At 76.6% G+C, this 57,314-nt stretch carries 47 protein-coding genes (2 of these 47 only partly in view); 22 read left to right on the top strand and 25 right to left on the bottom strand.

Annotation, left to right across the window (positions count from 1 at the left end; all coding sequences use genetic code 11):
• The 4 genes in view from CLV92_RS17820 to chrA are tightly spaced (at most 9 nt apart) and all read left to right on the top strand, a layout consistent with a single transcriptional unit that may run on beyond the window.
• A protein-coding gene (locus CLV92_RS17820) for a GAF domain-containing SpoIIE family protein phosphatase (RefSeq protein ID WP_158257318.1) crosses the window boundary here: on the top strand, positions 1-2,070 show its 3' portion. It extends 180 nt beyond the left edge of the window; the window shows 2,070 of its 2,250 coding nt (coding positions 181-2,250); its start codon lies beyond the left edge, outside the window; its stop codon occupies positions 2,068-2,070.
• A gap of 9 nt (positions 2,071-2,079) precedes the next feature.
• On the top strand, positions 2,080-2,856 hold the full coding sequence (locus CLV92_RS17815) for a glycosyltransferase (RefSeq protein ID WP_104434973.1): 777 nt from the start codon (positions 2,080-2,082) through the stop codon (positions 2,854-2,856).
• Positions 2,853-4,466 (top strand): MptA/MptB family glycosyltransferase, encoded by a 1,614-nt coding sequence (locus CLV92_RS17810; RefSeq protein ID WP_146099630.1) that lies wholly within the window; start codon positions 2,853-2,855, stop codon positions 4,464-4,466. The genes CLV92_RS17815 and CLV92_RS17810 overlap by 4 nt, the downstream gene beginning before the upstream one ends.
• Complete coding sequence (chrA, locus tag CLV92_RS17805; RefSeq protein ID WP_104435033.1) at positions 4,459-5,853, top strand: chromate efflux transporter; 1,395 nt, start codon at positions 4,459-4,461, stop codon at positions 5,851-5,853. Before CLV92_RS17810 ends, chrA begins: the two co-directional genes overlap by 8 nt.
• Before the next feature lie 32 nt (positions 5,854-5,885).
• On the opposite strand, the gene CLV92_RS17800 is transcribed toward chrA, so the two are convergent.
• Entirely contained in the window at positions 5,886-7,304 is a 1,419-nt protein-coding gene (locus CLV92_RS17800) for an acyltransferase family protein (RefSeq protein ID WP_104434969.1), read from the bottom strand.
• 293 nt (positions 7,305-7,597) lie between these two features.
• Between CLV92_RS17800 and CLV92_RS17795 the strand changes: the two genes are divergently transcribed.
• The 5 genes from CLV92_RS17795 to CLV92_RS21640 all read left to right on the top strand — a co-directional run bounded on the left by CLV92_RS17795 (position 7,598) and on the right by CLV92_RS21640 (position 13,412).
• Entirely contained in the window at positions 7,598-8,890 is a 1,293-nt protein-coding gene (locus tag CLV92_RS17795) for an arginine deiminase (RefSeq protein ID WP_104434967.1), read from the top strand.
• Positions 8,891-8,972: 82 nt separating this feature from the next.
• On the top strand, positions 8,973-11,414 hold the full coding sequence (locus CLV92_RS17790; RefSeq protein ID WP_211291247.1) for a DUF4132 domain-containing protein: 2,442 nt from the start codon (positions 8,973-8,975) through the stop codon (positions 11,412-11,414).
• A gap of 91 nt (positions 11,415-11,505) precedes the next feature.
• On the top strand, positions 11,506-12,267 hold the full coding sequence (locus CLV92_RS17785; protein WP_104434965.1) for an alpha/beta hydrolase family protein: 762 nt from the start codon (positions 11,506-11,508) through the stop codon (positions 12,265-12,267).
• A 77-nt stretch (positions 12,268-12,344) separates the two neighbouring features.
• On the top strand, positions 12,345-13,151 hold the full coding sequence (locus CLV92_RS17780; RefSeq protein WP_104434963.1) for a GNAT family N-acetyltransferase: 807 nt from the start codon (positions 12,345-12,347) through the stop codon (positions 13,149-13,151).
• A gap of 123 nt (positions 13,152-13,274) precedes the next feature.
• Complete coding sequence (locus CLV92_RS21640) at positions 13,275-13,412, top strand: phosphatase domain-containing protein (RefSeq protein ID WP_158257317.1); 138 nt, start codon at positions 13,275-13,277, stop codon at positions 13,410-13,412.
• Here CLV92_RS21640 and CLV92_RS17775 read toward each other — a convergent pair.
• From CLV92_RS17775 to CLV92_RS17750, 6 genes are all read right to left on the bottom strand, one after another.
• Positions 13,378-14,556 (bottom strand): endonuclease/exonuclease/phosphatase family protein, encoded by a 1,179-nt coding sequence (locus tag CLV92_RS17775; protein ID WP_104434961.1) that lies wholly within the window; start codon positions 14,554-14,556, stop codon positions 13,378-13,380. The genes CLV92_RS21640 and CLV92_RS17775 overlap by 35 nt on opposite strands.
• A gap of 72 nt (positions 14,557-14,628) precedes the next feature.
• Positions 14,629-15,906, bottom strand: coding sequence for a glycoside hydrolase family 15 protein (locus CLV92_RS17770; RefSeq protein ID WP_146099629.1), 1,278 nt, complete (start codon positions 15,904-15,906; stop codon positions 14,629-14,631).
• Positions 15,907-16,058: 152 nt separating this feature from the next.
• Positions 16,059-17,123 carry a hypothetical protein gene (locus CLV92_RS17765; protein WP_104434957.1) on the bottom strand — a complete coding sequence of 355 codons (1,065 nt, stop codon included), beginning with the start codon at positions 17,121-17,123 and terminating at the stop codon, positions 16,059-16,061.
• Positions 17,120-17,710: a SigE family RNA polymerase sigma factor gene (locus tag CLV92_RS17760; protein WP_104435029.1), complete on the bottom strand. Its 591-nt coding sequence runs from the start codon at positions 17,708-17,710 to the stop codon at positions 17,120-17,122. The genes CLV92_RS17765 and CLV92_RS17760 overlap by 4 nt, the downstream gene beginning before the upstream one ends.
• Positions 17,711-17,827: 117 nt before the next feature.
• Positions 17,828-18,700 (bottom strand): LLM class flavin-dependent oxidoreductase, encoded by an 873-nt coding sequence (locus CLV92_RS17755; protein ID WP_104434955.1) that lies wholly within the window; start codon positions 18,698-18,700, stop codon positions 17,828-17,830.
• Positions 18,701-18,789: 89 nt separating this feature from the next.
• A complete protein-coding gene (locus CLV92_RS17750) occupies positions 18,790-19,695 on the bottom strand; it encodes an LGFP repeat-containing protein (protein ID WP_146099628.1) in 906 nt (301 codons plus the stop codon).
• 266 nt (positions 19,696-19,961) lie between these two features.
• On the opposite strand from CLV92_RS17750, the gene CLV92_RS21635 reads away from it, so the two are divergent.
• Positions 19,962-20,651: an SIMPL domain-containing protein gene (locus tag CLV92_RS21635; RefSeq protein WP_158257316.1), complete on the top strand. Its 690-nt coding sequence runs from the start codon at positions 19,962-19,964 to the stop codon at positions 20,649-20,651.
• A gap of 16 nt (positions 20,652-20,667) precedes the next feature.
• Here CLV92_RS21635 and CLV92_RS17740 read toward each other — a convergent pair whose 3' ends face one another.
• Positions 20,668-21,006: a hypothetical protein gene (locus CLV92_RS17740; RefSeq protein ID WP_104434949.1), complete on the bottom strand. Its 339-nt coding sequence runs from the start codon at positions 21,004-21,006 to the stop codon at positions 20,668-20,670.
• A 142-nt stretch (positions 21,007-21,148) separates the two neighbouring features.
• On the opposite strand from CLV92_RS17740, the gene ppk2 reads away from it, so the two are divergent.
• Entirely contained in the window at positions 21,149-22,027 is an 879-nt protein-coding gene (ppk2, locus tag CLV92_RS17735) for a polyphosphate kinase 2 (RefSeq protein ID WP_245886937.1), read from the top strand.
• A gap of 10 nt (positions 22,028-22,037) precedes the next feature.
• Here ppk2 and CLV92_RS17730 read toward each other — a convergent pair whose 3' ends face one another.
• The gene (locus CLV92_RS17730; RefSeq protein WP_245886935.1) at positions 22,038-23,228 is read right to left on the bottom strand and encodes a magnesium and cobalt transport protein CorA; all 1,191 of its coding nucleotides are present in this window, start codon (positions 23,226-23,228) and stop codon (positions 22,038-22,040) included.
• 128 nt (positions 23,229-23,356) lie between these two features.
• Between CLV92_RS17730 and CLV92_RS17725 the strand changes: the two genes are divergently transcribed.
• Entirely contained in the window at positions 23,357-24,307 is a 951-nt protein-coding gene (locus tag CLV92_RS17725) for an ATP-binding protein (protein WP_158257315.1), read from the top strand.
• Positions 24,308-24,343: 36 nt separating this feature from the next.
• Here CLV92_RS17725 and CLV92_RS17720 read toward each other — a convergent pair whose 3' ends face one another.
• Genes CLV92_RS17720 through CLV92_RS17690 form a run of 8 tightly spaced genes read right to left on the bottom strand, consistent with a single transcriptional unit; the run spans position 24,344 to position 35,936 of the window.
• On the bottom strand, positions 24,344-25,702 hold the full coding sequence (locus CLV92_RS17720; protein ID WP_104434945.1) for a glutamine synthetase family protein: 1,359 nt from the start codon (positions 25,700-25,702) through the stop codon (positions 24,344-24,346).
• On the bottom strand, positions 25,696-27,531 hold the full coding sequence (locus CLV92_RS17715; protein ID WP_104434943.1) for an IucA/IucC family protein: 1,836 nt from the start codon (positions 27,529-27,531) through the stop codon (positions 25,696-25,698). Before CLV92_RS17715 ends, CLV92_RS17720 begins: the two co-directional genes overlap by 7 nt.
• Positions 27,509-28,843, bottom strand: a complete 1,335-nt coding sequence (locus CLV92_RS22085) for an MFS transporter (RefSeq protein WP_211291246.1) — start codon at positions 28,841-28,843, stop codon at positions 27,509-27,511. Before CLV92_RS22085 ends, CLV92_RS17715 begins: the two co-directional genes overlap by 23 nt.
• A complete protein-coding gene (locus tag CLV92_RS17710; protein WP_104434941.1) occupies positions 28,840-30,126 on the bottom strand; it encodes a lysine N(6)-hydroxylase/L-ornithine N(5)-oxygenase family protein in 1,287 nt (428 codons plus the stop codon). Before CLV92_RS17710 ends, CLV92_RS22085 begins: the two co-directional genes overlap by 4 nt.
• Entirely contained in the window at positions 30,123-31,844 is a 1,722-nt protein-coding gene (locus CLV92_RS17705; protein WP_104434939.1) for an IucA/IucC family protein, read from the bottom strand. Before CLV92_RS17705 ends, CLV92_RS17710 begins: the two co-directional genes overlap by 4 nt.
• Positions 31,841-33,262 carry a pyridoxal phosphate-dependent decarboxylase family protein gene (locus CLV92_RS17700; RefSeq protein ID WP_211291245.1) on the bottom strand — a complete coding sequence of 474 codons (1,422 nt, stop codon included), beginning with the start codon at positions 33,260-33,262 and terminating at the stop codon, positions 31,841-31,843. Before CLV92_RS17700 ends, CLV92_RS17705 begins: the two co-directional genes overlap by 4 nt.
• Positions 33,259-34,629, bottom strand: a complete 1,371-nt coding sequence (locus tag CLV92_RS17695; RefSeq protein ID WP_104434937.1) for a diaminobutyrate--2-oxoglutarate transaminase — start codon at positions 34,627-34,629, stop codon at positions 33,259-33,261. The genes CLV92_RS17700 and CLV92_RS17695 overlap by 4 nt, the downstream gene beginning before the upstream one ends.
• The gene (locus tag CLV92_RS17690) at positions 34,626-35,936 is read right to left on the bottom strand and encodes an alanine racemase (protein ID WP_211291244.1); all 1,311 of its coding nucleotides are present in this window, start codon (positions 35,934-35,936) and stop codon (positions 34,626-34,628) included. The genes CLV92_RS17695 and CLV92_RS17690 overlap by 4 nt, the downstream gene beginning before the upstream one ends.
• Positions 35,937-36,189: 253 nt before the next feature.
• Here CLV92_RS17690 and CLV92_RS22965 point away from each other — a divergent pair, with 253 nt between their 5' ends.
• Positions 36,190-38,382 carry a diguanylate cyclase domain-containing protein gene (locus tag CLV92_RS22965; protein WP_158257314.1) on the top strand — a complete coding sequence of 731 codons (2,193 nt, stop codon included), beginning with the start codon at positions 36,190-36,192 and terminating at the stop codon, positions 38,380-38,382.
• Between the two features lie 59 nt (positions 38,383-38,441).
• Here CLV92_RS22965 and CLV92_RS17680 read toward each other — a convergent pair whose 3' ends face one another.
• Positions 38,442-38,831, bottom strand: a complete 390-nt coding sequence (locus tag CLV92_RS17680; RefSeq protein ID WP_104434933.1) for a VOC family protein — start codon at positions 38,829-38,831, stop codon at positions 38,442-38,444.
• An 83-nt stretch (positions 38,832-38,914) separates the two neighbouring features.
• On the opposite strand from CLV92_RS17680, the gene CLV92_RS17675 reads away from it, so the two are divergent.
• Complete coding sequence (locus tag CLV92_RS17675) at positions 38,915-39,673, top strand: TetR/AcrR family transcriptional regulator (RefSeq protein WP_104434931.1); 759 nt, start codon at positions 38,915-38,917, stop codon at positions 39,671-39,673.
• A 191-nt stretch (positions 39,674-39,864) separates the two neighbouring features.
• On the opposite strand, the gene CLV92_RS17670 is transcribed toward CLV92_RS17675, so the two are convergent.
• Positions 39,865-40,758 (bottom strand): alpha/beta hydrolase fold domain-containing protein, encoded by an 894-nt coding sequence (locus CLV92_RS17670; RefSeq protein WP_104435019.1) that lies wholly within the window; start codon positions 40,756-40,758, stop codon positions 39,865-39,867.
• 198 nt (positions 40,759-40,956) lie between these two features.
• On the opposite strand from CLV92_RS17670, the gene CLV92_RS17665 reads away from it, so the two are divergent.
• On the top strand, positions 40,957-42,657 hold the full coding sequence (locus CLV92_RS17665; protein ID WP_104434929.1) for an aldehyde dehydrogenase family protein: 1,701 nt from the start codon (positions 40,957-40,959) through the stop codon (positions 42,655-42,657).
• Positions 42,658-42,698: 41 nt separating this feature from the next.
• On the opposite strand, the gene CLV92_RS17660 is transcribed toward CLV92_RS17665, so the two are convergent.
• Positions 42,699-44,447 (bottom strand): DEAD/DEAH box helicase, encoded by a 1,749-nt coding sequence (locus CLV92_RS17660; protein ID WP_104434927.1) that lies wholly within the window; start codon positions 44,445-44,447, stop codon positions 42,699-42,701.
• Between the two features lie 75 nt (positions 44,448-44,522).
• On the opposite strand from CLV92_RS17660, the gene CLV92_RS17655 reads away from it, so the two are divergent.
• Both CLV92_RS17655 and CLV92_RS17650 read left to right on the top strand, forming a co-directional pair.
• Positions 44,523-44,714: a hypothetical protein gene (locus CLV92_RS17655; protein ID WP_104434925.1), complete on the top strand. Its 192-nt coding sequence runs from the start codon at positions 44,523-44,525 to the stop codon at positions 44,712-44,714.
• A 9-nt stretch (positions 44,715-44,723) separates the two neighbouring features.
• A complete protein-coding gene (locus CLV92_RS17650; RefSeq protein WP_104434923.1) occupies positions 44,724-45,395 on the top strand; it encodes a hypothetical protein in 672 nt (223 codons plus the stop codon).
• Positions 45,396-45,479: 84 nt separating this feature from the next.
• Here the strand turns inward: CLV92_RS17650 and CLV92_RS22080 are convergent, their stop codons facing one another.
• From CLV92_RS22080 to CLV92_RS17635, 3 genes are all read right to left on the bottom strand, one after another.
• Positions 45,480-47,822 carry a pectinesterase family protein gene (locus CLV92_RS22080; protein ID WP_104434921.1) on the bottom strand — a complete coding sequence of 781 codons (2,343 nt, stop codon included), beginning with the start codon at positions 47,820-47,822 and terminating at the stop codon, positions 45,480-45,482.
• Between the two features lie 137 nt (positions 47,823-47,959).
• A complete protein-coding gene (locus tag CLV92_RS17640; protein ID WP_211291243.1) occupies positions 47,960-48,847 on the bottom strand; it encodes a methylenetetrahydrofolate reductase in 888 nt (295 codons plus the stop codon).
• Between the two features lie 130 nt (positions 48,848-48,977).
• Complete coding sequence (locus CLV92_RS17635) at positions 48,978-49,793, bottom strand: Lsr2 family DNA-binding protein (protein WP_146099626.1); 816 nt, start codon at positions 49,791-49,793, stop codon at positions 48,978-48,980.
• A gap of 322 nt (positions 49,794-50,115) precedes the next feature.
• On the opposite strand from CLV92_RS17635, the gene CLV92_RS22075 reads away from it, so the two are divergent.
• Positions 50,116-50,418, top strand: coding sequence for a YdeI/OmpD-associated family protein (locus CLV92_RS22075; RefSeq protein ID WP_211291242.1), 303 nt, complete (start codon positions 50,116-50,118; stop codon positions 50,416-50,418).
• Positions 50,419-50,520: 102 nt separating this feature from the next.
• Here the strand turns inward: CLV92_RS22075 and CLV92_RS17625 are convergent, their stop codons facing one another.
• Positions 50,521-51,279 carry a MerR family transcriptional regulator gene (locus CLV92_RS17625; RefSeq protein ID WP_104434917.1) on the bottom strand — a complete coding sequence of 253 codons (759 nt, stop codon included), beginning with the start codon at positions 51,277-51,279 and terminating at the stop codon, positions 50,521-50,523.
• Between the two features lie 285 nt (positions 51,280-51,564).
• Here CLV92_RS17625 and CLV92_RS17620 point away from each other — a divergent pair, with 285 nt between their 5' ends.
• The gene (locus tag CLV92_RS17620) at positions 51,565-52,776 is read left to right on the top strand and encodes a hypothetical protein (protein WP_211291241.1); all 1,212 of its coding nucleotides are present in this window, start codon (positions 51,565-51,567) and stop codon (positions 52,774-52,776) included.
• On the opposite strand, the gene CLV92_RS17615 is transcribed toward CLV92_RS17620, so the two are convergent.
• Positions 52,763-53,668: a ribokinase gene (locus tag CLV92_RS17615; protein WP_104434915.1), complete on the bottom strand. Its 906-nt coding sequence runs from the start codon at positions 53,666-53,668 to the stop codon at positions 52,763-52,765. The genes CLV92_RS17620 and CLV92_RS17615 overlap by 14 nt on opposite strands.
• 353 nt (positions 53,669-54,021) lie before the next feature.
• Here CLV92_RS17615 and CLV92_RS17610 point away from each other — a divergent pair, with 353 nt between their 5' ends.
• From CLV92_RS17610 to CLV92_RS17600, 3 genes are all read left to right on the top strand, one after another.
• The gene (locus CLV92_RS17610; protein WP_104434913.1) at positions 54,022-55,209 is read left to right on the top strand and encodes an acetyl-CoA C-acetyltransferase; all 1,188 of its coding nucleotides are present in this window, start codon (positions 54,022-54,024) and stop codon (positions 55,207-55,209) included.
• 180 nt (positions 55,210-55,389) lie between these two features.
• The gene (gene phbB, locus CLV92_RS17605; RefSeq protein ID WP_104434911.1) at positions 55,390-56,124 is read left to right on the top strand and encodes an acetoacetyl-CoA reductase; all 735 of its coding nucleotides are present in this window, start codon (positions 55,390-55,392) and stop codon (positions 56,122-56,124) included.
• Positions 56,121-57,314: the 5' portion of a PHA/PHB synthase family protein gene (locus CLV92_RS17600; RefSeq protein WP_211291240.1), read on the top strand. 588 nt of this gene lie beyond the right edge of the window; the window shows 1,194 of its 1,782 coding nt (coding positions 1-1,194); the start codon lies at positions 56,121-56,123; its stop codon lies beyond the right edge, outside the window. Before phbB ends, CLV92_RS17600 begins: the two co-directional genes overlap by 4 nt.

The following is a 57,314-nucleotide window of genomic DNA, read 5'->3' as shown; positions in this document are numbered from 1 at the left end:
CTCCCCGTGGGCCGGCGCGTCCTGCGCTGCACCTCCTGCGGGATCAGCCTCCACGACGCCGCCGGGCACCTGCTGCGCCCCTACGTCCCGGCCGGGCTGGACGGGCCCGCCTACTCCTACGGCCGGGAGATCCCGCTGGACGACCCGGCGCCCAGCGCGGCCGCCGCCCGGCAGCGCCGCCCCCTGCTGGTGCGCAGCCCCGCCGAACTCGCCGCCTCCCACGACTCGCTCCTCAACGAAGAGGTCCTGGCCCGCGGGGAGCGCTCCTGGGCGATGCTGCCGATGGTCGCCCACGGCCGCCTCGTCGGCGTGCTGCGCTTCGGCTTCGCCTGGGAGGGCTCGCTCAGCCCGGCGGGCACCACGTTCGCCCGGACCCTGGCGGGGCAGTGCGCCCTCGCGCTGGAGCGGGTGCGCTCCTTGGAGGCCGCCCGCGAGGCCGCCCGGGACGTCGCGCTGTCCGAGCTGCGCTACCGGGCCCTCGCCGACGCGACCAGCCTCGACGTCTTCCCCGCCTCCCCGGAGGGCGGTGTGCTGGGCGACCTGCCCGGCTGGCGGCGCCTGACGGGGCGGGAGGGCCCGGTGGAGGGCTTCGCCTGGCTGGCGGACGTGCGCCCCGAGGACGCCGCCGCGGTCCGCGCCGCCTGGGAGCGGGTCCTGCGCGACGGCGGGGTGCTGCGCCGCCGGTTCCGCGTGCCCGTACCGGCCGGGGAGCGCACCCTGTCGATGGTGGTCACACCCGTGCGCACCACCGCGGAGCTGGGCGACCTCGCCGTGACGGGCGTGGGCGAGGTGGTGGAGTGGGCCGGGGTCGTCTCCGACGTCACCGGTGAGGTGGAGGCCGCCACCCGCGCGGTGGCGCTGCAGCACCTCGGCGAGCGCCTGGTGGGTGCGCAGACCCCCGAGGAGGTCGTCGCCGCCGTCCTGCGCACCAGCCGCCACGACCTCGGCGCCTCCTCCGCCGCGGTGTCCCTGGCCGAACCCGGCGGCGGGCTGCGCACCACCCTGCTGTCCCCGGGCGAGGGCCCGCGCCGGGCACCCGCCGCCGAGCCCGACACGGGCGGGCTCCTGCGCTACCTGCGCGACCACGGCGGCGCCTTCCTGCACGGGCGGGCCGACTTCGACGACGCCCCGGCGGTGGTGCGGGCAGCGCTGCCGGCGGGGCGCGCGGGCGGGGGCGCGGCGGGTGAGCGGTCCTGGGCGCTGCTGCCCCTGGGCACGCGCAGCGCCTGCCCGGGCGTCCTCGCGCTGGGCTTCCCCGGAGACCGCACCGCGACGGCGGCCGACCGCGGCTTCCTGCGCGCCTTCGCCCGACAGGCGGCCACGGCCCTGGAGCGGGCGCACCTGCTGACCGCGGAGCGCAGCACCACGCGCATCCTCCAGGAGGCGCTGCAGCCGGGGCCGCTGCCGGCCGTGCCGTGGCTGGCGGCTGCCCGGCGCACCGCGACGAGCGCGGGCGTGGACGTGGGCGGGGACTGGGCGGAGGTGATCCGCCTCGACGACGGCCGCGCGGTGCTCGTGCTGGGTGACGTCATGGGGCGGGGCGCGCGCGCGGCCACGGTCATGGGCCAGGTCCGCACCCAGGTCCGCACGCTGGCGCTGATGGACCCCGAGCCGGGCACCGTGCTGCGCCGCCTCGACCGGCTGGCCGAGGCGGCCGACTCCGACGACCTCGTCACGCTGTTCTACGGCCTGCTGGAGCCCTCCGGCCGGCTGCGGGCGGCCAGCGCGGGGCACCTGCCGCCGCTCCTGCTGGACGCTGCGGGCTGCCGGTACCTCGACGTCCCGCCCGGCACGCCGCTGGGTGTGGGCGGCGACGACCGCTCCGGGGTGCTGGAGGCGGACCTCGCCGCCGGCGCGGGGCTCGCGGTGTTCAGCGACGGGCTGGTCGAGACGCGCGACCGCACCCTCGACGACGGGCTGGCGGCGGCGCTGGCGGCGGCGGCGGAGGTGGCGGGTGCGGCGCCGGACATGGTGTGCGACCGGCTGGTGGAGCGGCTGACCACCGCCCACGTGGTGGACGACGACGTCACGGTGCTGTGCGTTCGCCGGGGCGTCGAGGACGGCGGCTAGCCTCGGCCCGTGCTCCCACCGGACGCCCAGCCCGACGCCCAGCCCGTTCCCGCGGCGGCCGCCCTCCCGGGCCGCTGCGCGGTGGTCATCCCCGCCAAGGACGAGGCGGAGCGGATCGCCGCGACCGTCGCCGCGGCCGCCACCCTCGAGGGCGTCGACCTCGTCGTCGTCGTGGACGACGGCTCCCGCGACGCCACCGCCGCGGTCGCCCGCGACGCCGGGGCGCTCGTGGTGCGCCACCCCCGCAACCGCGGCAAGGCGGCGGCGATGGAGACCGGCGCGCGGGCCGTCGCCGAGCGCGAGGGCGCCGAACCGGTGGCCGCCCCCCGGGCGCTGCTCTTCGTCGACGCCGACCTCGGGGCGACCGCCGCGCAGACCGCGCCGCTGCTGGGGCCGGTGCTGGCGGGCGAGGCGGACATGACGATCGCCGTCCTGCCGCGGCAGGCCACGGCGGGCGGCGGTCGCGGTCTCGTCGTGAACCTCGCGCGCAAGGGCACCCTCGCCGCGGTGGGCTGGTCACCGCAGCAGCCGCTGTCCGGGATGCGCTGCCTGACGCGGCGGGCGTTCGAGGCGGCCCGGCCGCTGGCGCGCGGCTGGGGGGTGGAGACGGCCCTGACGATCGACCTGCTGCGCGCCGGCCACCGGGTGGTGGAGGTGCCGTGCGAGCTGCACCACCGGGTGACGGGGCGGGACTGGCGCGCCCAGCTGCACCGGGGGCGGCAGTACCGGGACGTGGCGCTGGCCCTGGCGGCACGCCGGTGGGGCCGGCGCGCGGCGAGGCCGTGACGGCAGCGCCCGCTCGGCCCTGGGCGCGCTGGGCGGCCGGCGGCGGGGCGTGCACCGCGCTGGCGCTGCTGGCGTGGGTGGTGGTGGCGGTGCTGGGCCCGTCCGCGGCGGTGCCGGGGCTGGGGCCGGGGTGGCCGCCGCTGAGCCTGGGCGGGCCGGAGCCGGTGCCGTCGGAGCTGGTGTCCTCGGTGCTGGCCGTGGCGGTGGTCGCGGCGACGGCCGGGGCGTGGCTGCTGCTGTCGGCGGTGGCGCGGGGGTGGCGGCCGGACCCGCGCCGGGTCCTCCTGCTGGGGGCGGGGGCCGCGGCGGTGCTGGTCCTGGTGCCGCCGGTGGGGTCGGCGGACCACTTGAGCTACGCGGCCTACGGGCGCATCGCCGCGTTGGGCGCGGACCCGTACGTGGTGGCTCCGGAGGACTTCCGCACGGCTGCGGGGGGCCTGGACCCGGTGGTCTCGGCGGTGCGCGCGCCGTGGGAGGACACGGTCTCGGTGTACGGGCCGGTGGCGACGGCGCTGCTCGCGGGGATCTCGCTGCTGGGCCAGGAGTCGGTGGTGCGCTCCGTGTGGTGCTGGCAGCTGGTGGTCGCGGGGGCGTGGTTCGCGGCGGCCGCGGGGCTGCACGTGGCGTTGCGGGGCCGGCCGGCGGCGCGGGCCCGGGCGGGGGTGCTGTGGACGCTGAACCCGCTGCTGCTGGGGGTGGGGGTGGCGGGTGCGCACCTGGACGTGGTGGCGGGGGCGGCGGCGCTGGGCTGCCTGCTGCTGGCGCGGGCGCGGCCGCTGCTGGCGGGGCTGCTGCTGGGTGCGGCGGTGGGGATGAAGCTGCCGTACGGGGCGGTGGGCGCGGGCCTGCTGTGGGCGTGGTGGCGCTCGTCGGCGCTGTCGCGGGGACGTTCGGCGGGTGGCGCGCCGGTGTCGCCCGGCCGTTCGTCCCCGTCCGCGGCCGGGCCGTCGCCCCGGACCCCGCCTGCGGGGCTCGGCTTCGGGGCCCGGCACGTCCTGCGCGGTCTGGCCGGGGCGCTGCTGGTGCTGGTGCCCGCGCACGTGTGGGCCGGCTCCCACGTCTACGACCAGACTCGGCAGGCGGGGCGCTACGTGTCGCTGGCGACGCTGTGGCGGCCGCTGGTGGAGGCCGGGTACCCGCGTGAGCTGCTCCTGCACGGGGTGCTGCTGCTGGGTGCGGTGCTGCTGGCGGTGTGGTGGCCGGCGCTGCTGGGCGGGGGTGCCGCCCGGGGGGCGCGGCCGGGCCTCGGCGCGGGTTCCGGGGTGCCGGCGGTGGCGGCCCCGGCGGCGGTGGCCCTGGGGCTGGTCTACCTGCTGGCGGGGCCGTACGTGCTGCCCTGGTACGACGTGCTGCTGTGGGGGCCGCTGGTGCTGCTGGCCCCGTCGTGGCTGGACCGGCTGCTGGTGCTGCGGGCGGGGGTGCTGGCGCTGGCGTACGTGCCGGGGCTGGTGGAGGGGATGAGCCCGGCCGTGGAGGCGCTGACGCTGGGCTTCCGCCGGGAGGTGGGGCCGTGGGCGGCGGCGGCGGTGCTGGCGGCGGCGGTGGTGGGGGCGCTGCTGATGCGCCGGTCCCCGCGTGCCGCGGCTCCGCGGGAGGCCCTCGGTGGCTGAGGACCCGGTGGTGGAGGACCCGGTGGTGGCCGCGCAGCGGCAGCGGCGCGACCTGGTGCCCTTCGGGGAGGCCGTGCGGACGTGGTTCGCCATCTCCCTGCAGACGTTCGGCGGCCCGGCGGGGCAGATCGCCGTCATGCAGCGCACCCTCGTGGAGGAGAAGCGCTGGATCGGCCAGCAGCGGTTCCTGCACGCCCTGAACTACTGCATGCTCCTGCCGGGCCCGGAGGCGCAGCAGCTCGCGGTCTACACGGGGTGGCTGCTCAACGGCACCCGCGGTGGGCTGGTCGCCGGGACCCTGTTCGTCCTGCCGGGGGTGGTGGCGCTGCTGGCGCTGTCGGCGCTGTACGTGGCGGCGGGGGACACCGCGGTCGTGGCCGCGGTGTTCGCGGGGCTGGCGCCGGCGGTGGTGGCGGTCGTCGTGCAGGCCGTGGTCCGCGTCGCGCGGCGCGCCCTGGCGCACCGCGCCCTGCTGCTGGTCGCGGTCGCCGCCTTCGCCGCCCTGACCGTCCTCGGCGCGCCGTTCCCGCTGGTGGTGGCGCTGGCAGCGGCGGTGGGCTGGGCCCTGGGCCGGTGGCTGCCCCGCGCGGTGGCGGGCGGCGGCGGGCACGGCGGCGCGGCGGACGGCCCGCCCCCGGTGATCGCCGACGACGCCCTGCACGCCGAGCGCCCCTCCGCACGGCGGGCGGCGACGGTGCTGGCGGTGGGGCTGGCGGTGTGGGGGCTGCCGCTGGCGGCGGTGACGGCGTGGACGGGCACCGGCAGCGTCTTCACCCAGCAGGGGCTGTTCTTCTCCGGCACCGCGCTGGTCACGTTCGGCGGTGCGTACGCGGTCCTGGCGCACGTCGCGCAGCGGGCGGTGGAGACCTACGGGTGGCTCGCGCCGGGGGAGATGGTGCGCGGCCTGGCGCTGGCGGAGAGCACCCCCGGGCCGCTGATCATGGTGGTGCAGTTCGTGGCGTTCCTCGGCGCCTACCGCGACCCCGGCGGGCTGGACCCGTGGGCGGCGGGGGTGCTGGGCGCGCTGCTGACGACATGGGTGACGTTCGTGCCGTGCTTCGTGTTCATCTTCCTCGGGGCGCCCCACGTCGAGCGCCTGCGCGGCAACCGGACCCTGTCGGCCGCGCTGACGGGCATCACGGCGGCGGTGGTGGGGGTGATCGCGAACCTGGCGGTGTACTTCGCGCTGCACACGCTGTTCGCGGCGACGACCACCGCGTCGTGGGGTCCGCTGCGGGTGGAGCTGCCGGTGCCGGGTTCGCTGCGCTGGCCGTCGCTGGCGATCGCGGTGGCCGCGGCGGGGATGGTCTTCGCCCTGCGCTGGTCGGTGCTGCGCACGCTGGGGGTGTGCGCCCTGCTGGGGCTCGCGACGCTGCTGCTGCCCTGAGGGTGCCCGCCCGGGGTGCCGGGCGGGCTGCGTCAGGCGTCCGGGGGCTGCGGTGCGGCGTGGCGGCCGACGTACTCGCCGCTGCGCGCGCGGGCCAGGCGGGTGCGGGCGCTCTCCCCGGTGCGGCGCGGCGGCCGGGCGCGGCGCGCAGGTGCCGCCGCCGGCTCCTGGCGGCGGATGTGCGGCTGCGGCTGCGGGCGGGCGGTGCCGGGGAGGTGGAACTCCACCCACGCCGCGCCCCTTCCGGCCAGGGCGGGGCGCTCGACGAGGGCCCACGAGGCACCGGCCAGGAGCAGGGCGACGCCGAGGCTGAAGGCGAGGAACCCGGGCAGGGTCAGGCTGGTGGCGCCGAGGAGGACGAGCACCTGCTGCACGGGCCAGTGGTAGAGGTACAGCCCGTAGGAGGCGTCCCAGGACGGCGAGGACCGCAGCGGCAGCCGCACGGCCAGCCACAGCAGCAGGTAGGCGAGGGCCGGTGCGGCCAGGGCGCGGTAGTCCGGCAGCAGGTGCGTCCCGGCGCTGAGCGCGGCGACGCACGCGGCGGCGAGGACTCCGCTGACGGGGATGTGGCGGGCCAGGAGCCAGGCGAGCGCGCCGAGCAGGAAGACGAGGGGGAGGCGCAGGGCGGCGCCGGAGGCGAGGAGGGGGAAGCCTGCCGCCGCCAGCGCGGTGAGCACCCAGAGGCCGCCCGTCAGCCCAGCCACCAGCCGGATGCGCCGGCGCAGCAGGCCGAGGGCGCCCAGGGCGGCGAGGAGCGCGCAGCAGAGCGCGCCGGCGGCGAGGGTCGTGAGGGGGCCGGTGAGGACGCCGGGCTCGTGCCCTGCGGCGGGCAGGCCGGCGATCCCGGGCTGCTGGATCGAGAGCAGGGCGTTGGCGCCCAGGTAGGACGCGGCGGAGTCGGGGCCGGTGAGCAGCGGCAGCAGCGGCCGCCCGCTCAGCAGCGCCACCAGGGGCGCGACGACGAGGGCCGTCAGCAGCAGGCAGGCCCAGAACCCCGGCACGATCCGGAGGAAGCGGTGCCAGGCGAAGCGGCGCAGCGACCCCAGCCGCAGGTAGCTGCGGGCGGCGAGGAAGCCGCTGAGGACGAACAGGGCGTCCACCGCGAGCTCGCCGACGCCGGCCGAGCCGATGACGGGCGCGCGGCCGGCGGCGATCTGGACCCCGTGGGCGACGGCGACGACGGCGACGAGGGCGAGGCGCAGGACGCCGATCGCGTTGTCGCGGGGGTCGAACGCCTCCGCGAGGTGGGGCGGGCGCCGGTGCGGCTGCGCGCCCTGCCGTGCGGCCCGGTGGGCGGGGGCGCTGTGCCCCGGGCGCGGCATGCCCCCGCGCGGAGCGGGCAGGACGGTGGCGGCGCGCGGGGCCGGAACCCGGCGGGACGGCGTGGGGGAGCCGGCGCCCCGGTGGGTGCCCGCTCCCGTGCTCGTCAGGTCGTGACGTTCGATCCTCAACGGTTCCTCCCTCGGTCCGCACCGCACGGCGACGGTAGGTTCTCGCCGCGCGGGGGATCACCGAGAGCACGGGCCGCGTTGCTCCACGTGGTGGAAACTGTCCCCCTTTCGCGTGCGGTCCGTGGTCGCCGCGCGGGTCGCGCTGCGCCGTCCGGGGTCGGCGGCGGGGGCGCCCTCACCGTGCGTGCACCCCCCGCGGGCCGCGGCCCCACCGGGCGACGCGCTCCCCGCCCCGGCAGGATGCGGGGACGGGCGCCGGCCCCGGTGGCCCGCGGTAGGTGGGAGGACGCCAGATGGAGCGGGGAGCGGAACGCCTCGGGGGTGCGCGGCCGGGGGTCCACTCGGAGGTGGGCAGGTTGCGCACGGTGCTCGTGCACCGCCCGGACCTGAGCCTGGAGCGGCTGACCCCGAACAACCGCGAGGAGCTGCTGTTCGACGACGTGCTCTGGGTGGACCGGGCGCGCGACGAGCACGACCAGTTCGTCGCGGAGCTGCGGGCGCGGGACGTGGAGGTCCTGCACCTGCACGAACTCCTGGCCGAGGCGCTGGAGGCGCCCGAGGCCCGCGACTGGGTGCTGCAGCGGACGGTCACGGGGGACGCGGTGGGACCGGGGGCGGCCGAGCCGGTGCGCGCGGCGCTCGACGCGCTGGGCGCCAAGGACCTCGCGACGCACCTGATCGGCGGGCTGACGTGGGCGGAGCTCGCGGAGCGCAGCGTCGGCCTCGACCTGGCGCGCGGGTCCCTCACGGCCGCGACCGCCGGCCCGGAGGGTTTCGTCCTGCCGCCACTGCCCAACTCCCTCTTCACCCGGGACTCCTCCGCGTGGGTCTACGGCGGGGTGTGCCTGGGGACGATGTCGTCGCGGGCGCGCGTGCCGGAGGTCGTCAACGTGTCGGCGGTCTACCGGTTCCACCCCCGCTTCCGGGACGTGGGGTTCCCCTTCTGGTACCCCCACCTCGACGCCGACGGGGAGTTCGACCCCGCCGAGTTCGGCGGGGCGTCGGTGGAGGGCGGCGACGTCATGCCCGTCGGCGGCGGCGTGGTGCTGCTGGGCATGAGCGAGCGCTCGACCCCGCAGATGGTGGAGCGGCTGGCGGGCCGGCTGCTCGCCGACGGCGCCGCGGAGCGGGTGGTGGCCGTGGCGCTGCGCAGCGAGCGGGCGTTCATGCACCTCGACACGGTCCTGACGTTCGTGGACCGCGACGCGGTGACCGTCTACCCGCCGGTGGTGGACGAGGCGCGGGCGTTCGTGCTGCGGCCGGGTGCCCGGCCGGGGCAGGTGTCCGTGGAGGAGGAGACGGACGTCCTCACGGCGGTCGCGGAGGGGCTGGGGCTGGCGCGCCGGGACCTGCGGGTGGTGCCCACCGGCGGTGACCGCCCCCAGCAGGACCGGGAGCAGTGGCACGACGCGAACAACGTGGTGTGCGTGGAGCCCGGCGTGGTGGTGGCCTACCACCGCAACACGGCCACGAACGCGGCGCTGCGCAGGGCGGGGGTCGAGGTCGTGGAGATCGAGGGCTTCGAGGTGGGCAAGGGCCGCGGCGGCGGGCACTGCATGACGTGCCCCATCGCGCGCGACGCCTGAGGCGGCTGCCGGACGGGTGAGGGAGCGCCGGAGCGGGCGGGAGGAGCCCGCGGCGGCTCCTAGCCTCGGAGGTGTGGTGATGGTGAGCGGTGTCGACGTGGTGGCCCGCTACGGGTCGGGGACGCTGACGGGGCCGCTGGGGGACGGGGAGCCCCGCCTGCTCGCGGTGCACCTGGCGGGGTTGCGGGGTGCGCCCGCGCGGGACGCGGTGGGGATCGCGGCCCTCCCGGTGGAGGTGCGCCGCAGCCTGGTGGAGCAGCTCCTCTCCCTGGAGGGCCCCGACGCGCTACGGCTGGGCTGGCTGCTGGAGGCGCTGACCCGCGACCTGCCCGGCGCGGTCGGGACGGGCGCCGCGCTGGGCCTGCGCGGGCAGGTGCTGGACGTCTGGTCGCGCTGGCGGGGGTTCGAGCTCGCCTCGCTGCTGCGGCTCGTGCGGCGCTGCGGCGGGGACGTGCCGGCGCACTTCACCACCCTCGCCCGCATGACCACGCCGCTGCCGGACCCGTTCGACGCCCCGTCGTCCGGTGGGCGCGCCGACCGGGGCTCCGTGTCCCTCAGCCCCGGTGAGGCGTGGACCGACGAGGTGATCGCCGATCTTCCCCGGCTGGGGCGCGACTGGTGGGACCTGCTCGTCCACGCGTCGACCGCGACGGCGGCGAAGCCGTCGCAGAAGTGGGACCGGGGGGCCGCCGCGCTGGTCGCCGTCGTGGGAGCCGAGCGGTTCCGCGCCACGCTCCTGCGCTGGCTCGCGCCGGCCGGCGGGGGGTGGGCGCCCGGGGACGACGGGGGCAGGCCCGTCGAGCCCCACAACGTCACGGTCCTGCGGGGGCTGCTGTGGATGCTGTCCGGCCTGCCCGCGGACCCGTCCACCGCCACCGCCCGGGCGGTCGGCGCCGTGGTGGGCGCGTCGCTGCGCAAGGTGCCGGGGGTCGGGCCGCGCAGCGCGAAGGTCGCCGGCGCCGGGGTCTTCGCGCTGGACCGGATGGAGGGGGACGCGCCGCTGGCGGAACTCGCGCGCCTGGCGCTCCGCACCACCCACGGGCCCGTCGCCCGGCAGCTGGAGGCCGCCGTGCAGCGACGGGCGGACGCCCTCGGCCTCACGCGGGAGGAGGTGGAGGAACTCGCCGTCCCCGCCTGCGGGCTGACGGCGGTGGGCCGCCGCGAGCAGGTCCTCGGGAGCGCCACCGCGGAGTTCACGGTCAGCGGTACGAAGGTCGCGCTGACCTGGCGCGACGCGGCGGGCAGGGCGGTGAGGTCGGTTCCCGCCGCCGTCCGGCGCGAGCACGCCGAGGAGCTCGCGGAACTCAGGGCCGACGCCAAGCACGCCGCGGCGGTGCTCACCGCCCAGGCGGAGCGCCTCGACCGGCAGTTCCTCGCCCGGCGCACCTGGGCGTTCGCCGCGTGGCGGGAGCGCTACCTGGACCACCCGCTGGTCGGCACGCTGGGGCGGCGCCTGATCTGGGTGGTGGCCGGAACGCCCTGCGCCTGGGCCGACGGCGCGCTGCGCACGGTCGGGGACGAGGTCGTGGAACCGGCCGCCGACGCCCGGGTGGAGCTGTGGCACCCGATCGGGCGGGAGGTGGCCGAGGTCGCGGCCTGGCGGGAGCGGCTGCTGCGCCACGAGGTGGTGCAGCCGTTCAAGCAGGCCCACAGGGAGGTGTATCTGCTCACCGACGCCGAGCGCGCCACGGGCACGTACTCCAACCGCTTCGCGGCACACGTGCTGCGCCAGCACCAGTTCCACGCCCTCGCCGGCGCGCGGGGGTGGCGGGACCAGCTGCGGATCGTGGCGGGCCTGGAGGTGCCCCCGCCGGTGCGGGAGCTGCCCGGCTGGGGGCTGCGCGCGGAGTTCTGGGTCGACGGGGTCGGGGAGCACCGGGGCACGGACACCGCCGACTCGGGCGCCTTCCTGCGGCTGGCGACCGACCGGGTCCGGTTCCTCCCGTGCGGGGCGCCGCGCGGTGGCGAGGCCCCCGGGGGCGACGGCCGGGCGGACGAGGGTGCGCGCCCGTTCGGTCCCGTCCCGCTGGAGGACGTGCCGCCGCTGGTGCTCAGCGAGGTGATGCGGGACGTGGACCTGTTCGTGGGCGTGGCCAGCATCGGCAACGACCCCGCGTGGTCCGACGGCGGGCCGGAGGGGCGCTACCGCGACTACTGGCGGTCGTACTCCTTCGGGGAGCTGTCGGCGACGGCGGCCACGCGGCGGGAACTGCTGGCGCGCCTGGTGCCGCGACTGGCCGTGGCGCAGCGCTGCACGCTGGAGGAGAGGTTCCTCGTCGTGCGCGGTGACCTGCGCACGTACCGGATCCACCTCGGGTCGGGCAACGTCCTCATGAGCCCTGGCGACGAGTACCTGTGCATCGTCCCGGCCGCGTCGGCCGCGGCCCCGGGGGAGGTGTTCCTGCCGTTCGAGGGGGACGGCATCCTCGGGATCGTCCTGTCCAAGGCCCTGCTGCTGGCGGACGACACCCGCATCACCGACCCGGGCATCACCTCCCAGATCCGCGGGGGCGCGAGGGCCTGAGGCGGGACGGGCACCCCGCCGCCCACCCGGCGACCGGCGCCCCGCCGTGAGAGGGTTGACCGGCTGTTTCCGGCGGTGACAGGGGGACTCCATGGCAGAGCGCGTCTCGTTCGGCAGCACGGCGGGCCCGCGGCTCGCGGGGCTGCTCGACCTGCCCGAGGGGGAGGTGCGCGGCTGGGGCGTGTTCGCCCACGGGTTCACCCTCGGGAAGGACTCCCCGGCCGCGGCGCGGATCTGCAAGGGCCTGGCCGCCGAGGGCATCGGGATGCTCCGCTTCGACAACCTCGGCCTCGGCGACTCCGAGGGCGACTGGGGCGACGGCTCGTTCACGCACAAGGTCGCCGACACCGTCCGGGCCACGGAGTTCATGGCGGAGCGCGGCAGCCCGGTCGAACTCCTGGTGGGGCACTCCTTCGGCGGTGCGGCCGTCATCGCGGCAGCGGGCGACGTTCCCGGCCTGCGGGCGGTGGCCAGCATCGGGGCGCCCTCGGAACCCCGGCACGTGGAGCAGCACTACGACGCGCTGCTGGACCGGGTGATGGCCGACGGGCACGCCGAGTGGATGGTGGGCGGGCGGGCGCTCACGCTGAAGCGGTCGTTCGTCGAGGACGTCCGCCGCGCCGACCTGCGGCACCGGATCGGGGAACTCGGGATGCCGCTGCTGGTGATGCACTCCCCGACGGACACCACCGTGAGCATCGACAACGCCAGCGAGATCTTCAGGGCCGCGCGCCATCCGCGCAGCTTCGTGGCGCTGGAGGGTTCCGACCACCTCCTCCTCGCGCCGGGGCAGGCGCGGCGGGCCGCCCGGATCATCAGCGCGTGGGCGGACCAGTACCTCCGGGAGGGTTAGCGGCGCCACCCCGCGGCCCGGGCGGGAGGGGGTGCGTTCCTCCTGCCGCGCCGGCCCTGCGCGGCTACCCTGCCCGCGTGCCCGACACCGCCGAGCTCCTCGCCGCCTACGACGCCCTCTACCGCCCCGCCGAGGTGGAGACCTTCCCGCCGGGGACCCGGTTCGAGGTGGACGACCCGGTGCTGCGCGTCTTCTCCGGGCACCGCGGCTACCTCTGCACGCCGCCGGACCTGCGCAGGGACGGGGCGGAGGCCGACGAGTTCATCGCCCGCCAGCGCGACGCGTTCGCTGCGCGCGGGGAGGCCGTGGAGTGGAAGCTGCGCGGCCACGACCGCCCCGCCGACCTGCCGGAGCGCCTGCAGCGCGCGGGTTTCCGTCCCGAGGCGCAGGAGACCGTCATGGTCGGGCTCGTCGAGGAACTGGCGGCGCTCCCGGTGGAGCTGCCCGAGGGGGTGGGGGTGCGGCAGGTCCGCGACCCGGCGGACATGGAGCGGATCGCCGCGATGGAGACGGCGGTGTGGGGGGAGGACTGGGGCTGGCTCGCCCGGGAACTCACCGCCCACTGCGCCGTCGAGCCCTCCCGGGTGTCGGTGTTCGTCGCCGAGACCCTCGGCGGGGACGAGCCCGAGGTGGTCTCCGCGGCGTGGCTGGTGGAGATGCCGGCCACGGGGTTCGCCGGGCTGTGCGGCGGGTCCACCCTGCCCGCGTGGCGGCGCCGGGGGCTCTACCGCTCGCTCGTCGCGGTGCGGGCCCGGCTCGCGGCCACCCGCGGCGTCCGCTGGCTGCAGGTGGACGCCTCCGACGAGAGCCGCCCGCTGCTGGAGGGGTTCGGGATGGTCGCCCTCACCACGACGACGCCCTACGTGTGGTCGCCGCAGGGCTGAGGGCCGCCGCCGGCTCGCGGTGATGTCCCGCGAGGCCGGGCGAACCCTGCCGGCCGGTGCGGTTCGCGGCCGGGGGTGCGACCCTGCGGGAGGGAGCCGGCTGCCCGCCGTCCCGACCACGTCGTGAAGGTGCAGCTCTACCGCAAGCACATCGAGCCCGGGTGCGACGTCCTCGCCGTGTTCGACGACCGCCAGAGCGTCGTGGACGCCTGGCGCGCCATCGGGCTCACGGTGTTCCAGGTGGCGCCGGGGAAGTTCTGACCGCAGCCCCGGCGTCCTGCCGCCCAGCGGGTTCCGGTCCGGCGGATCCGGGTACGACGATCTCCGTGACGGGCATCCCGTGGTCGGAGCGCGCCGACGGCAGCCAGCGCGGCTCCCCGTCGACGAGCACCGCCCCGCGCGCCCGCGCCGCGGTCCACCGCTCGTCCTGCAGGTGGTCGTTGAACACCCGGGTGCTGACCACCTCCCCGACCCGGTCCGGAAACTGGGCGAGGAACTCCTGGCTGACGAAGATGTGGTCGAGCAGTTCGTAGCGGCCCTCGTGGATGTGGGTGAACCCCACGTCGCGGAAGCTGCGCGTGGACTGGATGTCGTGGACGCTGTAGAGCTGGGTGTCCCGGGTGGCCAGCTTCCGCTCCGCCGACAGGTACCGGCGGGGTTCCTCACCGGCCACCACCTGCGTGGAGACCGCGGGCAGGTCGTCGTTGAGGTCGCCGAGCAGGATCACCGGTTCCCCGCGCTCGCCGTCGGGACCGTCGAGCACCGACACCACCATCGCCCGCAGCGCGAGCGCCTCCACCGCCCGCACCACCAGCGAGCGGACGCGGCCGGTGGCCTGTGCGAGCGGGTCGGCGGGGTCCTCGTCGGAGACGAACTTCGGGCGCTTGGACTTCAGGTGCGCCACGAACACCGTGGCCGGCACGTCGCCGGGCAGCAGGACCCGGGCGCGCAGCACCGGCCGCCGGAACCGGGTGGCGGCCTCGCTGTCGTCGTCCCCGGCCCGCACCAGGTGCACGGGGACGTGCATCCCGGTGGGGAAGTCGCCGACCGCCTCGCAGGACAGCACCGGGAACCGGGTGGCGAGCGCGACGTTCGGGCCCTCCGCCTCCACCGCCCCGTCCTCCCGCACGGTGAGGTTCTCGCCCTGCTCGATGCCGGGGGCGTGGACCGACGCCCCGCGCAGGTGGGTGCCGGCGGCCACGGCCCGTTGCAGGGCGGTGAAGCTGAACACCTCCTGGAAGCCGACGAGGTCGACCCGGCCCTCGTCGAGCAGCGAGCCGATCCAGCGGACCTTGTCGGCGAACAGTTCCTCCGGGTACGGCGCGGAGTCCCCGCGGCCGTGGAAGAACGCGCCCGGGTGCAGCAGGTTCTCCACGTTGAACGTCGCGATCCGGTAGCTGTCCACGCTCCATCCTCCCGCCGTCGGGACGGCAGTGCTCGGGGGACTGGACGGGGCGGCCGCGCGGTCGGGAGGACCTCAGGCCCTTCCGCGCCCGCGCTCCAGCAGGTTCACCGTGAGCACCACCGTCGCAGCCGTCCACCCCAGCGGCGCCGGGCCCGCCGGGGACCCGTCGGGCAGCACCTTCTCCGGCAGGCTGCCCCACTCGACGCGGTGGGCGTCCAGCCACTCCAGCCAGCGCCGTGCTGTCTCCCCGTCGCCCGAGGCCGCCGCGGCGTAGGCGACCAGCGCGACCTCCGGCGTCCAGGAGATCCCGTCCTGCCTCCACCCGGCCCCGGGGGCGAGACCACCGGCGGGACGGATCGCCTCGCGCTGGTAGCCGCGCCAGGCCCGCACGACCTCCTCGCGGGCGCTCACGGTGAACGGCGGCATCAGGAAGCACACCGCGGCGTCGCGCCCGCCCGAACTCGCGTAGCGCTGGTACCCGCCGTCCGCGAAGGCGGCGTGCACGGCGTGCTCCAGGCGGTCCGCGGCGGCCGCGACCTCCGCCGCGGTGCGCCGCGCGCCCAGCAGGCGGTGCGTGCGGGCCGCGGCGCGCAGCCCGGCCAGCAGCGGGGCCACCGTCCCGAGGGTGAGGCGCCACTCCTGCCGCTCCCAGTAGTCCGACGACACCGGTGGCAGCCGCCGCCCGTGACCGGTGAGGGCGAGGGCGGAGCCGGTGGCGCGATCCAGCAGCGGCCGCATCGGCGTGCCCAGCGGCCCGGCCCGCAGCTCCCGCAGCGCCTGCGTCCCGCCGCCCGCGTCGGCCAGCACCTCCGCCAGCGCCCACAGCGCCCAGCCGGCCCCGTCGGACTGCGGCTCGCGGGCGTCGGGGGTGCTGCCGTCGGGGAGGTAGCGCGCCTCGAACCCGCCGTCGGGGCGCTGCACCGTGGCGAGGAACTCCAGGATCGTCAGCGCCTCCTGCCGGTGGCCGGTGCGGGACAGCGCCACCGCGGCGAAGGCGCAGTCCCGCGGCCACGAGTAGCGCCACTTCGTGTCGGGGCCGGCGAGGAACGTGCGGGGGAGCAGCCCGCCGGCACCGCTGGGCTGCAGCAGCTGCCGCAGGTCGACGAGGGCCCAGCGGACCATGTCCTCCCAGCGGGTGCCCTCCCCGGGGATCCGCCCCGCGGCCAGCCAGCGGGCCTCCGCGCGGGGACCGGCGTCCGCGGCGTCCTCGGTGACCCGCCAGCTCGCGTCGGTGAGCAGGCCGGGCAGCGGACCGGTCCCGAGCCGCCGCGGCAGCACCGCACCCGTGAGTCCCGCGGCGCCCAGCAGCACCCCGCCGGACATCGCCCCGAGCAACGTGCGTCGTCGCACGGCCGTCCCCTTCCTGCTGCCGGCGCTGCGCCGGTCCTCGCCTGCACGGAGGGGCGCAACCCCTCCGCCCCCGTGCCTACCACCGCCGCGGACCCGGTGGCGACCGAACGCCGTACTCCGGGGCAGCCCGGGTCAGTTCGGGCCGGCCCGGGTCAGATCCAGTCCTCGCTCTCCCGCAGCCGCTCCAGCAGCGGGCCGAGCAGCGTCCGGTCCGGCTGCAGCACGGCGCCGGTGCTGGAGAAGACGACGTCGCAGGCGCCGGTGAGGTCGAGGGCGAGGTAGGTGTACTCGTCCACGGGGCCCGTGCGGGGGTCGGCGTCCGGGGTGGTCTGCAGGTCGACCTGCGCGAAGTCGCCCGGCGCGGGCAGGCAGGCGGCGTCCCCGTCCGCGGCGGGTGCGGCGTCGACGACCGCGGCGAGCTGCCGCAGCAGCTCCGGGTCCTGCGACTGCCCGCCCCCGTCCCCGGAGACGGGGGTGAGTGTGGCGAGGGCGAGGTCAGCGCGGCTGGCGCGGGCCGGTGCGCTCCGCTCGCCGGGGTCCGCGGCGATGCGCAGGCTGTCCAGCAGGTGCGCCTGCTCCTCCTCGTCGCCGGTGACGAGCACCTGCACCCCGCGGGTGGGCAGGACGATCCACTGCCCTCCCACCTCGCCGGTGAAGGTGCTCACGAAGGCGGGGACGCCGTCGACGAGCTGCAGGCCCGGGCTCGCCGGGTAGCCGGTCTGCCAGTCGCGGCGGCTGATCGGCTGGACCACGGCGCCCGGGCCGCTCTCGCACCACGTCCGGGAGGCGGGGGCCGTCGAGACGGTCACCGTCCCGGGCACGGGGCACTGCTCGGCGACGTCGCTGCTGGCGGCGCCGTACCCGGGCGCGGTGACCTCCACGCCGTTGAGGCCCCGCTCGCTGACCCGCAGCGGCGGCGGCGTCCACTCCGGTGCGGGGGGCTGCTGCGACGCCGGCGGTGCCTGCGTCGCCCCGGGGGTGAGCGGCGGCGCCGCCCCGGGCCCGGGCAGGGCCACGACGGCGATGCCCACCGCGCACGCCGCGGCCAGGGCCCCGGCGGCGGCGACGGCCGCGGTGCGGTGGCGGTCGCGGCGGTGGCGGCGCAGCACCACCGCGACGGGGTCGTGCTCGCGCGGGGCGGCGCGCGCGGCGGTCTCGAGGAGTTCCCGGACGGAGTCCTTCGCGGGGTCCGTGGTGGGATCCGTGGTGGGGTTCATCGTGCGGCTCCGCTCCCGGGGAGGATCCCGGCGTCGCGACGGGTGGGGGCGGTCGCGACGGGGTTCCCGTCGCCCGCGGTGGCGTCTGTGCGCAGCCGCCCCAGCGCCCGGGAGGTGCGGGACTTCACCGTGCCCACGGAGCAGCCCAGGGCCTCGGCGGTGTCCGCCTCGCTCAGGTCCAGCCAGAAGCGCAGCACCAGCACGAGGCGCTGGGGCGCGGGGAGGGCAGCGAGCAGCCGCTGGGCGTCCAGGGCCGCGTCGGCGTCCGGGCGCGCCGCGGGGGAGGTGTCCGGCAGGGTCGCGGTGGGGACCTCCCCCCGCCAGCGCCGCCGGCCCGCCCGCGCGGCCAGCCGCGTCATCGCCACCCGCGCGTACGCCTCCGGGTCGCCGGCGGGGTGCAGTCGCGGCCAGGCGCGCAGCACCGCGACGAGCCCCATCTGGGCCAGGTCCTCGCCGTGGTGGGCGTCCCCGCTGAGCAGGGTGCCGAGGCGGACCAGCGCCGGGTAGCGGGCGGTGGCGAAGTCGGCGAAGCCCGGTGGCCCCTGGTCGGGTTCCTCGGGCCGGGAGCGGGGGCGGAAGTGCAGCATCACACCCCCTGAAGGCACCTGGGCACACCAGGAGGTTCCCACCTGCGTGGACTCCCCGAGCCCGTTCCCGTGGCCCGTTCCTGTGGCCTGCTCCCGTGGCCCGCTCCAGGAGCGGGGTCAGCCCAGCAGCGGGCGGACCTCCTCGGCGGCGAAGCGCACGAAGCCCGCCGGGTCCGGGTCGTCGGCGGTGGGCTGCAGCACGACCGCGTCGGCACCGGCCCCGGTGCACGCCCGCACCGCGTCGGCGACGGCCTCCGCGTCCCCGGCGATCCCCGCGCCGGAGGCGGGGTCGATGCCCCAGGAGCGCATCGACCCCGCCAGCCGCTCGGCGGCGCCGGGGCCGGTGGCGGTCAGCAGCTGCACGGTGATCCGGTGCGCGCCGGTGGCTCCCGCGGCGCGGCGGCCCTCCTCGACCAGCGCGCAGGCCCGCCGGATCCCCTCGGGGCCCAGCTCGGAGGTGAGGAGGGTGCCGTCGCCGACCTCCCCGCACAGCCGCAGCGTGCGCGGCCCCTGCCCGCCGACGTGGAGGGCGGGCGCGGAGGCCGGCGGCCAGCCGAGCCGCACCCGGTCCAGGTGGACGTAGCGGCCGGAGGTGCTGGTCTCCTCCCCGGACAGCAGGGAGCGCAGGGCGGTGACGTGCTCGCGCAGCAGCGTCAGCGGGGACTCCACTCGGGCGCCCACCTGCCCCATCCAGTCCTGCACCCCGTGGCCGAGGCCTGCGTGGAGGCGGCCGGGGAACATCCGGTGCAGCGTCGCCAGCTCCATCGCGGTCAGCGCGACGTTGCGCAGCGGGACGGGCAGCAGGCCGATGCCCACGGACAGCCGCTCCGTCCACGCCAGGGCGGCGGCGGCCGGGGCGATGCCGCTCTCCAGGAAGCAGTCCTCCCACAGCCACAGCTCCTCCAGCCCGGCCGCGTCGGCGGCCCCGGCCACGGCGCGCAGCCGCTCCGGCGGGAGCTGGGGCAGGAACACGGCGCCCAGGGTCGTCATCGTCGGTCTCCTCCGGTCGCGGGCTGGGCGCCCACTCCTAGCAGACCCGGGTGAACCGCGGGCGGCGGACGGCCCCGCCGCCGGGCCGGTCAGCGGTGGTGCAGCCGGACGACGTCCCCGTCGTGCAGGTGGGTGATCTGCCCACCCTCGAAGTCCTGCACGACGCCGCCCGCGACGGGGCGCTCGCCGGACGTCGGGTAGCCGAACCCGCTGCTCTCCCAGCCCAGCCCGGCCCAGGCGCCGAGGATGCGGCCCTGCACGACGTGGGCCCCGGAGCGCGGGGACCAGTAGACGGCGCCGTTCTGGAAGGAGGTGAACGCCCCGGCGCGCAGGCCGACCTCGCTGGTGACGGGGAACCCGAGGGGCCCGGTCTCGGCGCCGGCGGCGAGGTAGCGCTGGAGGATCGCGCCGCGCAGGAACTGCGGGCCCGTCGCGGGGCTCCAGTACACGTCGCCGCCCCGGAACCGCTGCACCGCACCGCCGCCGGCGGGACCCTCCTCGGAGACCGGGTAGTCGAGGAAGGACGTCTCCCACCCGTGGGCCTCCCACAGGTCGCGGACGGAGCCCCTGACGACCCGCGCACCGCCGGTGGGTGACCAGTAGACGGACCCGTTCTGGAAGTGCGTGAACGCGCCTCCCGGCAGGACGACCTCGCTGGTGACCGGCCGGCCGAGCGCCCCGTGCTCGGCGCCCTCGGCGAGGTAGCGCTCGAGGATGGCGCCCCGCACCGTGAAGGTCTGCCCGTCGTAGCTGTACTCCGCGGACCCGGAGGCGGGCCGTGCCTCCACCCGCTCCCCGGTGGGCGCGGCCCGGCGGGCACCGCGCTGCACGGCGGCGCCCTCCTGCGGCGCCGCAGCGGGGGCGGGCGCGGCCACCCGGGTGCCGCCGGGGACGACCGGTGCCGAGGTGGCGGACGCGCCGACGGGGCTGGCCGCGGCGGCGAGCACGGCGCAGCCGGCGGAGACCCAGACGGCGAGACGGCCCTTGCGGCCCATGCGGAACTCCCTCGGTGGCGGACGTGCGCTCCGAGGATGATGCCGCCGGGCTCCGGGCCGCCGGAGCCGGATGCCCCGGTTGCTCCCATCCGGTGACCGGAGCACCCGCCCGGCGCACGCCCCGTGACCGCGGTCCCGGGTTCCCGTGGCCGTCGCTGGGCCGTTCGGGGGAGGGGCGGTCGCGCTCCGGCGGGACGGAACCCCCGCCGCGGTGCCAGGATCGGAGGGCAGGTGCAGCGCGTCGGCCCGAACGAGTGGAGGTGCCCGTGCCAGGCCACGGCCCGACGGTCACGGTGCAGGGTGAGGCGACGGTGGAGGCCGAGCCCGAGCTCGCCGTCTTCGCCGTGACCCTCACCGCCACGGGCCGGGACCGCGCCGACGTCCTGCGCGACGTCGCCGACCTGCACAAGCGCACCTGGAGCGCCCTCGTCGGGCTGGGCGACGGCGTCGACGTGGAGACGGGTGGCGTCGGGGTGCACCCCCGCTACGAGGACCGCCCGGGCCGCCGGCCGCCGTGGTTCGACGCGACCGCGCAGCTGTCCGTGGAGGTCGGCGAGTTCGCGCTCCTCCCCGACGTGCTGACCGTCCTCGGCGACGTCCGCGAGCTCAGCTTCTCCGGGCCGTCCTGGCGCCTGCGGCCCGCCGGCCCCGTCCAGCGCCGCGCCCGGGCCGCGGCCGTCCACGACGCCCTGCGCCGCGCCGAGGAGTACGCCGCGGCGCTGGGCTGCACCCTCACCGAGCTCGTCGACCTCTCCGACGCCACCGACGGCCGCACGTGGGCCGCCGAGGAGTCGTTCCCCGCCGCCCTGAGCGCCCAGGCCGCGGCGCACGGCCCGCTGGCCGAACTCGACCTCCGCCCGATCCGGCAGCGCGTGAGCGGTTCGGTGCGCGCGCGGTTCCGGATGACCGTGCCCGACCTCGACGCGCTGCTGCTCGAGCTCACCGAGGCGCCCTGAGCGTCCCGCCCGGCCCTCACCCCGCCGGCTCCCCGCCCGCGAGCCACTGCTCGTACCAGTGCGCGTAGGGCGAGTTCCGCACCAGGTGGCGGTTCAGGTCGGCGGCGCCGTCGGTCCACCACACGGGTCCCCGCTCGCCGAGCGCGTGCTTGGCGGCGTCCACCCGCGCCCTCGCGGTCTCCCGCCCCGCAGCGTCCCCGGCGCGCATCGCGGCGCCCTTCGCCCGTCGCGCGGCCATCAGCTCGTGCACGAGGGCGTCCCGCTCCGCCGGGGGGAGGGCGGGGTTCGCGCACCGCCACAGGCGCCCGCGCACCACGAGGTAGCGGCCGTCCGGGGTCACGGGGTTCCCGGTCACGGACGCAGTGTCCCGCCGCAGCGCCCCGCCCGCCGTCCGGATGCCACGCCGTCCGGATGCCCCGCCGCAGGTGCGCGGGCATGATGGCGGGCAGCCCCGACGTGGATCCGGCCGCGCCGGGTGGAACGGGGGAGGACACCAGGTGCTGCACGAGGAGACCCACGCGGTTCGGCTCGAGCCGGACGGGGCACCGGAGGAGACCTGGCGCGAGGAGTACCCCTACGACCGCAAGATGTCGCGCAAGGAGTACGACCGCACGAAGTACCTCCTGCAGATCGAACTGCTGAAGCTGCAGAACTGGATCAAGCGCAGCGGTGAGCGGATGGTGATCCTGTTCGAGGGCCGTGACGCCGCAGGCAAGGGCGGGACCATCAAGAGGTTCACCGAGCACCTCAACCCCCGTGGAGCACGGGTCGTCGCCCTGGAGAAGCCCAGCGAGCTCGAGGCCGGGCAGTGGTACTTCCAGCGCTACGTCCAGCACTTCCCCAGCCGCGGCGAGATCGTGATGTTCGACCGCTCCTGGTACAACCGCGCCGGCGTCGAGCGGGTCATGGGTTTCTGCACCCAGGAGGAGTACGAGCGGTTCATGCGGCAGGCGCCCGCGCTGGAGCGGATGCTCGTCGAGGACGGCATCCACCTGGTGAAGTTCTGGTTCTCCGTCTCCCGCGCCGAGCAGCGCACCCGCTTCGTCAACCGGCAGACGGACCCCGTGCGGCAGTGGAAGCTCAGCCCCATGGACATCGCCAGCCTCGACCTCTGGGACGACTACACCGCCGCGAAGGAGGCGATGTTCTACTACACCGACACGGACGAGACGCCGTGGACGGTGGTGAAGAGCAACGACAAGAAGCGCGCCCGCATCGAGGCGATGCGCCACGTCCTGAGCCGGTTCGACTACGACAACAAGGACACCGACGTCGTCGGGTCGCCGGACGACCTCGTCGTCATCCACAACCCCGCCATCTTCGACGCCGGCCGCCGCCCCGACTCCGCGCCGTCCCTGCTGCTGCCGCGCCGCTGAGCGTCGGGCCTCAGAGCCAGCCGCGGCGGCGGAACAGCGCGTACAGCGCGACGCAGACGACGACGATGACCGCGAGGACCACGAAGTAGCCGTAGCGGGTCCCCAGCTCCGGCATGTTCTCGAAGTTCATCCCGTAGATCCCCGCGATCGCCGTGGGCACCAGGGCGATCGCCGCCCACGCGGAGATCTTCCGCATGTCCTCGTTCTGCCGCACCGCCACCCGGTTCTGCTGGACGCCCACCTGGGCCAGGTGCGCCTGCAGGACGTCGGTCAGGAGGGTGTCGTAGCCCTCGATGGCCTCGGCCGCCCGCAGCAGGTCCTCCTGGGCGTCCTGGAGCCCGGGCTCGCCCCGCTCGTCCGGTGCCGACGCCTCCGCCAGCCGCTGCACCGGCCCGGCGAACGGGGCGACGGCGCGCTTGAACTCCAGCACCTCGCGCTTGAGCTTGTAGATGCGCTGGGCGTGGTCGGCGGTGTCGCCGCTGAAGACCTGCTCCTCGATCTCGTCGACGTCGACGGCGATGGCGTCGACGACTCCGCCGTACTCCGCGACGGCGAGCTCCACGATCCGCTCCAGCACCACCGCGGGGCCGCGCAGGCCGAGCGCGGGATCGGCGTCGAGCTCGGCGCGCACCCGCGAGGGGATGCGGGACTCCCCGTGCCGGACCGTGATGACGAAGGTGGGGCCGAGGAAGACGGCGACCTCGCTGACGTCGACGACCTCCTCGGAGTCGACGTAGCGCACCGGCTTGACGACGGCGAAGGTCGTGCCGGGGTACTCCTGGAGCTTGGGGCGCTGGTGGGCCTCGGTGGCGTCGGCGACGGCGGCCGGCGGCAGGCCGAAGGGGCCGGCGAGGCGCTCCACGTCGGCGGCGGTCGGTCCGTGCAGGCCGATCCACACGAACCCGCCGCGCCGCTCCGCCTCCCGCAGCGCCTTCCCGAGGTGCTCGACGGGCACGGCGCGCCCGCCCTCGTAGAGGCGGCAGTCCACGACGGGCAGGAGGGTGTCGAAGCCCTCCAGGGCGCGCAGGTCCACCCGGTGGGACGGGGTGGAGCGCGGCGCCGGGACCGACGGCGGGCGCACCGGCCCGGTGCCGGCGCCGTCGGGGGCCAGGCCCGTCCCGGCGTCCGGCGCGGCGCCGCCCCAGCTCCCGATCGTGCGGAGCGCGCGCCCCACCCAGGCGGGCACGGGTCGGTCGGGCACGGGTCCTCCTCGGGAGCGGGGTCGGGGGGCCGGCGACGGCCCGCCCGCGAGGGTACGTCGGTGTCGCGGTCCCCGCCGGGGGAGCCGCCAGGGCGGTGCCGCGGCGCCGGGCGTGCCAATCTGGAGGGGTGCCCGTCCGCTGCCCTGCCCTGCCCGAGGAGCTGCAGCTGCCCGGGGAGGCGGCCTCCGTCGCCCCCGCGCGCAGCTTCGTCGTCGAGGCCCTGAGGAGGATGGGCCTCGAGGACGTCGTCGACGACGCCGAGCTGGCCGTCACGGAGCTCGTGACCAACGTGGTGATCCACGCCCGCACCCCCCTGGTGGTGCGGGTGCGCCCCGCCGGGCCGGAGGGGACCGGCGCGCGGGTCGAGGTCCACGACGGCTGCCCCGTGCTGCCCAGCCCCGGGCTGCTGTCCGGCACCGCCGTCAGCGGGCGCGGGCTGATCCTCGTCGACGCCCTCGCGGTGCGCTGGGGCGCGGAGCCCGACCCCGACGGCAAGACGGTGTGGTTCGAGGTCCGCGCCGGGTCCACCACCGCGATGGAGGAGCCGTCGCCGGAGGACCTGCTGGAGATGTGGGCCGCGCTGGAGGAGGCCAACGCCGACGCGGCCGCGACGGCGCCCGGCGGCGGTGCGGCGCGCGTGCACGTGCTCCTGCCGGGGGTGGCCACCGCCCCGCTGCTGGCCTCCCGGGCCAACGGCGAGGACCTGCTGCGGGAGCTGCAGCTCCTCCTGCTCGGGGACGCCTCCCAGCTGAGCGCCTCCCCCCGGCTTGCGGAGCAGGTGCGCTTCGCGAGGCGCCTGGACGCCGCCGCCCGCGCGGCCGAGGACCTGCGCTCCCAGCTGCGGCACCAGGCCCTGCACGCCGTCGCCGACCACCTCGACGTGGTGGACCTCGAGCTCGACCTGGACCCCGCCGACGCCGACGCCGCCGAGGAGCTGAGCGACGCCCTGGACGAGGCCGTGCGCCTGCACGGGGCGGGGGTGCTGCCGGAGGCGGAGGGGCTGGCCGAGAACGCCGACTTCCGCCGCTGGTGCCTGCGGGAGGTCGCCGCGCAGGTGCGGGCCGCCGCGGGGGACTGATTCGCGGGGTCCGCGCGGGGCGGCGCGCAGCCGCCGTCAGCGACGCTCGAAGCCCCGCGCCCGCTCCACGTCCGTGACCTCGCCGGCGTGCGCCTCCACCTCCGCGCGCGCCGCCGACACCAGCGCGTCCACCAGCGCGTCGCCCAGCCCCTTGCGCGCCACCTCGCTGCCCTCCAGCAGGTCGGCCGCCTCGCCCAGCGAGGCGGGCAGCCGCGCGGCCTGCGCCTCCGGGGCGCCGCGCACCGGCTCCGGCAGCGGCAGGTCCGACTCGATCCCGTGCCGGGCCGCCAGCAGCACCCCCGCCAGCGCCAGGTGCGGGTCGGCGTCCCCGCCGGGCACGCGGTGCTCCAGGCGCAGCGACGCCCCGGAACCCACCAGCCGCAGCGCCGCCAGCCGGTTGTCCGGCCCCCACGCCACCTGCGTCGGCGCGAACGCCCCCGGCCGCAGGCGCTTGTACGCGTTGACGGTCGGCGCGAACAGCAGCGTCAGCTCCCGCAGGCTCGCGAGCTGCCCCGCCAGCACCCGCCGCATCAGCTCCGACTCCCCGTACCGGCCGTCGCCGGCCAGCACCGCCGCACCGTCCGCGCCGCGCAGGCTGACGTGCAGGTGGCAGGAGTTCCCCTCGTGCCGGTCGAACTTCGGCATGAACGTCAGCGCCATGCCCTCCGCGGCGGCGATCTGCTTCGCGCCCGTCCTGTAGAACGCCGCCGCGTCGGCCGCGGCCAGCGCCTCGTCGTAGCGGAAGACGATCTCGTACTGCCCCGGGGCGCACTCCCCGCGCGCCGACTCCAGCCGCAGCCCCGCCGCCGACATCTCCCGCCGCAGCCGCCGGGTGAGGGCCGCCATGCCCTCCAGACCGACGAGGGCGTAGTCGACCCCGCCGCGCGTGCCCGGTGTCAGGTCGCGCCAGCCCGCCGCGGCGGCCTGCGCGTAGGACTGCGCGAACACCCGGAACTCCAGCTCCACCCCCGCGAAGGGGACGAGGCCGTGCCCGGCGAGCGCCTCCACCTGCGCGCGCAGCGCCTGCCGGGGGGCGACGGTGACGGGGGTGCCGTCGGGGTGCAGCGCGTCGGCGAGGACGAGCACGGTGCCCGGGTCCCACGGCAGCGGCCGCAGCGTGGCCAGGTCCGGCGCCAGCACCATGTCCCCGAAGCCGGTGCCCTCCGGGTCCAGCTCCGCCGAGCGCGCCGTGACCGCCATGTCCACGTCGGTCGTCAGCAGGTACGTGCACGCCCCGAACCCGCGGTGCACCACCTCGTCGAGGAAGTGCCGCGCCGCCAGCCGGGTCCCCTGCAACCTGCCCGCCAGGTCCGGCAGGGCGAGCACCACCTCGTCGACCTCGCCCGACTCGACGGCGGCGCGCAGGCCCTCCACGGTCAGCCCCGGGCTCAGCACGACGGCACCGCCAGGACGCCTGCGGCCACCGGGTTCGGCGCGGTGCCGTGCACGACGTCCGGGGCCGCGTCGCGCTCGGCGCGGTCGTGGAACCCGCCGCCGGTGAGGTGCTCCCGGTTGAGGGCGATCCGCTCGACCTCCGGCGCGAGCAGCCCCAGCTCGTCGAACTCCCCGGCGAGGTCCGGGTGGTTCGCGCGCCACTCCAGCAGCTCGTCGCGCACCAGCGCCCAGAACTCCTCCTCCGCGACGCCCAGGTGCTCCGCCGCGACCCCTGCCAGGAACCGGAAGTGCCCGGCGAAGACCGCGGAGACGATGCTGTGGGCCAGTTCCTCCCGTGGCCAGCGCACCAGCACCGCGTCGGCGCGCTCCGGCAGCCCCGGGTAGGTGCGGCCGGGCAGCAGGTTCACGTCCTCGGCGAAGTCCTTCACCAGCACCCGCACCGGCACGTCCGGGCGGCCGCCGTCCGCGCCGGTGGAGAACACCACGACCGTGTTCTCCCCGTGCGGGCAGAACGCCACCCCGTGCTCGGTGAGGCAGTGCAGCAGCCCCGGCAGCAGCGCCCGGCACAACCGCCGCAGCCAGGTGCGCGGCTCCTCCCCGGAGCGGGCGACGAGCTCGGCCAGCAGGGAGCGCCCCGCGGGGTCGACGTGCAGCAGGCACGCCAGCGACCGCGCCCGCTCCCCGGCGCGCAGGTGCGCCTCGACGGGCTCCCGCCACACCGCGCCCAGCAGTTCGCCGTAGCGGTACGGGGCGTCGGGCAGCGCCTCGAACGCCTCGTGGCGCACGACGACGCTCGCCACCTCCCGCAGGAACCCCAGGCCCGTCCCGCGCAGCGCGCCGTCCTGCCGGTGCAGGTGCCCGAGCCAGTCGCTGACGTCGGGGGCGGCGGCGGTGGCCTCGGTGCCCAGGCCGCGCCAGACGAGGGTGTTGCGCATCAGCAGGGGCGTCTTGACGTCGCGGTGCCCGCCGGCGACCAGGGTGCGCACCGACTGCACCGGCCGGTACGCCACGGGCGCCTCGCCGAGCGGCACGAGGCGCCCGTCGGCCAGGTGCGGTGCGAACAGGGTCCGCACCACCGTCTCGTCCTGGTAGGGGTGCACCGGCAGCCACGCGTAGCCGTCGGGGTCGTCGACCTGCGCGGCCAGGCGCGCGGCGAACTCCGCCACGACGTCGGCGCCGAGCTCCTCGCGCAGCAGCCGGTGCCGGTCCAGGCCCGGGACGGCCTGGTAGGAGGCGATCTGCGGGGACGCGGCGTACCAGCGCAGCCGCACCTCGGCCCGCGCCTCGGGGGAGTAGGCGTCGAGGTCGTCGGCGGCGAAACCCAGCCGGCCCTTGTTCAGCAGCAGCACCGGGTGGCCGGTGAGGTGCTGCTCCAGCTCGGCGTAGCCCAGATCCGCGAGCTCGGTGGCCGCCGGTGCGGTGGCGAGGATGCGCGCGTCGGCGGCGTGGGTGGCGGTCAGCTCGCGCACCACCTCCGCGGCCGTGGGCCCGTCGAGGCCGAGGACCTCCCGCGCGTCGAGGACGAGGCGCACCGGGTCGTCGGCCGGTTCCGCACCCCGCGCGCCCTCCTCGCGGGTGACGGACGCGGTGTCCACCCGCCACGTGCCGAAACCCCCGCGCCGGGCGGAGAACCGGTACGTCACGCCGCCGGGCAGGGGCAGTTCCCAGGAGCCGGCTCCGGTGCCCGCGACGGGGACGAGCAGTTCCTCGTAGGCCAGCTCGGCGAGCGCCTTGGCCACGAGGGCGCGACCGGCGGCGCGCCAGACGGCGGCGGGCGCGCCGGTGCTGGACCGGGCGGTGGGTGCGTCAGCGGACGGGGTCGAGGTCACGGTGGTTCTCCAGGTCGTCAGGAGCAGGAGCAGGAGCAGGAGCAGGAGCAGGAGCAGGAGCAGGAGCAGGAGCAGGAGCAGGAGCAGGGACGGGGACGGGACGGGCGCTGCGGGCGGGCAGGGCGGCGAGCAGCGCCGTCGCGGCGAGCAGCGCGGCGCCGAGGGCGAGGGGCGCGGGCAGCGCCACCGCGGCGGTGGCCGTGGCCAGGACCGGCGCGGCCAGCAGCGCGGCGGAGCGGGCCGTCTCCACCGCGGTGAACCCGGGACCGGTCGTCCCCGCCGCCGCGAACACCCGCTCGTCCAGCGCCACCGCCAGCAGCCCCAGCCCGGCGCCGAGCAGCAGCCGCCCGGCGGGCAGCGCCGCCCCCGGCCCCGCCGCGGCCTGCACGAGCAGCCCGGCGGCGGCCGTGCCCGCAGCCAGCGGCAGCAGCGCGCGCGGCAGCGCGGCGGCCAGGCGCGGCGCGAACGGCAGCACCGCCAGCGCCGCGGCCGACGGCAGCAGGAACAGCACCGCCGCCTCCCCGAGGGAACCGCCCCCGGCGAGGACCAGCTCCGTGAAGAACGGCCGCCCCACGGACGTGCCGAGGTCGGTGAGCACCGCCAGCAGCGCGACGAGCAGCAGCGGGCGCAGCAGCCGCCGCCGGGCAGGCGCGGAGGCAGTGGCGGAGGCAGGAGCGGCAGGGGCGGGGCCGGGGGAGTGCGGCTCGGCACCGGCTACGACCGGCCCGCGGCCAGCCACCGCCCGCCGCACCGCCAGCGCCAGCGCGACGTCCACCACGGCGAACGCGGCGAGGCCGAGGCGCGGCTCGGGCATCGCCACGACCGCCGCACCGACGCCCGTCGCCAGCACCGACGCCACGTGGAACACCGCCGCGTACGTCACCAGCGCCCCGATCCGCGGGTTGCGGCCCCTGCCGCCGAGGCGCCGGTCCGCCACCGCCACGAGCGCCGGGTACGCCAGGACCAGGGAACTGCCCGTGGCCACGACCCCGGCCGACAGGGCCGTGAACACCGGCAGCGTCGGCGCGAGCGCGAGGCCCAGGTCGAACACCGCCGAACCCAGCAGGCCCACCACCAGCAGCCGCGGCAGGGACCAGCGACGGGCGGCCAGCCCCCACAGCGGCAGCGCCAGCAGACCGGCCAGCCGGCACGCCGTCAGGTACGCGCCCGTCGCCCCCAGCGCGGTCTCGCCGAACAGCTCCCGGAACAGCACCGGGTAGTACGGGGTGAGGGCCGTCTCCGCGACGAGCTGGAACGCCACGACCAGCGCCAGCACCGTCGTCGCGGAACGCCCCGCCGGAGAGGAGCTCACGGCGCTCCGAACGTCGTGAAGGCGCCCTCCTGCGCGACCCCCACGAGGTCGCGGCCCGTCACCGCCGACAGCACCCGAGCGCTGCGCCACGCGCCGAGGCCGAGGTCCGGGGCCCCGACGCCGTGGGTGTGCGCCTCGGCGTTCTGCACGTACAGCGCACCCGGCACCCGCAGGGCCACCCGGTGGTCGGAGTCCACCTGGTAGCGGCCGTGCTCGTCGAGGTCCAGCAGCGGCAGCAGCGGCTCCAGCAGCGCCGGGCGCCGCGCGGCGTAGCCGGTGGCCAGCACCACCGCGTCGGTCGCCACGTCGAACACCTCGTCCTGCAGCAGGTGCCGGCAGGACAGTGCGTACCCCTCCCCGTCGGCACGGGCCGCCTCCACCGCCACCCCCGGCTGGAGCACGGCGTCGACGCCGCGACCGCCGGCGCTGCGCTCGTACAGCAGGTCGTAGACGTCGGCGATGGTGGCCGCGCTGATCCCCTTGTAGAGCTGCCACTGCTGCGGCAGGAGGCCGTCGCGGGTGGGCTGGGGCAGCCCCGAGAAGAACCGCGCGTAGTCCGGGGTGAAGTGCTCCAGGCCGAGCTTGGAGTACTCCATCGGCGCGAACGCCGGGCTGCGCGTCATCCAGCGCAGCGACTGCCCCGTCTCCGGCTGCGCCCGCAGCAGGTCGAGGAAGACCTCCGCCCCCGACTGCCCGGAGCCCACGACCGTCACGGAGCCGGCCTCCAGTAGGGCGGGGCGGGCGCCGAGGTAGTCCGCGGCGTGCACGACCCGCTTGCCGAGCACGCCCGAGAACGCCTGCGGCACCACCGGTTCGGTGCCCACCGACAGCACCACGGAGCGCGCGGCGCAGGTCTGCGAGCGCTGCGTGAGGACGTCGGTGACGGTGACGCGGAACGCGCCGAGCGCTTCGTCCCACGCCAGCGCGTCCACCCGGGTGCCGAACCGGCAGCCGGGGATCGAGGCCGCCGCCCAGCGCAGGTAGTCGTCGTACTCCACCCGCGGCACCTGGAACCGCTCCGCGAAGTAGAACCGGAACAGCCGCCCGCGCTCGCGCAGGTACGACAGGTACGACCAGCGGCTGCACGGGTCGACGAGGGTCACGAGGTCCGCGAGGAACGGCACCTGCAGGGTCGCGCCCTCCAGCAGCAGCCCCGGGTGCCAGGAGAACTCCGGGCGCTGGTCGAAGAACACGGCGTCCAGGTCGTCGACGCCGTCCGCCAGCGCCGCCAGCGACAACCCGAACGGGCCCAGGCCGACGCCGAGCAGGTCGTGGACCCTCACGGGCGCACCTCCTTCAACGGGTTGGGGACGGCGACGTACACCGACTGCGACTCCACGGGGCCCTCCAGTTCGTCCCGCCCGCCCACGCCGGTGAGGAGGTTCGCCTTCACCGGCAGGGCGTCGGCCTCCAGCAGCAGGGCGGCGGCGGGCGAGGCGCCGGAGCCGCGGGCGCACTCGCGCAGCACACCGACCAGGACGGCCAGCAGGTCCTCCTCCGCGGCCAGTCCCGCCCCGGCCAGGGCGGCGGCCACCGACAGCAGCCCGTTGACCCCGAGGTAGTAGACGACGCGGTCGGTGACGAGGGTGTCGTCGAAGACCAGCGGAACCCCCTCGCCGGCACCGGGCAGCAGGACGTCGGCGCGCGCGGCGTGCGAGGCGGCCACGTACCAGCCCTGGTTGTCGCGGTACCACGCGCGGTCGGGGACACCCTCGGCGTCCAGGCCGACGAGGGTGTTCTGCAGGTGCGCCTCCAGGCCGACGCCCCAGGCGCCGTGCAGCCACAGCAGCGGCCGCGCCACGGCGTCCAGCCAGCGGCGGTACCAGTGCGCGGCGGCCTCGGCCACGGGCACCGCGCGGCGGGCGGCGAGCGCCCGCACCAGGTCGGCGGCCACCGGAGCGCCGCGGTCGGGTCGGGCGTCGACGAGCGCACCGGCGCAGGCGATCCGGTCGGTGGGCGCGAACGGCTGCTGCCGCACCACGGTGTCCAGGCCCACCGGCCCGGCGGGGGAGTCCACCCCCACCCACGCCGGGTCGAGCACCAGGCCGAAACCCGGGTGGGCCGCGGCCAGTGCGGCGCCCAGCCCCGCCTCCACGAGCGCGGCGGTGCGCTGCCCGAGCAGCAGTTCGCCGCGGACGTTCTCCCGGCGGCTGTTCGTCACGCGCAGCCTGAGGCTGAGCTTCAGCATGACGTCGGCGCCCGGGCGGGCCACGGTGCGCAGCGACGACGTCGCCCACCACTCCGGCCCGGCCGGGCCGAGGTCGACGAGGTCGCCGCGGTGCAGCAGGTCCGCGGCGGCCGGGCGCTCCGCCAGCCGCGCCGCCTGCCACGGGTGGGCGGGCACCGGCACGAAACCCTCGGGGGCCCGCACCCCGGCGGCCAGGCCGTGCAGCAGCCCGGGCACGTCGAGCCCGGTGCTGCCGGTGGCGAGCACGGACGGCGCCACGGCGAACCAGTGCAGCGGGAACCGGCCCCGCGACTCGGGGGAGTAGCGGGCGTCCTCGGCGTCGGGCAGCCCGTCGCGGCTCTTCGTCATCGGGTGCCACGGGTGCCCGGCCAGGAGGTCCTGCTCGGCGGCGAGCCAGGCAGGCAGACCCGCGGGGGGTTCCGGGTCGGACGCCCGGGCCTCGGCGTAGCCGGCCGCACGGGTCGCGGACTCCACGATCCGGGCGCGGGCGTCCTCCGCCCGGACCGGGGGCAGGCCCGCGCGGGCGGCGGCCTCCGCGCTCAGCAGGGCGGCGACCTCCGCCAGGTCCAGCCCGCCCGCCCCCGCGACGCGGCACTCGCCGAGGGCGTGCGCCCCGCTGGGGGAGCGGCGCAGCACCTCCACGTCGAGCAGTCGCCCCGTGGCGGGCAGGTCCAGGCGCACCGTGCCCCGGTCGGGGACGTCCACGCCGGTCTCGCGCAGCCAGCAGCGCAGGAGGACGTGCAGCGCCTCCGTGCGCGCCCTCGCACCCGCGCCGTTCCCCGCCGCGCGCCCCGGTGCCGCGACCAGCGTCATGCCTGAGCCTGCCCGTCCAGCAGGGCGAGCTCCGCGTCGCCGGCCTCGACCACGAGGTCCAGCAGCGCGTCCACGTCCGCGGGCGTCGCCTCGGGGTTGAGCAGCGTGAGCTTCAGCTGCACCCGCCCCCCGGACTCGGTGCGGCCCACGACCGCGCGGCCCTCCCGCAGCAGCCGCCGCCGAAGCCGGGCGTTGAGCCCGTCGGCGTCCGGGTGCTGCGGGCGGTAGCGGAACACCACCGTCGTCAGCACCGGTTCCGCCGTCAGCTCCAGCGCCTGCGAGGACCGCACCCGCTGCGCCGCGTGCCGGGCGAGGGCTGCGCAGGCGTCGACGCGCTCGCCGAGGCCGGCGCGGCCCAGCGCCCGCAACGTCACCGCGATCTTCAGGACGTCGGCGCGCCGGGTGGTGCGCAGCGACTTCCCCAGCAGGCTGGTGTACCCGGCCGCCTCGTCGTCGGCGGGGTTCAGGTACACCGCGCGCCGCTCCAGCGGGCGGAACGCCTCCTGGGTGCGGGTCAGCAGCACGCCCGCCGCGGCCGGCTGCCAGCCGAGCTTGTGCAGGTCGAGGGAGACGCTGTCGGCCAGGTCGAGGCCGTCCAGCAGCGGCGCGAGCGCGTCGGAGAACAGCGCGCCCCCGCCGTAGGCGGCGTCCACGTGCAGCCAGCCGCCCGCCGCGTGCGCGGCCTCCGCCAGCGGCCGCAGCGGGTCGATGCTGCCGAAGTCGGTCGTGCCCGCCGTCGCCACCACCACGGGACGCTCCCCGACGGGCGCGGCCACCAGCGTCCTGCGCAGGAACTCCGCGTCCATCCGGTGCTGCGCGTCGACCGGCACGAGCACCGGCGCGGGCAGCCCCAGCAGGGTCGCGGCCCGGTCCACGGAGAAGTGCGCCAGTTCGCTGGCGTAGAACCGCACGGGGGCGGGTGCGGCGTCGCGGGCCAGCATCAGCGCCGTGTACGTGGAGGCCGTGCCGCCGGTGGTGACGACGCCCGTGCCGGAGGGGAAGCCCGCCAGGGCGGCGAGCGCGCGCACGACCCGGTCCTCCAGCTCCGTGGCGGCCGGTGCCTGGTCCCACGAGTCCAGCGACTGGTTCAGCGCGCTGGCGGCGAGGTCCGCGGCCACCGCCACCGGCAGCGGCGGGCAGTGCAGGTGCGCCGCGCAACGCGGGTCGGCGGGGTCCGCGGCCCCCGCGGCGACGGCGGTCACGAGGTCCGTGAGGGCGCTCGCCTCCCCGACGCCGTGCTGCGGCAGGGCGTCGCCGCCGAGCGCCGCGTCCACCGCCCGCGCGACCTCGGCGGGGTCGCCCGCCGGGACGGGCCCCGGTCGGGCGGCGCGGCCGGCGGCCAGCGCGTCGAGGCTGAGCGCGACGAGTTCGTCGAGGCTCGCGCCGGAGCGGTTCACGTCGGGTCCGGTGCGGTTCACGCCCGGTGCTCCCGCTCCGCCACGGCGATCGCCTCCGCGAGCCGGTCCAGGACGGAACCGGCCTCCTCGTCCGTCATCACGAGCGGCGGCAGCAGACGCAGCACGCTGTCGTGGCGGCCGCCGAGCTCCACGATCAGACCGCGGCGCAGGCACTCCGCCCGCACGGCGGCGGCGAGGCCGGGGGCCGCCGGTCGGGCACCGCAGGCGTCGGGCTGCGCGCCCGGCTCGACCAGTTCCACGCCGATCATCAGGCCGCGGCCGCGGACGTCGCCGATGCAGGGGTGCTGCCGCTGCAGGGTGCGCAGCTCGCCCAGCAGCCGCTCCCCGAGGGCCGCGGCGCGCTCGGGCAGGCGTTCGGCGAGGACGTGGCGCAGGGTGGCGGCGCCGGCGGCCATCGCGAGGGTGTTGCCGCGGAACGTCCCGGTGTGGGCGCCCGGGGCCCAGGTGTCGAGGTGGGCGGCGTAGACGACGACGGCCATGGGCAGGCTGCCGCCGATGGCCTTGGACAGCACCAGGACGTCGGGCTCGATGCCCGCGGCGTCGACCGCCCACATCGTGCCGGTGCGGCCCACGCCGGTCTGCACCTCGTCGACGACGAGCGGGATGCCCCGCTCGGCGGTGGCCCTGCGCATGTGCCGCAGCCACTCCAGCGGGGCGGGGATGACGCCACCCTCGCCCTGCACGGCCTCCAGCACCATCCCGGCGGGTTCCACGACGCCGCCGTTGGGGTCGTCGAGGAGGCGTTCCACGTAGGTCGCGGAGACCCGCGCGGTGGCGTCCCCGCCGAGGCCGAAGGGGCAGCGGTAGGCGTAGGGGTAGGGCAGGCGCACGGCCTCGGCGGCCGCCCCGCTCATCGGCGCCTTCGCGGCGACCCCGCCGGAGGCCGCGAGCGCCCCGGCGGTCATGCCGTGGTACGCGCCGGTGAAGGCGAGGACGCCGCTGCGGCCGGTGGCGGTGCGCACCAGCTTCAGCGCCGCCTCGACCGCGTCGGTGCCGGCGGGACCGCAGAAGTGGACGCGGCCGTCGCGGGCCAGGCCGGGCGGCAGCGCCGCGAAGAGGGCGTCGGTGAACTCGTCCTTCTCCGGGGTGGCGATGTCGAGGACGTGCCAGGGGGCGCCGCGGTCGACGACGCGGCGGACGGCCTCGACGACGACGGGGTGGTTGTGCCCGAGCGCGAGGGTCCCCGCGCCGGAGAGGCAGTCGAGGTAGGTGCGCCCGTCGGCGCCGGTGACCGTCATGCCGGAGGCGGCGACGGGGACGATGCGGAACGTGCGGGCGTAGGTGCGGGCAGCGGACTCGCGGGCGGCCTGGCGGGCGAGGACACCGTCGGGGTCCGTGGTGGTGGTGGGGCCGAGGGTGAGGGTCACCGGACGTCCTCCAGGACGGGGTCGGGGGTGCGGGGGTGCGGTGCCGGATGATCCGGCACGAGGACGTCGCGCGTGGCGACGGGGTGGCCGAGGAACGAGGGGAGCGCGAACTCCCAGCCGTAGGCGCCCGCTCCGGGGAACACCACGAGGTCGCCGGCGCGGACCCGGCCGACGACGACGTCGCGGGCGAGGACGTCCTCCGGGGTGCACAGCTCACCGGCGACGGTGACGGGCACCTCCCGGGCCTCGGGGCGGGGCAGCCCGGTCGGCCAGGAGTCCACCGGCAGCACCGCCAGCGGGAAGGGGAACTCCTCCGTGCCGGGCAGGGCGAACGCGGAGATGCCGCCGCGCAGGAGGACGAACGTGCTGCCGTAGGCGGACTTCACGTCGACGACCTCGGCGGCGTACCAGCCGCAGCCGGCGGCCAGCCACCGGCCGGGCTCGAACGCCACCTCCACTCCCGCCGGGGGGCGCAGGCCCGCGAGCGCGTCGCCCAGCAGGTCCAGGTCGAGGGGGTCCTGCCCGTCGTAGGAGACGCCGAGGCCGCCGCCCACGTCGAGCCAGCGCAGGTCCACGCCGGTGGCGGCGGCGGTGCGGGCGGCCCAGTCCAGGCACCAGCCGACGTAGGCGGCGTGGGCGGCGGCGTCGCGGTTGCCGCAGACGGCGTGGAGGTGGAAGCCGGCCAGGTCGAGGCCGGGCAGCGACCGCGCGAGGCCGACGGCGGCGGGCACGTCGGGTTCGGGGATGCCGAAGGGGGTGGCGCGCCCGCCCATGGCGAGGGTGCCGGTGACGGCGACGCTGCGCGGGTTGACCCGCAGTCCGACCCGGACGGTGGTGCCGCGCTCGGTGGCCAGCGCGGAGAGGCGGGCGAGTTCCAGGGGGCTCTCGGCGTGGACGACCTCGGTGCCGGTGTCGAGCAGGGCGGCGAGGAGGGCGGGGGACTTGGCGGGGCCGGCCGCGAGCAGGCGCTGCGGGCGGCCCGCGGCGGTGAGCACCTGCGCGGCGCTGCGGGCCTCGGCGGCGGAGGCCACCTCGAAGCCGTCCACCCCGCCGGCAGCGGCGAGGGCGGCGAGGACGGCGGGGGAGCCGTTGGCCTTGACCGCGAAGAACAGCGACGCCCACGAGGGGAGGGCCGCGCGCAGGGCCCGCGCCGCGGAGGCCGCGACCGCAGGGTCGTAGACGTAGCCGCTGACCGCCTCCCCGCGCCGGGCGCGGTCGAGGAGGTGGCGCCGCACGTCCGCGGGCACGGCACCGGGCGGCAGGGCCCGGGCGCACGCGGTGCCCCGGCTGGTGGCTGGTCGCAGCACCGCAGTCCTCGCTCAGGTCGGCCTTAGTTAGGTGAGGATGACCTTAGTGGTGCGCGACCGGGTTCTGGCAAGCGGCCCCTCGTGCGGCCGGTCCCACCTCGGGGTCGGGCGAGCCCGCCCGGCCGGCGCGGTCCCGCGTCCCCTGGCGGCGCCCCCCGGTCGCCACCACACTGAGCCGGGGGTCTCACGTGGAGGACGGGGGGCGACGTGGTGGGTGTGGACGGGGATGCCGCCGGCGCCTGAGGGCCGGGGGGTGGCCGCCTGGCCCGTCTCCGCCGTCTACCAGCCGATCGTCGACCTCCGCGACGGTGCCGTCGTCGCGGTCGAGGCGCTGGCCCGCGGCGGGCCGGGAGCGCCGGCGGCGTCACCCGCGGTGCTCTTCGCCGAGGCCCGGGCCGCCGGCGGGAACGCGCTGCGCACCCTCGACTCCCAGTGCCTCCGGGCGGCGCTGACCGGACTGGCCGGCCTGACCGAGCCGGCCACGGTGTTCGTGAACCTCGAACCCTCCACCATCGCCTCGATGCGCGCCGGCGAGTTCCGCGGCCTCGCCGACCTCATCCCCGCCGGGGTCCGGATCGTCCTCGAGGTGACCGAGCGGGCGCTGTTGGAGGATCCGGCGGAACTGCTGGCGGGGGTGGCGCGGGCGCGGGACGCCGGGTGGAGCGTGGCGGTCGACGACGTCGGCGCGGAGCCCGCGGCGCTGGCCCTGCTGCCGTTCCTGGCGCCGGACGTCATCAAGCTGGACCTCGCGCTCGTGCGCGCGCACGCCTCGATGGAGATCGCCGCCATCGTCAACGCGGTGCGCGGGGAGGCCGAGCGCTCCGGGGCGCTCATCCTCGCCGAGGGCATCGAGAGCGACGGGCACCTGGAGCGGGCCCTGTCCCTGGGGGCGCAGCTCGGGCAGGGCTGGCGGTTCGGGCGGCCGGACGGGCGGGTGGAGCTGGGGAGCTCCCCGCTCCGGCTGGGGCGCTCCCGCCGCCTCATGCCGGCGGTGACGCCGTTCGAGGTCCTCAGCCGCGAGATGCCCGCCCAGCGGATCGCGGCTCCGCTGCTGGCGGCGATGTCCCAGCAGATCGAGCAGCAGGCGCTGCTGCTGGACGAGCTGGCCGTGGTGGTGGCGGGGTTCCAGGACGCCCGTCTGTTCTCGGGGCCGCTGCAGATGCGGTTCCAGGCGCTGGCCGCCTCGACCGCCCTCACCGCGGTGTTCGCCCCCGGCATGCCGGCCGAGCCCGCGGTGGGGGTCCGCGGTTCCACCACCGCGCCGGGGGACCCCCTCGCCGACGAGTGGGTCCTCGCCGTGGTCTCCCCGCCCTACGCGGCGGCCATCGCGGCGCGGGAGTCGCGGGAGCCGTCCGCCGACGGGCACCGCCGACTCGACTACGTCCTCACCTACGAGCGGGACCGCGTGCTGGCCGCGGCGGCCTGCCTGCTCGCGCGGATGCGTCCCGCTCCGGCGGGTCCGGTCGGGAACCCCGCCGGGGAGGTCGTCGCGCCGAGGAGCACCGGCGCACCGGCAGGGCGGACCGCCCGGCTCCGCCCTGCGGGGGCCCTGCCCCCCGAGGAACTGCCGGAGCTGCTGCTGCGGGCGGTGTCCACCGCCAGCAACGGCATCACCATCGCCGATGCGCGAGCCCCTGACACGCCGCTGGTCTACGCCAACCGGGCCTTCCTGGAACTCACCGGATACCCGGAGGAGGAGGTCCTGGGGCGCAACTGCCGGTTCCTGCAGGGATCGGGGACCGACCGGATCCAGGCGCACTACATCGCCCGGCAGCTCGCGGCGGGACGGGAGGTGCAGACCGTGCTGCTCAACTACCGCAGGGACGGCATTCCGTTCTGGAACGAGATCACGATCTCTCCCGTCCACGACGGGAGCGGGCGCCTCACCCACTTCATCGGCAACCAGGTCGACGTCACCGAACGCGTGCACCAGCAGGAGCGCGCCGCCTACCTCGCGTTCCACGACCCCCTCACGGGGTTGCTCAACCGGCCGGAGTTCTTCCACCGCACGGAGCGGGAACTGCGGCTGGCGCGGGAGGGGGAGTCCGGGGTCGCGGTGCTGTTCCTGGATCTCGACGGCTTCGACACCGTCAACGAGGGGTTCGGGCACCGGGTGGGCGACGAGGTGCTCGCCTCGGTCGCGGCCCGGCTGGAGGCGGCCGCGGGAGAGGGGGTGGTGCTGGTGCGCATGGGCGGGGACGAGTTCGCCGCCGTCCTGGCCGGGGTTCCGCCGGAGGGCGGGGAGGAGGTGGAGCGCCTCGCGCGGCGGCTGTCGGCGGTGGTCCGCGAGCCGCTGCGGCGCGGGGGGCGGGAACTGCGGATGTCCGCGAGCGTCGGTGCCGCGGTCTTCCCGCGCGACGGCCGCACCGCCGAGGAACTGCTGGACGCGGCCGTCGCCGCGATGGGCAGGGTGAGGCGGTCGGAGGTGCGCCGCCGTTCGTGCTGAGTCGCGGCCGGTGGCGGGCGCGGCGCCCCGGTGGGTTCCGCGGCGCCGCGCCGGAGCCGTCAGTCGGCGGTCGGGCCGTTCCAGTCCACGAGCTGGACGATCACCCCGTTGGGGTCGCACACCTGGAAGGCGCGCTCGCCCCACTCCTCCGCCGTCAGCGGCATGGTGATGGTCACGCCCTCGTCCTGGAGCCGGGCCAGTTCGCCCTCCAGGTCCTCGACCTCGAAGGCGAGGATCAGTCCGGCGGCGCGGTCGTCGCGCTGGTCCGCGGGCAGGGTCGGCAGGCCGCGCCGCAGGTAGATGACGTGCATCCCCGAGTCCTCGCGGGCGAGGGAGGCGAAGCCGTCGGCGGACAACCGCTCGGTGAAGCCGAAGTGCTCGACGAGGAAGGTGCTGGAGGCGCCCACGTCGTCGACGTTGAGCGACACGGCGGTTCCGGTGATCTTCACGCTGTTCTCCCGTCTGGCGGTGCGCCGACCTCGTACGAAGTACGGCGTACTTCGTACAACGTACGAACGGGCAGGATGTTCCCGTGAGCAGCGACCGGTCCAGCGCAGGCGACCCCGCGCGCACGCTCGCCCTCCTCTGGCGCGACCCCTCGGCCGTGCCGCGCCGCGGCCCCCGCCGCACCCTCGACCTCGACGCCGTCGTGGAGGCCGCCACCGCGCTCGCCGACGCCGAGGGGCTGCCCGCCCTCACGATGCGCCGCGTCGCGGAGCGCCTGGGCGTGGCGCCCATGTCGCTCTACACCTACGTCCCCGGCAAGGCCGAGCTGCTCGACCTCATGCTCGACGCCGCCTACGCCGCCATGCCCCGGCAGGACACCACCGGCCGGCCCTGGCGGGAGCGGGTGGCCGCCGTCGCCGAGGAGAACCGCCGCCTCCACCTCGCTCACCCGTGGGCCGCCACCGTCTCCACCCTGCGCCCGCCGCTGGGACCGGGACAGGCGGCGAAGTACGAGCACGAGCTGGCCGCCTTCGACGGCTGCGGGCTGGACGACGTGGAGGTCGACGACTGCCTGACGTGGGTGCTCGGCTTCGTGCGCGCCTGCGCCCGCGACGCCGCCGACGCCGAGGCCGCCCGCGCCGACGGGGGGACGGACGAGCAGTGGTGGGCGAGCGCCGGGCCGCTGCTGGCCAGGGTGCTGGACCCCGCCGCCCACCCGCGCGCCACCCGCATCGGCGCGGCCGCCGGCGCGGCCCACGGCAGCGCCCACGACCCCGCCCACGCCTACCGCTTCGGCCTCGACCGGGTCCTCGACGGCCTCGCCGCCCTCATCGAACGCCCCTGACGCCCCAGCCCCCCTCATCCCCTCCCTCCCGCCCCTCTCTCCCGCCCCCTCCCGGAAAGGACCCTTTCCGGGGTCCGGAGCCGGGTCCTGGCCCCGGAAAGGACCCTTTCCGGGGTGCTGGAGGTGCCGCGCACCCCGGAAAAGGTCCTTTCCGGGAGAGGGCGGGAGAGGAGGCGGGTGCCGGCGGTGGGTCAGCGGCGGCAGGTCGCCACGAGCTGCCGCCGTGCGGCCCGGCCCTCCGGTGTCGGCAGCAGCGGGTAGACGTGGATGAGCCCCTCCCCGACGTGCAGGTCCACGTCGACGCCCTCCGCGCGGGCCCGCTCGACGAACAGCTCGGTGTCGGGGTGCACGAGGTCGCGGGTCCCGACGACCACCGTCAGCGGTGCCAGGCCCGCGCACCGGCCGAACAGCGGGCTGACCCACGGGTGCGCCGGCCCCAGCTCCCCGGCGTACATCCGCCCCGCCTCGGCGGAACCGGCACGGGCCAGCATCGGGTCCCGCGGCTCCAGCGCCGCCAGCTCCGGGTTGGACATCGACACGTCCACCCAGGGGGCGATCAGCACGATCCGCCCCGGCTGCGCCCGGCCCGTGTCGCGCAGGTGCCCGGCCACCGCCAGGGCCATCCCACCTCCGGCGGAGTCGCCGGCGAGGACGACCTGCTCCGCGCCGTGCTCGGCCACCATCCGCTCCAGCAGGGCCGCGACGGCCGGCACCACCTCCGCGGCGGTGCCGCGGGGGGCGAGGGGGTAGACCGGCACCACACAGCGGGCGGGGACCGAGGTGCTCAGCTCCCGCAGCAGGTACCAGTGCCAGCGGACGAGCTGGTTCACGTAGGCGCCGCCGTGCAGGTACAGCACGTGCCGGGCCACCGCCCCGCGGCGGGGGAGCACCTCGTACACCGGCCAGCCGGCCTCTGCGTGCCGCGAGACCCGCACCGAGCGCCGCAGCGACCGAGGCGGCGAGTGCGGGGCCGGCCGCCGCGACCGCCGCCGGACGTGCGCGCGCATCGCCTCCGCGCTGCGCAGCGACCCCTTGCCCCCGAGGCGCAGGTAGGCGTTGACGACGGTGCTCTGCCAGGAGGGCATCGCCGCAGTCTGCACGGCCACGTGCCACCGGGCGCGGCGGGGCGGCCGACCGGCGCGACCGCACCCGCGGGCACCCGGGACGGGGTTAGCGTGGACGGGTCGCACCACCCTCGTCTCCTGCGGCCGCAGAGACCCCGCCGCGGAGGCTCCGCGCCGTCGCGCGCGCCGGACGTCGGCTACGCCCTCGCAGGGGGAGACATGACCGGTTCGACCACCGCACCGACCGCCGAGGCCGACCTCGCCGTGCTGCGCGAGCACGCCGACGAGTGGGTCCGGACGCCGATCGAGGACAAGCGGGAGCTGCTGCGGCGGTTGCGCGCCGCGACGGCCGACGCGGCCGCCGACTGGGTCCGGCAGTCCTGCCTGGACAAGGGCGTCGACCCCGCCACACCGGCCGCGGGGGAGGAGTGGATGGGCGGGCCGTGGGCGGTGCTGGAGACGGCCTCGGCCCTCATCGCCACCCTGACGACGGTGGTGGAGGGCCGCAACCCCCTCGACGGGTTGCGGGTGCGGTCGCTGCCGGGCGGGCGGCTCGGGCTGCGGGTGTTCCCGGTCACCGCCTCCGACCTCGCCCTGGCGGGTTTCACCGCGCACACCTGGCTGCGTCCGGGGGTGACGCTGGAGCAGGCCCGCGACGGCGCCGCGCGCGGGGTGCGCGAGCGGTCCGGGCCGGGGCGGGTGGCCCTGGTGCTGGGGGCGGGCAACGTGGGTTCCATCCCGGTGCTGGACGTCCTGGCGAAGCTGTTCCAGGACGGTGCGGTCGTGCTCCTGAAGATGAGCCCCGTCAACGAGAACCTCCGCCCGGTGCTCGGGCGGGTCCTCGCGCCGTTCGTCGAGCGCGGGTTCGTCCGCATCACCACGGGCGGGGCGGAGGAGGGCACGCGCCTGATGCGGCACCCCGATGTCGCCGCCGTGCACGTCACGGGCAGCCGCGACACCCACGACGCGGTCGTGTTCGGCGCCGGCGCGGAGGGGGCGCGCCGGCGCGCGGCCCGGGAACCGCTGCTGGCGAAGCCGGTCACCAGCGAACTGGGCGGTGTCTCCCCGGTCGTCGTCGTGCCGGGTCGCTGGAGCGAGGCCACCCTGGTCCGGCAGGCGCGCCACGTGGCGACCCAGCGGCTGAACCACTCCGGCTTCAACTGCGTCGCCACGCAGGTCGTCGTCCTGCCGCAGCGGTGGCCGCAGGCGGAGGAGTTCGTGCGCCTGCTGCGCGCGGCCCTGCGGGAGGCCCCGTGGCGCAGGGCGTACTACCCGGGGGCCGCGCAGCGGCAGCGCGCCGCCCTCGACGCCCATCCTGGCGCGGAGGTCCTGGGCGGCGACTCCGACGCCCCCCGGGTGCTGCTGCGCGACCTCGACCCCGCGGCCCCGGACGAGCCCGCGTTCACCACCGAGTACTTCGCGCCCACCCTGGGGGTGACCCGCCTGCCCGGGGCCGACCCCGGGGAGTTCCTGCGCGCCGCGGTGCGGTTCTGCAACGAGCGCCTCGCCGGGGACCTGGGGGCGACGCTCCTCGTGGACCCCGCCACGGGGCGCAGGCTCGGCGGCGACCTGGAGGAGGCGGTGGCCGCGCTGCGCTACGGCAACGTCGGCGTCAACTGCTGGGTGGCGCTGGCCTACGGGATCCCCCGGGCGCCCTGGGGTGCGTTCCCCGGCCACGACGTCCACGACGTCGGCAGCGGCCTCGGCACGGTGCACAACGCGCTGCTGCTCGATCCCGCCCACGTGGAGCGCAGCGTCGTGCGGGGGCCGTTCCACCCCGTGCCCACCCCGGCGTGGTTCGTGGACAACCGCACTGCCCACGTCACGACGGAGCACCTGACCCGGTTCGCGGGCGCGCCGTCGCGGCGGGTGGCGCTGCGGGAGGTCGCCGCCACCCTGGCCTCCGCCGTGCGCGGCTGAGGGCCGGGCGGCGCGGACGAGCCGCCGGCGCCCGCGCGTCGTCAGTCGTCGTGGTTCCCGCCCGAGTTCCCGCGCGGATCCCCGCCCGAGTTCCTGCCGGGGTTCCTGCCGCCGGGCCCGCTCTGGTACCGCTCCCGGCGCACCGTGGGGCGCCTGCCGCGCAGCGTGGCCCCGCGCAGGCCCTGGATGACCTCCTCGGCCCTGTCGGTGGGCACGTCCACCAGGGAGAACCGCTCGGTGATCTCGATGGCGCCGACGTCGCGCCCGGTGAGGGAGGACTCCCCGGCGATCGCCCCCACGAGGTCCTGCGGCCGCACCCCGGCGGCCCGGCCCGCGCCCACGAACAGCCGCGTCATCGCCCCGCCGGCGCTCCGCCCGCCCTGCTCCCGCCCGCGCTCGGGAGGTGTGCCGCGGCGCGCCGGCCCGCCCGTCGCAGGGCGCTCCTGGGGGATGTCCGGCTCGTCGCCGTCGCCGCCCGCGGCCGCCTCGTGGGCGAGCTTCACCGCGGCGAGGGCGACCTGGACGACGTCGAACTCGTCGCTGAGCACCTCCACGACCGTGCGGAAGCGGTCCAGGTCGTCGGTGAGCAGGCTCTCCCGCAGCGCAGCGCGGGTCAGTTCCAGCCGCCGGGCGTGCAGGTCGGCGACCGTGGGCAGCGTCTCCACGGTGATGCGCCGCCCCGTGACCCGCTCGATGGTCTTCAGCATCCGGTGTTCGCGGGAGTCGGAGAGGGTGATCGCCACGCCCTCCCGTCCCGCGCGGCCCACCCTGCCGATGCGGTGCACGTAGGACTCCGGGGCGCTGGGCACGTCGTAGTTCACGACGTGGGTCAGGTGCTCCACGTCGAGGCCGCGGGCGGCGACGTCGGTCGCCACCAGCAGGTCCGCCGTGCCCGAGCGGAGCCGGCCCATCACCCGGTCGCGCTGGTCCTGGCTCATCCCGCCGTGCAGGGCCTCCGCCCGGTACCCGCGCCCGTTGAGGCTCTCGGTGACGGTGTCCACCTCCTCGCGGGTGCGGCAGAACACCAGCGCCGACGTGGGAGACTCCATGTCGAGCACGCGGCCCAGCGCGGCCGTCTTGTGCGCCCGGGGGACCAGGTAGGCGACCTGCCGGACCCTGGGCACCTCGCCGGCGGCGACGGGGGCGTTCTGGATGCGCACCTGCACCGGCTCGCGGAGGTGCCGCCGCGCCAGCGCCGCGGTGCGGGAGGGCATCGTCGCGGAGAACAGCACGGTCTGGCGGCCCTCGGGTGTGGCCCCCAGCAGCGCCTCGATGTCCTCGCTGAACCCCATGTCCAGCATCTCGTCGGCCTCGTCGAGCACGACGGTGCGCAGCGCCCCGAAGTCCAGCGCGCCGCGCCCCAGCAGGTCGACCGCCCGGCCGGGCGTGGCGACGACGACGTCCACGCCGCGGGACAGCGACCGCAGCTGCTGGCCGATGGGGGTGCCGCCGTAGACGGGCAGCACGCGCGCGCCCAGCCCGCGGCCGTACTTGTACAGGGCCTCCGAGACCTGCACCGCCAGTTCGCGGGTCGGCGTGAGGACCAGCGCGGTGGGGGTTCCCGGGCGCTCCGGCAGGGGCGCGAGGCCGTTCAGCAGCGGGAGCGCGAAGGCCGCGGTCTTGCCCGTGCCGGTCGCCGCGACGCCCAGGACGTCCCGGCCCGCCAGCAGCGGGGGCACCGCCTCCCGCTGGACGGGAGTGGGCTCCTCGTACCCCAGCACCTCCAGCGCGTGCTGCAGCTCCTCCCTCAGGGCGAGGTCGGCGAACGTGACAGCGTCGGGCGTGCTCATGCCCCCAGTCTGCCCACTGCTCCGGGCACCGCCGGTCGGGCCGGTCGCGGAGGGCGGGTCGCATAGGGTTGCCTCGTGCGCTCCCGTCGGACCCTCCTGGCCCTCGGCCCGGTGCTGTCGCTCGTGGGACTCGTGGTCCTGCAGGTCGATGCCGTGCAGTGGCGCGGCCTCATCGGCTGGGGGTTGATCGTCCTGGGGCTGCTGGTGAGCGCCGGTTCCGCGGCCGACCACCGCCGGGGCCCGAGGACGGCGCCGGGGCGCCGGTAGCGTCGGCGCATGACGACTCCGCCGTGGCGGGAGCTGGCGCACCGGGCCCGGGCGGCGCTGGACGGCATCGGCGCCTGCGCGGCGACGGTGGTCCTGACCGGCATGGGCACCGCGGCTCCCCGCAGGGTCGACGTGGAGTTCGCGGAGCCGAACCTGTGGCGGATCACGGGCGAGGAGGGCCTCCTCGCACTGCACGACGGGGAAGCCGTCCACGCCCCGGTGGGGGAGCAGTGGGAACGCGTGCTCACCGGTGGGTGCTGGCTGCCCTCCCACCTCCTCACCCTCGGATGGGGAGAGCCCCAGCTGTTCGAGCAGCCCAGGGCGTTCCGGGAGGCGGCCTTCTTCGACGAGCCCCACGAGGTGGCCGGCAGGCCGGTGTGGAGCGTGCTGCTGAGCGCTCCGGGTCGGAAGCCGCACGACATGACCGTCTCCCTCGACCGGGAGACCGCACTGGTGCTGCGCTGGGCCTCCGTCGACGGCCTGCACGGCGCGGAGGTGGAGGCGCTGGACCTGTCCTGGCGTGCGCGGCCGGACGTGTTCACCTGGACCGGCCCCGCCCCCACCGCCGTCGGCGAGGAGAGCCGCCGCGCCCGCGAGGAGCGCATCGACCGCTGCCCGGACCCGGCACCGCCGGAGTTCGGGGCCACCGGCGCGCCCCGGCCCGGCACCGGGAGCCGCTGAGCACCCGTCCCCGTCACCACCGGGTCGAGTCCCGCCCGGGCCGGGAACGTCGGCACGACGTCCGGCCCGGGCGCCGCGGTGCCGTCAGCGGATGTCCGCCTGCGGGCCGGTGCGGGTGGCGAGCAGGTTCGGCAGGTCGGACGCGGCGTCGAGCGCGTAGGAGTAGGAGGCGCGGGGGTCGAACGCGGTGCCGCGGCTGGTCTGCGACCCCGTCGAGGAGGCCACCACGTTGCCGCGCTGCACGAGTTCGGCGGTGTCCTGGTAGCTGTACGGGTTCGCCACGCGGAGGAAGTGGTTGTTCTCCACCACCGCGCGGGTCCCGCCCCGCGCCCGGATCCCGTAGGACGTGACGTCCTGCAGGAGGTTGTTGTACAGGTGGGCGCGGGCGACGTTGTCCACGCTGGGGTTGCGCTGGTTGGTGCTGCGGATCCAGTTGTGGTGGATCGTCAGCTGCGCCGTCACGTTGCTCGTCCACCCGATGCCGAACGCCTTGTTGTGGTTGGACAGCTCGTTGTAGGAGACGGTGACGAAGCTGGTGTCCAGCCGGGAGTCGAGGAGCCCGTCGCCGGCGCGGGTGAGGCGGTTGTGGTCGATCCACACGTGGTGGGCGCCGTCCATCTGGATGGCGTCGTGGTCGCAGCACTTCCCGTCGGGGTCGTTCGGGTCGTACGTGTTCCCGATGGTCAGGTTGCGGATGACGACGTTGCGGACGTCCTTGAGCTGGAGGCCGCCCTGGAAGATCTCGCCGGTGGTGCCGACACCGATGATGGTCTTGTCGGAGGCGACGGGGATCTCCTTGCCGAACGGCTGCACCGTGATCCGGCCCGCGACGCGGATGACGTAGGGCGTCGCGGCCGCGGCGTACCTCTCCAGCGACGCCTGGTCGGTGACGGTGACCGTCGGCCCGCCCTGCCCGCCGGTGGTGCCGCTCAGCCCGAGCCCGGCCACGGCCGCGAACCCGTCGGGCGTCGAGGGCCAGCCGGTGGAGACGGGGTTCCAGCCGTCGCCGCCCGCGAGGTAGCGCTGCGGGGTGTACCCGGCGGCTTCGGCGTCGCTGAGCTGGGGCCGGTTCGGGCCGGTGCCGGCACCGGGGCCGGTGTTGCGGAACTCCCGGAAGCGGGCGTTCTGCCACGTCGCGGTGCCCATGTCCGTCCACGGCTGCGCGCCCTTGATGTGCGCGCCGAGGGCGGACTCCCGCACCACCACCTGCGCTCCCTGCCGCCACGGCCGGCCGAGGTGCGTGGAGGCGGCCGGGGCGGTGCCGGTGAAGCGGGAGCGGTGGAACAGGAACCCGTACCGGCGGGTGGTGGGGGTGCTGGCGGCAGTGGTGTAGCCGCCCCGGACGAGCTGGCGCAGCTCGCAGCGGTCGAAGACGGCGGTGCCGCCGCCGAAGACGTAGTCGACGTCGCCGGCGATGTAGCAGTCGGAGAAGTACGCGCGGGCGGAGTCCGCGACGTAGAGGGTGTCCTGGTTGCCGAGGAGGTGCACGTCGTCCAGCACGGCCCGGTCGGAGCCCAGGGACAGCGCAACCGCCTGGTGGCCCGGGAGCCCGGCGTTCGCGGCCTCGTCGAAGTCGTTGGCGATGGTGAGGTTGTCGGCGTGGAAGTCGCGCCCCGAGACGGTGGCCGTCGCGCTGCCGCCCGTGCCGTAGGTGCCGCCGCCGGGCTTCGGGGTTCCCGCGGCGCGGTCGTCCACGATCACCACGTCGTCGGGGGAGTCGCCGAGGCCCAGCAGCGTGATGTTCGGCTTGTTCGAGGGGACGGTGAGTGCGCCTCGGTAGGTGCCCGGCCGCACGGCGATGACCACCCGGGAGGGGCTGTCGACGGGGACGGCGTCCACAGCCTGCTGCACGGTGCGGTAGCGGCCGGTTCCGTCGGCGGCGACCACGAGGGAACCGGCGGGCGCGGGGGCCGAGGGGGTGCCGAACTGCCACTGCTGGGCCGGGGCGCCGTTGCAGGTCCACAGCCGCACCGGCGTCCCGTGCGCGGTCGCGCCGTCCTTCACGTCCACGCAGAGGCCGGAGTGCCTGCCGACGAGGGTGCCGCCCGCGCCGCGGGTGAACTGCTGGTTGACCGCGCCGGTGCACGTCCAGGTGATGAGGCGCGTGCCGCTGGCGGTGCCCCAGCCCTCCGCGTCGAGGCAGCGGGTGCCGCCGAGGGTGCGCAGCTCACCAGCGCCGGTCAGCTCCCACTGCTGCCACGCGGCGCCGGAGCAGCCCCAGATCTGCAGGGGCGCGCCGGGGTCGGAGATCCCCCCGACGACGTCGAGGCACTTGCCGGACTGGGTGGCGACGAGCGGGGCCACGGCGGCGGCCGCGGGCAGGGGCGCGCCGACGACCGCCACCGCGGTCGCCGCGAACGTGGCCGCGACCGCGAGGCGGGCGGTGTGCTTCCCGGGCGGGCGCGGGTTGCGTCGCTGCAAGCGCATGTTTCTCCTGGGGCCGGGCGGGGCGGGAGGGTGCTGCGCCGCCACGCTAGCGAGCCGGTCCGAGCGGACGGGGCCGTTCGGGTGACAGGCGCACCGGCGGGTCCAACGGCCGTCGCCGAGCGCGTCGGCCGTCCCGCTCAGCGCCGCTCGAGGCGCTCGATCAGGGACCGCCGCCACGCCTCGGTGCGCTGCAGCTCGTTGAAGGTGAAGAAGTGCGCGCCCTGCAGGGTGCTGCCGGGTTGTCCCAGCACCGGCGCGAGCCCGCGCAGCAGCCGCCCCGGGTGGTAGCCGCGGGGGAGGAAGAAGCGCCAGAACATGCCCTGCTGCTTGAGCAGGAACCGGGCGGACTGGCCGAGGCCGAGGCCGGCCGAGATCCGCACGAGCTTCTGCCGGCTCACTGCGCCGGGCAGGCCGACGCGCACGGGGAGGTGGATCCCGCGCCGCGCGGTCTCCGCGGCCCACGTGCGGGTGGCGCCGGGGTCGAAGCACAGCTGGGTGATGACGTGGGTGGCGTGCGGTGCCTTGCGCGCCAGCGCCTCCTCCATCACCTGCGCGCCCAGGGTGCCGTGACCCTCGGGGTATCCGCCGACGCCGACGTGGCGGAAGCGGTGGCCGCGCTCCGCCAGCGCCTCCAGCAGGGCGAGCGCGTCGGGGTAGGGCCCGACGGCCTCCCGGGCGTCCCCGCCGACCACGAAGACGCCCTCGACGCCGGCCTCCCGCAGCCGCGCGGCGATGTCGTCCAGGTGGGCGCCGTCGCGCACGAGCCGCGCGACGAGGTGGGGGGCGGCGGTGCGGCCGGCGCGGGAGAGTCGCTCGGCCAGCTCCAGGGTCGGCCCCAGGCCCTTCGCCTCCGTCGTGGTGATCGTCAGGGGGACCTCGCGGGAGACGTGGGCGAGGACGGCGTCGTCGGTGCCGGGCAACGGCAGCACCTCGTAGCTGGCCTCCCGCAGCACGCCGGCGAAGGCCCGCCACCGGGACCGCGAGCGGGCCTCCGCCCGGTCGGCGTCGCTGTCGTCGGGTCTCACGTCGTGGTCCTCGGGCTCGGGGACGTCCGTGCGCGGAGTCCGTGCGGTGCCCCGAGGATCGCACGGGCACCCGGACGCGGAGGGGCCCCACCCGGTGCCGGGTGGGGCCCCTCCGCCGCGACCGCCCTGTTCAGGAGCGGTGGGCGGCGCGGTACTCGGCGAGGACGAAGGCGCTGAGGGGCCCGCGAGCGGGGACGGCGAAGCCGATGCCCTCCGCCCAGCGCCGCACCTCGCGGGCGTTGGGCGGGGCGTCCTGGGCCGCCGCGGCGGGCTGCCCGGTCGTGCGTGCGGCGTTCCTCCCGGCGGGTCTGCGGGGGGCGCGCTTCGTGGCCAGGGGCGTCTCGGCGGGAGTGGGCACTTCGAAACCGCCGGCCTCCGGGACGACGGCGGGGGCGGCCTCGTCGGTCGCGGCCTCGCGCGGCGCGGTGCCGGCGCCGGACTCCGCGGCGGTCCTGAGGGCGGCGTTGCGCGCGGTGGGCTTCCGTCGCGCAGCCGCCGTCCGGGTGGAGGCCTCGGCAGCGGGCACGAGCTCGACGGGCGGCACCTCGGGGGCGACGTCGCCGCCGGGGGAGGCTGCGGTCGCCTCGTCGACGGCCGCGTTCACGCTGGCGGTGTGGGCGTCGCGGGTGGCCTTCCCGGCCCGGGCCCTCGTGCCGGCGGCCTTCGCGGTGGACTTCGCGGCGGTGGACCTCGCCGCGGTCGGCGCCGCGGCGGAGGCGTCCGCACCCGTCCCCTTCGCCGCGGCGGCCGCGGCGAAGGCGTCCTGCAGGGCGTCCCAGCCGACGGCGACGGGGGGCCGTGAGGTGGAGGGGTTCCACGACAGGCCCTCGGAGCTGACCGTGAGGGTGCCGTAGCGGCGGCCGTTGCGGCGGACCGGAACCTCGAGGTCCCCGGTGCCGACGGGCAGTTCACGGGTGAGGGTGAGGGCGACGGAATGGTCGGGCATCTCGTTCTCCAACCCTGGTGGGGAGGGGGTGACCGCTCGGTGGGCACGTCACCGCAGATCGTCGAATGCTAGCCGCAGCGATCACCCCCTTCCCGTCGGAACCGCGACCCGCCGCTGGTTTCCCCGCCCCTGGAACCGGACCGAGGCGTGGCTGCGGATCGCGAAGCGAGGTTCCGGCCTGGTGTCCGTCTCGGCGCTGGACGCGCTCGACGTGGCCCTGTGCTTCGGCTGGATCGACGGGTAGCGGCGTGCCTGCGACGACTCCTCCTACCTGCAGAGATATTCGCGCCGCCGCCCCTGCAGTTCCTGGTCACAGGTCAACGTGGCGAAGGGCGAGGCGCTGGTGGCGGCGGGACGCATGCATGCCGCCGGCCTCGTCGAGGTCGAGGCAGCTCGGGCGGACGGTCGCTGGCAGGCGGCCTACGAACCGCAGCGCACCGCTGAGGTGCCCCCGGACCTCGCCGCCGCACTGGCCGGCGACGCCCGTACCGTTGCCGCGTTCGGGGCGCTCGGCCGGTCCGAGCGGTACGCCGTGATGCTGCCCCTGCTGAAGGCGAGGACGCCGCAGGCGCGCGCCAGTGCGCTGGCCTCGGCCGTCGAGCGACTGGCGGCCCGGGAGGAGTGACGCCCCCCTCGGCCCGCCAGCCCCCTACGGAGGTCCCGCGCATCCCCGGGCCGGTGTACGGGGCCGCGGCCCCGCACACCGGTGGTCCCGGCCGCGAGGCGCTCAGCTCAGGCGCTGCTGCGCGTAGGCGCCGATGGCGTCGCGGTAGAACTCGGCCAGGGCCGGGTCCAGGGCGTCGTAGCGGGCGCGGAACTGCGGGTCGTCGACGTAGAGCTGCCCCAGGCCGGTGTAGCTCGCCCGGTCCGGGGTCCAGTGCTGCGCCACCGCCCGGTGGTGCCCGTCGATGACGTCGAGGACCTCCGGTGCCCCGGGCTCCGCCCCGGAGCGCAGCAGTTCGAGGACGCGCGAGTCCAGCCGCTCCATCTCCTGCTGCGCGGCGAGGTGGTCCTGCCGCGTCCAGTCCGCCGTCCGCTGCCGGGCGGTGGCGAAGTGCTCGCGCACGCCCTCGCCGTAGCGGGCGGCCAGGGACTCCTCGGCCTCGGCCTGCCGCTCGGCGAAGCCGTCGAACATCTCGGGTGCGCTCATGGGTGTTCCCTCCTGCAGGTGCGTGATGGTGCGCGCGACGGTGTCGGCGAGGCGCGCCAGGCGCTGCTGCTCGGCCTGCAGCCACTCCCGGTGCCCGCGCAGGGCCTCCAGGCGGTCGCGCTGGCCGGTGAGGATCTCGCCGATCGCCTCCAGGCCCATGCCGAGCTCGCGCAGCAGCAGGATCTGCTGCAGCCGCAGCAACTGCGCCTCCTCGTAGTAGCGGTAGCCGTTGGCCCCGACCCGGGCCGGGGCCAGCAGGCCGATCGCGTCGTAGTGCCGCAGCGTGCGCGAGGTGACTCCCGTCAGCCGCGCCACCTCCGTGATCGACAAGGCCACGCCCGCCGTCCTTCCCGCGCGTCCGTCGACCGGAACCGCTCCGGTCCACCCCCGAGGCTGGACCTTGACGCAGCGGCAAGGTCAACAGCGCGGTCCGCGGGGACCGTCGCACCCGCCGTCCCGCCCCGGGTTCCAGCGTGCGGCATGCGCAGCCGGGCTCCGGAACCGGCGTCTGGGACGCGCGGCACCGGACTTGACGACCCCCGTGCGCCCTCCTAGCGTCGGCCGGGGCCCGTGAAACGTTGCAGGGGCCGCTTCCCGTCAACGGTGACCTGAGGAGCTCGCGTGCCCCGTCCGCTTCGTCCTGCCCTCCGTCGTGCTCCCGGCCCGGATTCCGCTCCCGGACGTCGCGCGCCCGGCACGCCCTGGCGCCGGGCCCTCACCGGTGCCGCCGCCTTCGCGCTGGCCTCTGCCGGGCTCGTCGCCGCCGCCCCGCCCGCGGCCGCCGCGTGCGGGGACGGGACCTACCACGCCGAGGCCGTCCGGACCGTGAACACGTGGACCGCGCGCAACGGCGGCCGCACCCTCTACACCGGCACGGACCTGCGCTCCGCGGTGCAGGCCGCCGTCAACAGCCTCACGCCGGGGCGGACGGTGAAGCAGCGCGTCGTCGTGCGCGGCTCGGGCGGGATCCCCGCCGGCCAGCGCATCAGCCTGCCCAGCTACACCGTGCTCGACGTCTGCGGAACGATCGAGGCGCGCGGCACGGCGAGCGGCGACTACGCGCCCGTCTACTCCCGCGGCACCACCCACGTCGAGATCCAGAACCTCACGGTCACCGGCACCCCCCTGTACGGGATCTTCGCCCGCAGCGTCGACAACCTCACCCTCGGCCGGATCACCATGCGGCTCGGGTCCGGGCTGGGCGTCCGCATCGACAACTACGGCGACCGGAGCCGGCCTTCCCGCAACGTCCGCATCGGCGACGTCTACGTCTCCGGCGCCAGCTCCCACGCCGTGGAGACCTTCGGCGTCGACGGCCTGACCATCGGCACGGTGACCGCGCGGAACGTCGGCCAGTCGGGGCTGCTGCTGAACCAGACCGTCAACGCGAGCATCGGCACGGTCGACGCGGAGAACACCGGCACGGGCACCGGCTACGCCGCCTTCCGGATGGCCAACCGCAACGGCCGGATCGGCACGGGGTACCCGACCAACATCCGCGTCGGCACAGTGCGGGCCCGCGGCGGCGGCAGGGGGATCTTCTGCGTCTCCGAGAGCGGCGGTGCCGTCGTCGAGCGGGTGGACATCGCGGACACCGGCAACAACGCCGTGCTGATCGAGAACTGCCACGGCGTGGACATCGCCACGCGCGGCGGAACCATCAGCCGGGGCGGCGAGGTGCGGCTGGCTGAGCGCTCGGAGCTCCCCGGCAACCGCGACATCACCCTGCAGAACTTCACGCTGGTGGGCAGCCGCATCGTGGAGAACCCCTGCGCGGACAACCTCGTGATCCGCAACGTCACCCTCAGCGGCTCCACGATCAGGCGCTGCTGACCGCCTCCTCGACGTCGGCGGCGGTGGGGTAGGAGTCGTGGGTCCCCACCCGCCCCACCGACAGCGACGCCGCGGCGACCGCCCAGGGCACCGCCTCGGCCAGCGGGGCGCCCGCCGCCAGCCGGGCGGCGAGCGCCCCCACGAGGGCGTCGCCGGCACCCGTGCTGTCGACCGCCTCCACGCGGGGGGCGGGGCAGGAGCCGGTCGCCCCGTCCCACCAGAGCGCCCCCGCCGCGCCGAGGGTCACCACCACCGACCGCGTTCCCCGGGCGGCCAGGTCGGCGAGACCCCGCCGCGGGTCCTCCTCCCCGGTCAGGTCGCGCAGCTCGTGCTCGTTGACGACGAGCGGGTCGCACAGGGCGAGGACCTCGTCGGCGACCGGGGCGGAGGGGGCGGCGTTGAGCACCACCCGCCCCGTCGCCGCCCGCGCCGCCGCGGCCACGACCGCCGCGGGCACCTCGTGCTGGAGGACGAGGACCGCCGCCCTGCGCACCACGTCGAGGTCCGGTCCCGCGCCGTCCGCGCCGGGCCACGCGTGGTTCGCCCCGCGGTCCAGCACGATGACGTTCTCGCCCCCGGCCGTGGTGATGTAGGCGGTGCCGCTGGGGACGCCCGCGACGGTGCGCACGTGCGCCAGGTCCAGTCCCGCCCGGCCGAGCGCCTCCCGCAGCACCGCGCCGGCGGGGTCGTCCCCGGTGCGGGCCACGAAGCGCACCTGCGCGCCGCAGCGCAGCGCGGCCACCGCCTGGTTCGCGCCCTTGCCCCCGGCCTGGGTGCGGACGGCGGTCGCCGTCAGCGTCTCGCCGGGGCGCGGCAGGTGGTCCACCTCGGCCACGACGTCGAGGTTCACCGACCCCAGGACCACCACCGACCGCTGCACGCTGCCGATCATGCCCCCTCGGGCCGGCCGCCGCCGCGAGGGACCGCCCGCCGCCGCTGCTGCGGGGTGGAAGCCCCCAGCGCCTGCCCGGAGCGGGGAGCGACGACCGCGCGCAGCGGCGGTTCCGCGGGTAATCTGCGGAGGAACGCGGAGTGTCCCGTGCGTGAAGCGCGGGGGCGACGTGTGAACGAGGTCACGCAAGGCTTGTGCATGTGTACGCAGAGGCGCGAACATGCGGCTGCTTCTCAGTGGGTGCGACAGCCAACCCGCACCGCCACCTTCCCTGCTAGGCCAATGACGGCCCCGGGTCCCCCGGCGACCGAGCCAGGAGCTCGGGGCGCGTCCGCTACGGAACTGGAGGATCCATGCCGAAGTCCGTCCTCGTCAGCGGCGCCCGCACCCCCATCGGCAAGATGCTGGGTGCGCTGCAGAGCTTCTCCGCCACCGACCTCGGGGGCTTCGCCATCGCCGGCGCGCTGGAGAAGGCGGGGCTGACGGGCGAGCAGGTCGACTACGTCGTGATGGGCCACGTCCTCCAGGCCGGAGCCGGGCAGATCACCTCCCGGAAGGCGGCGCTCAACGCCGGCATCCCGATGCGCGTGCCGGCCGAGACCGTCAACAAGGTCTGCCTCTCGGGCATGAACGCCATCGCCCACGCCGACCAGCTCGTCCGGCTCGGTGAGGCGGACGTCGTCGTCGCCGGCGGCATGGAGTCCATGACCAACGCCCCGTACCTGCTGCCCGGCGCCCGCTCCGGGTACCGCTACGGCAACCAGACGGTGCTCGACTCCACCCTGCACGACGGGCTGTTCTGCACGATCGAGCAGCGCGGGATGGGGGAGTCCACCGAGGAGTACAACCGCGCCCTCGGCATCTCCCGCCAGGAGCAGGACGAGTACGCCGCGCGCTCCCACGAGCGGGCGACCGCCGGCATGAAGAACGGGGCCTTCTCCGACGAGATCGTCCCCGTCCCGGTGCGCCAGCGCAAGGGCGACCCGATCCTCGTGACCGACGACGAGGGCGTGCGCGCCGACACCACCGCCGAGATGCTCGCGAAGCTGCGGCCGGCCTTCGCCGCCGACGGCACCATCACCGCGGCGTCGTCCTCGCAGATCTCCGACGGCGCCTGCGCCGTGGTGGTCATGAGCGAGGAGAAGGCCGCGGAGCTGGGCCTGCCGGTGCTCGCCGAGATCGTCTCCTACGGCGCGGTGGCGGGTCCCGACCCGTCGCTGCAGTCGCAGCCGTCCAACGCGATCAAGCAGGCCCTGCAGAAGGCGGGCCTCGGGACCGGCGACGTGGACCTGTTCGAGATCAACGAGGCGTTCGCCTCGGTCGCGATCCAGTCGATCCGCGACCTCGGCGTCTCCGACGAGATCGTCAACGTCAACGGCGGCGCGATCTCCATGGGCCACCCGATCGGCATGAGCGGGGCGCGCATCACCCTGCACCTGGTGAACGAGCTGCGCAGCCGCGGCGGCGGCCTCGGCGCCGCCGGCCTGTGCGGCGGCGGCGGCCAGGGCGACGCGCTCCTGCTGCGCGTGCCCTCCGCCTGACGTCACGAGCCCCGGCCGGCACCCGCCCCGCGGGTGCCGGCCCACCTCGTAGCACCACTCACGAGCACCACCCGAGAACACCGCGGTTTCGATGCGGGGCTGCACTCCACGCAGCCCCATCAGGGGACAACGACGAGAGCGCCCGGGGCGGTCGTGCCCGGGGCGGAAGGAGTGGCAGACATGGGTGACATGACGGGACAGGTCGCGCTGGTCACGGGCGGCGTGCGCGGCATCGGCGCGGCGATCAGCGCGCGCCTCGCGGCGCGCGGGGTCACGGTCGCAGCGGGGTACTCCCGCGACACCGAGGCCGCCAAGCGCTTCCTCGAGGATCACCCCGGCTGCTCCGCGCACCAGGGCAACATCGGCTCCAGCAGCGACTGCGAGCGCGTCGTCTCCGAGGTCCTCAACGAGCACGGCCGCCTGGACATCCTCGTGAACAACGCCGGGATCACCGCGGACAAGACGGTCCGCAAGATGCCGGTCGAGGACTGGGACCGCGTGATCCAGGTGAACCTCTCGGGCGCCTTCTACCTCTCCCGCGCGGTGCTCGAGCACATGCTGGAGCGCGGCAGCGGCCGCATCATCAGCATCAGCTCCATCATCGGCGAGGCCGGCAACATCGGTCAGGCCAACTACGCCGCGGCCAAGGCCGGGCTGTTCGGCCTGACGATGAGCCTCGCGCAGGAGACCGCGCGCAAGGGCATCACCGTCAACTGCGTGGCCCCCGGCTACATCGCCACCGACATGGTCGCGGCGGTGCCGAAGGAGGCCCTCGACAAGGTCGTCGCCAAGATCCCGGCTGGCCGGCTCGGCGAGCCCGACGAGGTCGCCCGCGTCGTGGAGTTCCTCGCCGACCCGAGCTCGGCGTTCATCACCGGCCAGGTCTACTCGGTCAACGGTGGGCAGTACATGTGAGCGCCGACAGCACGAGCAAGGGTCCCGACGCCGGGGCGCAGTCCCGGCGCTCCCCCTACGACGAGTGGCGCGAGAAGCTGGAGGAGGCCCTCGACGCGGCGACGGAGGGCTTCCCCGGCAGCGACTACGTCGGGCAGCTCGACCCCGCCTCCTTCGGCCCGGCCGTGGCGGAGTTCACCAAGCGCCTGGCGTCCTCCCCGACCCGCACGAGCGCGGCCTTCCTGCGCTACGCCGCGGACGTCACCGAGGCGGTCTCCGCCGGGGTCCTGCGCGCCGGCGGGCAGGACGCCGAGGGGCCGGTGAGCGAGGTCCCGCGGGACAAGCGGTTCGCCGACCCAGCCTGGGAGCAGAACCCCTGGTACTGGGCGCTGCGGCAGCAGCACCTGCTGCTGGAGCGGCTCTCGCAGGAGCTGCTGGAGTCGACCGAGCTGGAGGGCTCGCAGCGGGCGAAGACGGAGTTCCTCCTCCGCCAGCTCCTCGACGCCTCGGCGCCGACCAACACCCTGCTGGGCAACCCGGCCGCGTTGCGCAAGGCGTTCGAGACGGGCGGGCAGAGCCTGGCCAAGGGCGCGCGCAACTTCCTGGACGACCTGGCGACGAACGGCGGGCAGCCGCGCCAGACCGTGCCGGGGCAGTTCGAGGTGGGCCGCGACCTGGCCGCCACACCCGGCGAGGTGGTCTTCCGCAACGAGCTGATGGAGCTCATCCAGTACTCGCCGCAGACGGAGCAGGTCCGGGAGATCCCGCTGCTGTTCAGCCCGCCGTGGATCAACAAGTTCTACATGATGGACCTCGCCCCCGGGCGCAGCCTCGTGGAGTGGGCGGTGCAGCAGGGGCTGACGGTCTTCGTGATCAGCTACCGCAACCCGGACGAGTCGATGCGCGGCATCCGCATGGACGACTACCTCGTCTCGGGACCGCGGCAGGCGATCGACGTCATCCAGGACATCACGGGCGCCGAGGCGGTCAACGTCATCGGGCTGTGCCTGGGCGGCACGCTGACCATGGCGACCCTGGCGTACCTGGCCACCGTGGGCGACCGCCGCGTGCGGACGGGGACGCTGCTGAACACGCTCATCGACTTCTCGGAGCCGGGCGTCCTGGGCGTCTTCACGGACGAGGCGACCGTGGAGCGCCTGGAGCGCCGGATGGAGAAGAGCGGCTTCCTCCCCGGTGCCGACATGCGCGCC

This window comes from Kineococcus xinjiangensis (assembly GCF_002934625.1).
Classification (GTDB): domain Bacteria; phylum Actinomycetota; class Actinomycetes; order Actinomycetales; family Kineococcaceae; genus Kineococcus_A; species Kineococcus_A xinjiangensis.
The sequence above is the reverse complement of the archived record's forward strand: the minus strand, read 5'-3'. Positions and strand labels throughout refer to the sequence as shown.

What these genes read in the sequence shown, in the direction of transcription:
- CLV92_RS17795 (WP_104434967.1), top strand. Translation starts at nt 7,598, where the DNA reads ATGGAGCGGGGAGCGGAACGCCTCGGGGGTGCGCGGCCGGGGGTCCAC.
- CLV92_RS17785 (WP_104434965.1), top strand. Translation starts at nt 11,506, where the DNA reads ATGGCAGAGCGCGTCTCGTTCGGCAGCACGGCGGGCCCGCGGCTCGCG.
- CLV92_RS17765 (WP_104434957.1), bottom strand. Translation starts at nt 17,123, where the DNA reads ATGAACCCCACCACGGATCCCACCACGGACCCCGCGAAGGACTCCGTC.
- CLV92_RS17760 (WP_104435029.1), bottom strand. Translation starts at nt 17,710, where the DNA reads ATGCTGCACTTCCGCCCCCGCTCCCGGCCCGAGGAACCCGACCAGGGG.
- CLV92_RS17755 (WP_104434955.1), bottom strand. Translation starts at nt 18,700, where the DNA reads ATGACGACCCTGGGCGCCGTGTTCCTGCCCCAGCTCCCGCCGGAGCGG.
- CLV92_RS17750 (WP_146099628.1), bottom strand. Translation starts at nt 19,695, where the DNA reads ATGGGCCGCAAGGGCCGTCTCGCCGTCTGGGTCTCCGCCGGCTGCGCC.
- CLV92_RS17705 (WP_104434939.1), bottom strand. Translation starts at nt 31,844, where the DNA reads ATGACGCTGGTCGCGGCACCGGGGCGCGCGGCGGGGAACGGCGCGGGT.
- CLV92_RS17670 (WP_104435019.1), bottom strand. Translation starts at nt 40,758, where the DNA reads ATGCCCTCCTGGCAGAGCACCGTCGTCAACGCCTACCTGCGCCTCGGG.
- CLV92_RS17665 (WP_104434929.1), top strand. Translation starts at nt 40,957, where the DNA reads ATGACCGGTTCGACCACCGCACCGACCGCCGAGGCCGACCTCGCCGTG.
- CLV92_RS17660 (WP_104434927.1), bottom strand. Translation starts at nt 44,447, where the DNA reads ATGAGCACGCCCGACGCTGTCACGTTCGCCGACCTCGCCCTGAGGGAG.
- CLV92_RS17650 (WP_104434923.1), top strand. Translation starts at nt 44,724, where the DNA reads ATGACGACTCCGCCGTGGCGGGAGCTGGCGCACCGGGCCCGGGCGGCG.
- CLV92_RS22080 (WP_104434921.1), bottom strand. Translation starts at nt 47,822, where the DNA reads ATGCGCTTGCAGCGACGCAACCCGCGCCCGCCCGGGAAGCACACCGCC.
- CLV92_RS17635 (WP_146099626.1), bottom strand. Translation starts at nt 49,793, where the DNA reads ATGCCCGACCATTCCGTCGCCCTCACCCTCACCCGTGAACTGCCCGTC.
- CLV92_RS17615 (WP_104434915.1), bottom strand. Translation starts at nt 53,668, where the DNA reads ATGATCGGCAGCGTGCAGCGGTCGGTGGTGGTCCTGGGGTCGGTGAAC.
- CLV92_RS17610 (WP_104434913.1), top strand. Translation starts at nt 54,022, where the DNA reads ATGCCGAAGTCCGTCCTCGTCAGCGGCGCCCGCACCCCCATCGGCAAG.
- phbB (WP_104434911.1), top strand. Translation starts at nt 55,390, where the DNA reads ATGGGTGACATGACGGGACAGGTCGCGCTGGTCACGGGCGGCGTGCGC.